Source organism: Streptomyces sp. NPDC039609 (assembly GCF_055596705.1).
Map to the genome: position 1 here is coordinate 113,710 of NZ_JBVIUJ010000016.1, position 45,305 is coordinate 159,014.

A 45,305-nucleotide genomic window follows, 5' to 3' on the forward strand; every position below is an offset into this window, starting at 1 on the left:
GTTAGGAGTTCTTGACCTCTTCACCGCCGGTGACGACCTGCTCGTCTTCGACCGGATGCTGAAAGAGGCAGATCCCGACGACACCCCCTACCCCCTACCCCCTGCACCCCGGGCCCGGAGGTCTCTACCGTGGGGGACCACCAGGAACAGCGAACGTCTGCATTGGTACCCGGCAGGCGACCGCGTCGTCGCCATCGGCCGCGCCGACAACTGGGAACACCCCGGCACCATGACGCAGTCCCTGGAAGACATCCTCACCCGCCGGCTGATCTGCCCGCTGTTCCCTGACACCTTCCCCCGCCCAGGATTCACCACCACATCCACCTGAACCTGTCTCGGGGACCTGAGGGTGTCGGGGGGGGGGGACACCCCCAGAGGTGGGCCCCCCCCCACACCCCAACACCCCCCCCCCCCCACCTACACTTTTCCCGCTCCTGCACCAAAAAACGCCGCACACCCACCCCCACCGCACTGCGACGACCAGGTCCTCGAGGGCGAGCAGGTTCGCGAGCGCCCGTCTTGTGGTCGATGCCGGCGCCGGTGGCGCGGCTGTCCTGCTCCTAGCCGGCGCGGCGTCGAGGACCAGGAGTTCTTTCGTGCCGTCATGCCTGTGGACGAAGCTGTGGGCGAGCGAGGCGAGCAGTCCGCTCGTGCTGGCGACGGTGTCATCCTGTGGTCGCCACCGGCTTCCGCCGTACCGACGAGCCAGGTCAACCCGGTGGCGGAGTACCGGACGAGACGTCACCCACGGTTCCGGCGGCCCCGCGCCGGGCGTACCGCCGGACGCAGACCGCGAGCCGAAGGCCGCCGAGGGCGCGGAAGCAGCGCCGGCCGGGCAGGTCGTGGACCTGATGGCCGCCCTCGAGGAGTCGGTGGCGAAGGCCAAAGAGGTCCCGCGGCGAGACCACGGGCGAGGCCACCGTGCACGAGATGGCACGGCGGCCCCGCTCTGTCGCAGATCCCACGCAGGCGAACGTCCAGGGCGACAGGTCCGAGCGCCCGGGACGATCATGACAGCATCCGACCTCACAGCCCACGCGCGCTCCATTGACGTCGTGGTCGTCGCGGTTTCCATCGCTGCGTTCGACTCCGGCGGTCGGCCGCCGCGAGAACCGAGCTTCCACGGATTGGGGAGGCGGTCAGCAAGCAACAGCCCATCACCTTGTCAAGACGCCAAGAGTTTTCTCCAGGTCTCTGTAGCCCCGGGGTGCGCCACCCCGGGGCCCGCGTGCTCAGGCGGTGACGCCCCAACCATTCAGCTGCTGGCTGTACGTGCCCTTGACGCGGTACGTCTTCAGAAGCGCCTGCTGCCCCTCGTAGAGGTCCCCACTGCTCCACGGCGAGCAGTAGGGCGAGTCGTGACCCCTCGTCGTGGCCGTTCGGACGTAGTCGCCCGGCCAGGTGCTGGACACATTCACGTACATGTCCGTCTCCAGGCCGTAGCCGTCCGCGGCCGTGTCGCACACCCGGAAGGAGTCACCCGGTATGCCGTCGTAAGGGTCGGCGTTCCACTGGATGTAGCCGCCGGTGACGTTAATCGTGTGCGGGGCCGCATAGGCAGGCGAAGCCGGTATGACGACGAGAAGGGACCCTGCGGTCGCGGCGAGAACGGCGAGACGGCTCAACTGGCGCTTCAACGTGCTTCTCCTGCAATGATCGTGCAACTGTCGGGGGCCTGGAGCCTACTGCCTCCGTGGTACGACCCAACAGCTGCCCCGTAGCAGCAGGTGGACGCGGAGCAGCGTCGAGGCTCATGACCCAAGCCCGCGTGCGGCCGCTGCTGACACTCGTCGTGGCTTTGTTAGTGAGTTACGGGTTCTGGCACTGATCTTGGGGAGTCGTCGCGGAGAGTCACCCTGGTGTTCGATGGCTAGGGGGTGGTTCGCGTGAGCCCGCGTACGCCTTGCCGCTTGACCGTAGAATTTTGACAGCACGACGCCGGACACCCCGCCGACCCGCGCCAGCGCGGTATGGATGCGTGCCGGGCCCACTGGGTGAGGGTCGTTCACACGCGAGAACGGGACGCTACGACCAGAAGGCGTCGAACGCCCTCTGGTCAGCCCACAACTCCCAGCCCTCGGTGATCCTTCCGTCGCTGATGTGGAACACGATGGCGTAGTCCATGTCGAGCTCCCTACCGTCACGGGACGCCGTGGCGTGCAGCAGGGCGACGGTGTGCGTGTCATTGGCGAGCACATCGTGGAGTTGCGGGCGGTAAGTGCCGCCGGACAGTCGGGAGTCGAGCTCGAATGTGGAGAAGGTGGCGTCACGGCCCTGGAAGTCGCCCGCGAGCGGGGATTGGCCGGGGATGTGCCACCGCACGTCGGGGTGGAACACCTCCGCCAGAGCGTCCATGTCGCCTGTCGAGAAGGCGTCCATGGCGCTTCTGAACACAGCGATGTTGGGATGTTCGGTCATCGAAGCCTCCTTGAGCCCAGAAGGATGCCCGGGAAACAGGCTGGAGGGCAGCGGCCACGCCCGGTCACCATTCCCTGCCACCTCGTTAGGTGCGGCCATTCGGAGCAGGTAGCGCCACGGATGGCCATGACTCGCAGCACGGTGACCGGTTGACCTGGGACCCTTCACGCGGAGCACCCCGATGCTGCCCCCGGCGAGTAGCCCAATCCGTCAAGGGTTCTGACGCAGATCCTGGGCAGTGGCCGAGGAGGCTACTGAAGCAGGATCATCTTGCGGAGTAGTTCGAATCCGGCTCGACCGTAGAGTTGCCTCTTGATCTTCTTGATGCGGTTCACGGCGCCCTCGATGCTGCCGGAACTCCAGTCCAGGGTGAGCCCGGTTGTCACGGCGTCGAGGTCTCGGAGCAGGTGGAGTGCGAAGCCGGTGAGGCCGGGCAGTTGGCTGGCATCGACGGCGTCGATCCAGGCAGGGAGTGTGGCGCCGAGGCGGCCGGTGAGGATCTCGCCGAAGTCGCGGATATGGCAGGCGGCTGTGTCCAGTTCGGGGCAGCGGGCCAGGACGTCCTTCAGTCCGGCGCGGTCTTCCTCGGTCAGGGCCGTGGGGTGGCGGGTGAGCCAGCCGGTCACCTGCCGCACCGTCGGTGGCCGGGGCGGTGCGCCGGACGGAGCCGCTCGGAGGGTGGCGATGTGGGTGGGACCATGGCGTACGTGACGGGAGCGTGCTCGGCAACGAGTTCGCCGTGCAGTCGGGTGACGCTGGTGCATCCCGCGGCGAAGCGTCGCTCCAGATAGGGCTTGTAGGGGTCCAGTCTGCTGGGCCGGGGCCGGTTCTCGCGGAAGGTGTCCTGCCACCGTGCGGCGTTCGCGTACCGGAGCACGGTGTTGAGACCCAGCCCAGGTGCCGGGCAATCGCCCGGCGTGAATGGCCTTGGGCGAGCAGCTCATGAACCAGTGCGTGTGCTGCCTTCTTTCGCTCGGCCCGCCGGCCGACGGGCGATGAGTCGTCCTGCGGCCGACCGGCAGCCAGTCTGGTGGCCTCCGCCAACATGCCGCTGGGCGACGGGTTGCGCAGGCACTCGCGATGGGCGGCGACGCAGGTCTCCACGGCGCGGCCGAGGCCCTGCCACAGATGGAACCGGTCAGCGACCTGCAGAGCGTCGGGGGCACCGCGGCGGGCACCCTCGGCGTAGGCGCCCGCCCGGTCACGGCAGATGATCTCCACGCCAGGGTGGCGGATCAGCCAGGCGGCCAGTGGCCCGGCTTCACGGGTCGGGAGCACATCGACCACGCGATGGTCTTCGACGCAGGTCAAGACGGTGGAGTAGGTCTGGCCGCGGCGGATCGCGAAGTCGTCCACGCCCAGCACACGCGGAGTACTGAACCGGGGGTCGGGCAGGGCCATGACCCTGCGCAATAGGGTCATCCTCCCCGCTCCGAACCCCAGCTGGGCGGCCAGCCGGGCGCCAGCCCGCCCGGCCAGGGCGAGCCCCACTCGCTCCAGGGCGTGGTTGAGCCGAGTGGTGAACCGTGCGTGCGGGGCTGCCAGCCGGGAGAACGGGGCGTCCTGGACACGTTCTTGGGTGATCCCATGTACCGAAATCGCCCCCGGCTCGATGTCCGCGAGCGGGTTCACCAGCTCGTTGACCAGCGTCTTACCAGTGCGGTCCACGGCCGCGATCTGCACCGCCCATGGCTCGTCCAGTCCCGTCGTCTCGACATCAACAGCGATCAAAGAAGCGTCGGAGAGGATCTGTCGGGCCCACCGGGCGACCTGCGCTCGCTCGCGCGGCCATGAGGAGGGCCAGCGCAAGGCCCGCACCGCATCATCCAGGCTTCGATGTCGTTCAAAGGTGGTGGACAGTCGCCACGAAGGGCCCTCATCATCCACGGACCCGTTGAGTGTCCCGAGCGGACTCCCACGGTCATGGGCGACCCAGACGAGGCGGCCCGAGTCCTCCATGGGCCGCACGAAGTCGACCCGTGCACCATCGACCACCCGGCTGAAGAGATCCTCGAACTCAGATGGATCGGGACTCCCGGGCGCCTTCGTGGTGTTGGTCAGCTCGGTCATCGAACGGCACCTCCGGGCAGAGACAGCTTCCCCGATCGAGTGAATCTGTTCCCGGGCCCCAAGAGGCGGAATTGCTGGTGAGACAGGGATCTGCCCGGATAACGGTGTCCAGGACGACCGCGACGCCCGGCTCCAGGAGCTGACGGGCCCGACGGGTGATCCGGCCCCAGGTCGGGCACAGCGTGATCTCGTCGGCGTAGGCCGACGACCAGGTCGGCGCCGAGCTCTGCGCGGACCGTCACCGTCGTCGGTCCCCCCTCGGTGCGGGCCCAGTCCAGCTCCCACCCGCCCGAGTCGGGGGAGTGCCACGCCCACACTGTCGTGCTGTGCCGGTCGGCGAGCTCCTGGCAGAAGCCCTTCACCGCGGCGGCGCGGGTGGGCGCGAGCTTGGCGTACTCGCGCAGCGGGGACGGCTTCCCCTTGGTGACGCTACGCGCAGCCTCCCAGTCCACACCGGGCATGCCCCGGAGGTCGCGGACGTCGCCGAGCCGGTACAGCACCACGGTGACGGTGCGATAGCGGCCGACCTCGCGCTCGTACGTCCCCGCTGGTGCAATCCATCTGGCTGCCTCGACGTACTTCCAGTCCGCGAGACGGATCTCCAGGACATCGGCGGCGGCCTGCGCGGTGATGTACTGCTCGCCGTCGGCTTCGGCGGCCAGCTTGTCCAGATCGGCGATCAGGTAGCGGTCCGCGCGCCCGATCGTGATGCGGCCCTCGCGGCCCATGCGGGCGATGTCGTTCCAGTGCCAGCCGATCCGCTCGGCAGCCTCGTCCCGGGGCAGGCTCGCCTCGAACCGCGCCACCCGCTCGGCAACGATCGTGCGCAGCAGCTCGATGTCGACCTCGCGCGCGGCCTCCGTGGAGTACATCGGCCAGCCCTTGTACTCGTCGACGGCGACCAGTGACTTCCGCTCGACGAGCTCTTCGACATCCAGCGCGCGGACCGGTTCGCCGGTGATCTCGGCGAGCATGGCGGCCAGCCGCTTGGCGCCCAGCGCTTCCGGCCACGTCTTTTCCTCGGGCGGCGCGGCCTGCTCGGGGACGGTCGCCTCTGCCGTCGTCGTGGTCTCCGTCATCGGTGTACCTCCGTGGTCTGCGAATCGGTGGGTGGGTGCTGCCCGTTGCAAGGCGGCTGTCTGCTCGATGTGGCGTGTCCGTGGCTGAGGCGGGTGGTCCCGGAGGCCTTCGCCGGTCAATGCAGTTGCTTTTGAGCTGCGGAGATCGTTGCCCCACGTGTGACGGGGTGGGGTGCGGGCCGGCGGGTGCGGATCGGGATTCTGACGAAGGTGTTCACGGCCGAGCTGGTCGACGCGGCGATAGCCAAGCACGACCGTGCCGAGCGGCGCCGCCGACTCCTGCCGGCGAGGCTGGTCGTGTACTTCGTCCTGGCCCTGTGTCTGTTCGCCCGGGAGTCGTACGAGGAGGTGCTGCGGGTGCTGACCAGCGGCATCCCGGGCAGCCGGGCCCTCGCGCGGGTGAACCGGTCATCGTTGTGCCGGGCGCGAGCCCGGCTCGGGGAGGACGTGCTGGAGACCGTGTTCCGGCAGGTGGCCGGCCCGCTCGCCACCGCGGCCACGTCTGGAGAGTGGTGGCGCGGGCTGCGACTGCTCGCCCTGGACGGCACCTAGTTCGACCTTCCGGATTCGACCAGCAACGGCGACACCTTCGACGGCCCCTCCATCACCGGCGGCGTCCCCTTCGGATTCCCCCAGGTCAGGGCAGTGGTGCTGGCCGAGATCGGAACGCACGGAGTTCTCGATGCCCGCCTGGGCGGGTACCGCGACGGTGAACGCAGCCTCGCCTACCCGCTGGCGGCTCCACCGGCCCCGGCGACCTGGTCATCGCCGACCGCGGCTTCTGGTCGGTCGAGTTCGCGCACGTCTTCACCGTGGCGGGCGCGGATCTGCTGGTCAGGCTCCAGTCCAACCATCTCGGCACCGCTCAGGAAGAACTACCGGACAGCTCGTATCTGTCGATGGCGCGACCAGGCAAGGAGGTCCGACTCCGAGCCGCGCGAGAGGGCCGGACGCTGCCCCGGCACGTGATCTACCGCGTCATCACCTTCGCCAAGGACGGCAAGGTCGCCTATCTGGGCACGACACTGCTGGACCCTGAGCAGTACCCGGCCGACGAGCTGGTCGCGCTCTACCGGGAACGCTGGGAGATCGAGCTCGCCTTCGACGAGATCAAGAACCACCTCGGCCCCGGCGGGCCGATCAGGTCGCGGACACCGGAGGGCGTACGGCAGGAACTGTGGGCCTACCTCGCCGTCCACCACGCGATCCGCCAGTTCGCCCACGCGGCCGCACTTGCCCGGCCGGCCGTGGACAGCGACCGTGTCTCCTACTTGAAGTGCGTCCGCATCATCCGCCGCAGCATCCCGTCCCAGCTCGGAGCGACCGTCACCAAGCTCACCCGCTCCTTCACCGAGGCCGGGCGGGAGGCACGTATACGTCTTCTGCCGGCCCGGCGCAACCGGGAGTGCCCCCGTGCGATCAAAAAGCCGAACCGCTGGCCCGTCCTGAGGACCCGGGCCAGACGAGACACGGTCCAGCCCGGCCGCTGGGCCCACAACCAGACCACGAAGCCGAGGAGCAACCGCCGAGCCGGAAGACCGGTACTCAGGGGAACCCGAGCCCCGTCACCGCCTACGGATTAGGTGACGAGGGACCGAGAATGACGATCGGTCCCTCGGCTCGGGCCCGGGCGAGGCAGTGGCGGCCTCTGGCAGCCCGATGCCCCCACGACGGCGCCAAGGGCCGCAGCGCGTCGGGGCTGCGGGCTCAGGTCAGCCAATCCAGTCTCGGAATCGGGCGTGTGATGGTCCGCACGCGCCGTCGGCCAAGGCATCCTCGTAAGCCTGCCTGGCTACGGCTTCCATTTCTTCCGCCGAGGTGCCAGCGGACACGATGGCCCCCGAGCCGACCGCTGAGTGGATCGTGCATCGCGGATAGACCGGCTGAACGGCGTACCACCCGAAGGCGACAACGGCAGCCAGCATGGCCAGGGTGATGAAGCGGCGTCTGGGTGTGTGGAAGAACGGGTTGATCACCAATGGATGGTACGGAGCGTGCCTGACCCGCTGGCCCGCGCCCCACTCCGTCACAGACGGGGCAACGATCCCCGCAGCTCTAAGGCAACTGCATTGGCCTTCGCCAGCCCCGGACCCCCGCTTCCCCGGTGCCGACCGGCGCGGTCAGGTCGTTCGTGGTGTCTGCCGTTCGCGCCGGTCGGCACCGGGGCCTGGAACTCGAATGCGAGTGGTCGGTGGAGACGGCTCGAAGCGGCAGGGAGGGGTCAGAAGGCCGCTCGTCGGAGTACATATGCGCGGGGCTCACCCTTACAAGATTCCTGTAAGGCGCCTTACGTGTTTGCCGATGGTGACCCCGGGCCTGGCAGGCCGTCATACCCCGCGAAGTTTCCCCCACTTCGCCCCGGACGGCATGAGGGGATAGGGGCACAGAGCCGGTCCCCGGGGACGACCGGTGGCGGCCTGCCTCTCCCGGAACACCCGGGCAGAAGATCACCCGGAAGGATTCCGCGCGCATGAACAACGACCCGTTCACCCCGCATCCCCAGAGAGGGGGACGCGCGCTCGTCCTGCTCCTGGTCCTCGCCGCCGGCGTCGCCGCGGCGCAGAGCCAGGAGTGGGCGAGCGCCCTGGGAACGGCGGCCGCCGTCTACACCGTCTTGTCCACCGGCGACCCGAACCGCAGGAGCTAACCATGCCCCGTATCAAGCCGTCCCGCCTCGAACTCGCCCTGATCGCCGAGGTCGACAAGCACGGGTACCACGTCACGGCCACGCAGCTGGAGCGGTGGCGGCAGAAGCTGTGGCTGCCGAGGACGAAGGACTGGCGCGGCGCTGACGGTGCCTTCCGCCCCGAGGTCGTGCACCTGACCATCGGTCTGGTCCGGGCGTCGGGGCAGGGCCGAAGCGTCAGCTGGGCGGGTTGGTTCTGCTGGGCAGTCATCGACACCCCGGAGACCGCCGAACGGCTGAGGAACGCTCTGCTCTCCTCGATCCGCAGGCCCCTGGAGAAGGCCGGGCTCGACGTTGAGCAGGTACCCAGTGGCGACTCCGACGCCGCGTTCGCAGCGCGGGAGGAGCTCGCGGCGCAGCTGCTCCGAAACCGTCGGTCCCCGCGCCGGGACCTGGACGGAACGCTGCGCGAGTACGCGGCTAAGGACGGTGTCGAGCTGCCTCCGAGCCGCTCGGTGCCGAACCTCTTCCACCGGGCGCTCACGGAACCGGGAGCCCGCATGATGGTCGGCGGGGCGACCGACGTAGGCTTCGAGGGCCTGATGGAGTCATGGGAGGCCACCTGGCCGGAGGGCAAGGAGACGATCGAGCGCATCCGGGCTGCCCATCGGGAGGCCGAACTCGCCGGCGTCGACCTGATGGCCCAGTCCCCGATGGCGGACGGCCTTCGTGGACTGATGCGGGTGGTCGAGCAGGCGGACGACCAGCTGCTGTGCGCGGCGGTCCGCGCCTGTACGAAGGCCTCCGGCATCCTGACGGCGCTGTGGGCGCGGGCCGTGGAGAACCCGGAGCTCGTGCATCACCTGATGGCCGACGTGATGTGGGACCAGTGGGTCCGGGTGGGTGGCCTCGCACCCGACGGGGCAGCCGGTGAGGCCGCGATCGCCATCAGCACCGTGCAGTACCTGGCCGTCCCCGGATGGGCCGACGACCTGCACCGCTTCCAGACCGTCATGGACAACCTGCTCAACCCCACCGGCGTACGGCCTCCCGCGTGAGTGCAGGACACAACATCGCGGCCGAGGGACGTTCCCCTCGGCCGCGATCTGGAGCGCTGGAAGCGGTCAGCCGAACTCGACGAAGCGGGCGAGAGCACGTTCCGTCGGGCTCAGCCCTCGGTGACAGTGGTGATGACCCGGTTGAAGTAGCGCCAGGCGGCCTGCTCCTGCTCGAAGGTGAGCTGGATCCGTCCGTCGGTCCCGGCCTCGGTGATGGCGGCCAGCAGCGTACGGGTGTCGTCGTCGTCCAGCTGGAGCACCGCGAGGGCGCGGGCGAGCCGGTTGACGACCTGCTCGGAGCTCTCCGGTACCCGGTCCGCGCTCTCCTCGCCGTACCACTCCCCGGCGTCGGAGAGCAGACTGCGCAGGTCGGTGTATCCCGGTTCCATCGTCATGGCCTTGCGGAAGTGTCAGAGCAGGTCGACCAAGACCTCGACGTCGGCCCGGTCGATGGGTGCGGCGTACAGCGGGCTGTGCTCGTACCCGCCGGCACCGAAGACCCTGTTGCCCCCGGTGACCTCCTTCCCGATGCGCAGCGCAAGACGCTCGTCGAGCAGGGCTTTGGGCAGGGCGTCGAAGATCCGGGCCCACGCGGCCCGGACGGCCACGCCGTTCAGGCCGGCGGGCAGCCGGTAGACGTCGTCCGCCCCGGCGCGGGCGTCGCTGGTGGTCTGGTCGAGCCACATGAGCAGCGGCTCCTCCAGGTCGAAGAAGTCACCGAGGAAGTGCTCCTCGACGGGCAGGAGCGTCATCGCGGTGTCGTTCATCGGTCCTCAGTGGTCTCGCTCTTGCTTGCCGCTCACTGGGCCGGGACCTCCTTCTCGGTGCCAGCAATCTCGTCCCAGGTGACCCCGCGGCCGGGCGTAGCGCGCAGGGCTGCGGCCCGGGCCCGGTCCTTCGCGATCCACTGGTGGATGTCCGCGGGGACGGGGCCGCCTTCGCCGATGAGCCGCTCGTACAGGGCAACCCGGCGGTCGCACAGGTCGGCCTGTGCCTGCGGGTCGGGCACCAGCTGGTCGTGGAGCAGGCGGGTGCTCACACGGTCGGCCAGCACCATCATGGAGATGGTGGGGTGCCGGGGCAGGCCACCTCAACGACCTCGACCGGCGCGGCACCGACACCGGCCTGGCCGACGCGCAGCGCCGCACAACGAAGGCCGCCTACCAGGCCTACGTCGAGGGCGCCGCCCCGGAACCCGACGGTGCGTCAGATGACCGGCTGGCTCACCCGCCACCCCACGACCCTTACCGAGGAAGACCGGGCCGGCCTGAAGGAGATCCTGGCGCGCTGCCCCGAACTGGACAAGGCCGCCGGACACGTCCGCGACTTCGGCGAGATCCTCACCGAACGCCGCTGCCCGCGGGCCGGTGGACAACGGTGCCGACCAGCCCCTTGCCTCCTCGACGGCCGCCTGCTCACAGCAGCTCCGGTCTCCTGCGTGTCCACGGCCCTTACCTCTTTCCCGGGCAGAACTTGCTGGCTGAAGCGTCTTGGATGGGGTTCCGGCGACGACGGGTTGATCAAGGGCTGGGGGAGCGGGCGTCTGGGGAGTTCAGACGGCCCTGTTCTCGAACCCGCTCTTCGCGGGGCTGGCCTTGGCGTCCTTGTGCTGTCCGCGGTCGCTGCGGCTGCGGGTGGTGTCCTTGTCCTTGCCGTTCGACGGCTTGCCGGCGTGCTGCGCCCGGTTGTCGTCCCGGTCCCGCTTGCCCTTGCCGGCGTGGTCCTTGGCGGTGTCCCTCGCCTGCTCGGCCCTCAGCTTGCGGGTGCGTTCCTTCACGCAGGTGTCGTAGCCTCCGCATTCGGTACGGGCCTGGCGGTAGTGGGGGTCGGCGTTGGACTTGCGTGCCTTCCGGGTGGATTCGGCGATGTCCTTGGTGTTTTTGTCCCGGAGGGTGCGGGTGCGTTCCTTCACGCAGGTGTCGTAGCCTCCGCATTCGGTACGGGCCTGGCGGTAGTGGGGGTCGGCGTTGGACCGGTCGGCCTTCTTCTTCACCGTCTCGAGGGTCTTCTCGACCTTGATCAGCTTGGGTCCGTTCTCCCTCAGCTCACCGGGGGTGAACTCCTTCCCGCTGAAGGGCCGCGCGAGCTGTTGGAACGGGCCCTGCGCCTTGTACTCCCGGTGCTCGGCGATCAGGCGAGCCCGCATCGCGGGATCGCTCAGCGCCTTGTCCAGCACCTTCTCGTTCTTACCGCTCAAGTGCTCGGCGGTCGCCTGTCCGACCAGATCGCCGACGGCCTCCGCTGCCACAGAGCCGCGGACACCGCGCACTCCCCCCGGAGTTCGCACGCTTGATACGACGGCCTGCTGCGGCTTCACCGCGGTGATCGTCGGCGTTTTCGTCCGAGTCTTCACGTTGGCGGTCGGCGGGGTCTTCGTCGTGTTGCTGATCAGCGTCTTCGGCGGGGTCTTCGAGTTGGTGCTTCCCGGCCCCTGCGACGGGGTCTTCGGCTTGGGCTCTACAGGGCGTGTCCCGCCCGTGTCGTCAGGGCCGTCCCCAAGCTCCGCGCGCTGAGCCTGGGCCTTCGCGAGCCGCTCGCGCGTGGCATCCATGCTCTCCTGGACTTTCCTGCGCTCGCGCGGCCCCTGGACCGTCCGCATCTTCCGCTCCGCCTTGCCGAGCTTCTTCTCCAGCTTCCGGATCCTGTCGTCCAGCTTCTTCATCTCGGCCTTGGTGTCGGGATGCGCTGTCGCCTTGGACTCACGGAGATTGGCGGCGGCCTCCTTGTTCCAATTCCGCGCCTTCTCCGTCGCCCTGTCCGCCTTCTCCTTCGCCTTAGGAGTACGGGCGTGTTCGGCCTGCTTCTTCGCCTCGTGGACCGCGTCCGCGGATTTCTTCACCTGTTCCCTGGCCCCTTTAGGCGTCTTCATCATGCGCTTCCTGACCTCGTTGTAGTCCTGGACGAGCCCAGTGACCAGGCTGCCGACACCGGGCTCTTTGCCCTTGTTCAAAATCTTGATGACGCGTTCGCCGGCGACCTGACCGACCGTCTTCCAGAAGAAGCGCTTGTCGTGAGTGTCGTGCGCGTCCTTGTTCAGAGCCTCGTGGATCTTCCAGTACGCCCAGTCCCAGGGGTTCGGCTTCTTGCCGTCAGAAGGGTCGCCCGCCGCAGGCGGTGGCGGGGCAGCGGCCACGGCGGCTGTGGTCGGACCGGCCAGCACGAAACTCAGCGCGGCCACGAGAGCCACGAAGACCAGGCGCCAGGCGGTGGGCCAACGGCGCTGCGCCCGGGGCAGCCACGGACGGGCAGACCGGTGCCGGTACTTGCGGGACGGAACGCTCATCGAGATCTCCTTGATCGACTTAGTGGTGACCGCCGGCCGGGGCAGGCAGAAGCCGCGACGCTGACATGGGAGTCAGGCGAAGGGTGTGGTGCGGGATGGAAGAAGCGTTGCGGGTCGCCGCGGTGTCGGGCAACGGATTCGGCGTCCGGGACGGTCCGATCCTGTCCGGCCTGGCCAGCGGCCGTGTCCGGACCGTTCATGACGGCAGGACGGCCTGGCGATGTCGTTGCCCACCAGCCTCGGACGCCCTTCAAGAACGGGCCGAAGCAGCCGGTGTGGGCGGGACACTCACCGTGCGTTGCCCCAGAGACCGGCTTGTGCCGGCGCTCAGCCAGGAGCCGTCTGCACCCTTCGGCGGCGTCCGGTGTCATGCGGAGCGGGTGAATCCGGTGCGCCGGGCGCCCGAAGATCGCCAGACTGAGCTCGTTCGCCTCATGAATGAGCAGGAGTAGTCATGGAACCAGCACCCCAGCCACAGTCGGTAACGACGTCCGCTGAGTTCATCGCGATGCTGCGACGACTGCGGCGCTGGGCCGGCCTGAGCTTGCGGGATCTGGAACGGCGTGCTGCTATCGGCGGCGAGACTCTGCCTCGTGCGACCGTCTCCGGGGTCCTCAACCGTACGGAGTTACCCCGCGAGGAGTTCGTCGCCACCTACGTCCGCGCCTGCGGCGGTGACGCGGACACCGTCGAGATCTGGCTCGCCGCACGCAGGCGCCTGGCCGTCGCCTCCGAACCCCTGCCCGCCCCGCCCACGACCACCGGACTGCCAACGGACGCGGAGACAGCACCGGAGACTTCCCACAGCAACGGCCCGCTGACCTCACCCGACGAAGAGCATGCAACCTCCCTCATCCCGAACAAGGCACAGCCTCCAATCACGGCACGCCCAGAGCGGCACAAGCGGCCCCTGCTGATCGCGGGCGCGGCCACAGCCATCGCCGCCCTCACGCTCGGCACGCTCGCGCTCTGGGTGAACGGGGATGACAACAGGGGAAGGCACTCACCGTCGGCAACCGGAGCCCGGACGACGATGTCGGCCTCGAAGTCCGGCTCCCCATCACCCTCCTCCCAGGCTCCGTCTCCCCGGCCCCCGCTTGAGCCGGGCACGTACCGCATGCACACGGCAGACGGCCGATGTGTCGTGGAGCGACGCAAAGAATCGGAGGAAGTGAAAGCGATCGGCCTTTTCCTGACGCCGTGTTCCACAAGCGACAGCGACAGGGTGACCCTCAAAAGACTGGACGATGGCACTTACAGGATCGTCTTCCCCGGCAGACAACACGAAGCTCGGCGCTGCCTGGGAGTTTACGGCGCATCGATACAAGACGGGATGGCCGTGGTAGTCGAGTACTGCGGCATGCAAGAGCTGGTTCAGGCGGAGCAGTTCCGTCTTGAGAAAGTCGACCTCCATGGAGGCGGGTTCCGCATCAGACCGGACCACCTCCGCTTCGTACCGAAAGACCAAAGGCAAGACCTCTGCCTCGGAGCACCGGAAGCCGACCACAAGGAATGGGCATTCGTCTCGCAACTGCAATGCGTCACTGACTCGCCCCGACAGGTCTTCCGCTTTCTCAAGTAGCTCGCCTCGCGGGCACCTCAGTCATGCGCCAGCCCCTTTGCCAGCCGCACGGCCGCCGCTGGTGTGCGGTCGCGGTGTAGTCGGCCGCGAGCGAGAACAGCCGCTGCCGGGTGCGCTGAGTGGCGGCCTTCGCTTGGAGCGCGATGACTTCCCGGGCGCGCACGCTCCAGGGTGTCGTGGCCGCCGCGCTGGCCGCAGTCGCGGCCGGGCTGGGACCGCCTTCGAACGCTTGCCAAGCAGCGCCGGATTCACGGCGTGGTGGTAACCCAAGCGCCCGTTCCGGCGACCTGAACCGCCGTGGCCCGCCCCACCCGTGAGCGGACGGGCCACGGCCCAAGGACCGCCATCGTGGGCGGTACACCCACCCAGTCCGAGAAGGAGCCCTGCCATGCCTCTGCTGAGCGAGATGGACCGCAACAGTGCCATCGCCCTTCTGAACCAGCTCGTCACCGTCGGCGTCGACTTCAAGCTCGATGACCAGGTGACCCGCAAGCGCCTCGCCCCCGCCGAGATCCGCGACCTCCTCGTCACCGACCTGCCCGAGGAGCCGACTGGCGTCCCCTCGGTCGTACAGGAGCTCGTGGAGACGGTCCTGCCGATGTGCAACAACGAGGCCTCCCCGAGGTTCCTCGGCTTCGGACACACCGGCGCCGACGTCGCCGCGCCGGCCGGCGGCCTGCTCGCCCTGTTCGCCCAGCAGAACCTCATCAACCAGTCCTTCGCCGCCCCCTCTGCGACGTTCACCGAGATCGCCGTCATCCGCTGGCTCCGCGACACCCCTGGTTGTCCACGGTTCCATCGACTTGCGGAGCGAGCCGTGGTGGTCGGCCAGCGCCCTGCGCCCGGCCGTACTCACCGACATGGCACGCCACAGCACCACCCCCGCTGTGGTCCCCGCACGGTGGCAGACCACGCAACGGGCACGCGACATGCTCCTGCTCATCCAGGACGCCGACGGCATCGACACCCGTACCCTCGCCCGGCGCACCCGGATGCCGATGAACTCCGTCGTCCGGCTGCTGGACTGGCTGCGCGACGAGCGATTCGTCGACACTGTCGCAGGTGCCCACCTCCCCGGACCGCTGATGGACCTGGCCACGCGGGCCGACCCGGACCACTCGCTCCTCAAGGACACACTCGCCTCCCTGCGCGACGAGCTCGGCGCGGCGGTCTACCTCAGCACCTACACCGACGGCGAGATCACAGTCCAGCAATCCGCCTTCAGCACGACCGCGCCTCCCGTCAAGGAGGTGGCACCGTTCAGCGACACCGGGCACGCAAGCGCCAACGGCAAGAGCCTCCTGGCCCAGCTCGACTTCGCCTCCCGCATGGACCACCTCACCCGCTACCCCTCGGTCCAGCTCACCGGCCGGACCATCACCAGCCGGCGCGCGCTCATCGAGGAACTCGACGGACCCGGCCCACACTCCGCTCAGTTCGACCTACTCGAATACTCGGACTCGGTGCTCTGCGTCGCCTTCTCCCTCGGCCTGCCCGGCCGGGCCTCCAGCGTCGCCCTCTCCCTGCCCGTCCACGAACACCCACGCCTCATCGACACCGCCACAATCCTCAGCCAGCGCGCCACCGGACTCCTCCTCGCCCACCTGCTCAGCGACGGCATGCAGCACCAGGGGAGCGCATGGTTGCAGACAGAACAGCCGCCCCGACGCGCCCTGCCTTAGGGGCGGTGTTCACCTGGTACCGGCCCAGACGCGCGCTGGGACCGGGCCACGTCAGCACAGGATGTGCCGCCGCGCATTCGCCAACTCCGGTGCCAGCGGACGGCGGCACATCTCGCATCGCAGCCCGCCCGCCGGCACCGGAGGCAGGGGCGCGGCCTTCGGCTGCCGCGCCGCCTGCTCTCGGGCCTCCCGGACCGCGCGGACGTGCCGGGCCTGGCTCTCCAGCCACAGACTCGCTTCCTCCCGCGCCTCCTGCTGCGACTCCCGCAACCGGCCTTGGAGATATTCCGGCAGCACCGCCCCGGCCGGGCCCAGCCCCAGCGCACCGAGCGGCATCGAGACCCGTTCAAGTTCATCGAGCGCGCACGGCGGGTGATGCAGCCCGAAAGCTGACAGGTCCGGCGCCTGCCACCACTGGTGACGACGCGCGTGCGCCCGGCCCAGCGACGTCGCCGCCTCCCGCTTCGAGACGGAGTAGAACCACACCGGCACGCCCTCGGCGAGCACGATGTGCGGGAAGTGCACCCGCGGCCGCCAGAACCACACGTCGACCACGCCCTGCCGGGCGTAGTCCCGGTGACGGGCCCGCCACCCGTCATCGGTCATCAGCATCCGCTGCGCCTCCAGCGCCACCTTCGTACCGTCCTCCAGCTGGCTTTGTCGGCGAGTTCCGAGAGCGCCTGTAGCTCAGCGGCGAGAGCACCCTGTTCCACGGGAGAGTGATGTCGCTGAGTTTTGAGAGCACCTGAGTGCTTGCTTCGGGACCACGGCTGCGCTCTGCGCGACGAGAGGCCCGGATGCTGCCGAAGTCCAAGGTCGATCTGTACGTGGCGGTCCGCCGGGATTCGCGTCAGAGCCTGCCGAACGTCCATGTCCCGTGTCATCGAACGGCTGAGCGGCGTGCCACCGAACCCTGAGCGCAGCGCTCTTTGGCGCCGCGCTACACGTGCCGGACAACCTGATAGATCGTCTGGGAGACGGGCGCCGGGTGCGGGGCTTTGTTCCAGCCGATCTCCTCGGCGCGCTTCTCGATTGCCTTGTGTGCGGCGTGAGCTGCGACTTCGTCCTCGAAGAAGGCGACAGACAGTCCGTTGCCAGTGGCAGGATCGACGAGGTGATACGCGCCATGGACACCGGGCACGGCGGCGGCAGCATCCAGCACCCAGTCCCGGTCGTCAGCCGGCATCGGTTCCCACACGGCCACCCTCGCGATCATCGCTGCCTCCGTCTCGCTGGTCTAAGCCTCCAGGATGAAGCAGCTTCGGTGACAACGCTCAGTCGCTGTCACGGGACACGCTGCACGTGATCACCGTAGGCCCACACCCGCTCCGGGTGCCCCTGCTTCTCACCGACATTCATGCGCTCTCCGGGTGATGAGTGCTGCCGGAACCCACCGACAAGTGCTCTTGCTTGTGACCTACGCAGCCATCCAGCAGCACCTCGACGTCAGTCCGCCGGTCGCGCTCCACCGTCCACTGCTCCATCGCACCCGGGAGACGCCGGGACGGGACCGCGCCCAGGCGGCCAAGGAGTGCTTGGTCGTGAAGTGCCAGACCGCCTCGGGGTTATGGCCGCCAGCCGGAGCCTTTCCGGGCGGGTGCGCGAAATGCTGGCGGACCTTGCCGCCCAGACGGCCGCGCGTCACCAGCGGTACCCGCGTGCCCGGCGGAGCCTCGAAGCCCTGGAGTCAGTAGAAACAAAGGCAAAGGAAACCCGCCACCCGATGGCTCGGCGTCACGGCCCGTGGGCCGAACCCGCGGAAACACGACACCTCCTACCGCCTCGCCCACCCCAAGGCGCAAACCGACGGCGCTGGTCGACCTGCGGGGAGAGACGGACCGTGTAGGGCTGTCGTCACCGGCGCCTTCTCGGATCTGCTCCATGTACACGAAGTCGGAGTCTTCGTGGCCGGAGGTGGCGAACGCGTCCACGGTCGGGGTGGAGGGTGGCCGCCTTCACCGTGCCACCGGTCTACGGTGTCGCAATGACAGTTCTGATCGTCGGCGGCAGCGGCTTCCTAGGGACCGAGCTGGTCCGGCAGGCAAGAACAGCAGGGCACACGACGGTCGCGACGTACGCGACCAAGCCTGGCGTCGCCTCTCCAACAGCGTGGTACCCACTCGATCTGCGGGACGCAGGAAGCGTGGACGCCATCATGGCCGAGGTGCGCCCGCAGCTCGTCCTCAACGCATCGAGCGGCCTGGCCGACTGGGCGACTACGGCGGAGGGCCCTGTCCGCCTCGCGATGGTGGCGGCAAGGTACGGAACCCGCCTGGTTCACGTGTCGAGTGACGCAGTGTTCTCCGGCGCGGGAGTCCACTGTGACGAGTCCAGCCTCCCCGACCCTGTCACCCCGTACGGCGCGGCCAAGGCAGCGGCAGAGACCGGGATCCTCGCGGTGCATCCGAAGGCTGCTGTCGCCCGTACCTCGCTGATCATCGGCCACGGGCGTTCGGTGCACGAGAAGGTCGTGCACGAACTCGCCGCCGGCACGCGCAACGGCGCGCTGTTCACCGACGACGTTCGTTGCCCGGTGCACGTCGCCGACCTGGCCGCCGCCCTCTTGGAGCTGGCTGCGGCCGACGCGGACGGCGTTCACCATCTCGCAGGCCGTGACGCCGTGAGCCGGCATGAGCTCGGCCTTCTCATTGCCGAGCGGGACGGACTCGATGCCTCCCGGCTGCCTACGGGCCTGCGGGCCGAGAGCACGCTTCCCGGCGCTCTCGACGTACGCCTCGACAGCCGGGCAACGCAGCGGATCCTGCGGACCACGCTGCGCGGTGCCCGACAGTTCTGCATCGAACCTGTGTGACCTTTGCCGCGCGCGGTGACCAATCCGGCGAAGTCCTCATGCACGGTGTCGACGGCTTCTACCGCTGCGGAACCCCCGCTTCGGCGGCCTCATCGGCGACGGCACCCAGACAGTCACAACCTCGCCCTCGGCCCCGGCGTCGCCATCGGCCGGCATGGTCGTCTCGGCAGCGGCATCACCCTCGCCGCCCCGCACCATCCCCGCCTGGAGATTCCTCAGCGCGCCCCACGTCGCCGAGACACAGATCCGCCCTCGCCGACGACTGGAGACGGTCACGTGACCGAGCGAGCCAGTCACCCTTGTGCGGTGCCTGGCAGGTCATCTGGGCGTGGGGCTCGTACCGTCGCTGTGACACCTCCGACAGGACGGACTGGTGTGGTTGCCCAGGTGGATCCGCGTTCCTTCGCACGTGCGCGGGGCCACTGTCCTGTCTGCGCCCTCCATCTAGGATCGGCCGGGTACGAAAGCCTGGAGTATTAGGGTGGCGGGCCATGACCGACCGCCTGCTTGCCGCGACCGACGGCGCCACCCTGCCCACCAACCCCGGCCCGAGCGGGTGGGCGTTTGTCCTCGCCAGCCCCGATGGCCAAGTTGCTCACACCATCTCGGCCCCCATGGGCTGGGGCACGAACAATCAGGCCGAACTGACGGCGATCCGCGAGGTCCTCAAGGCCACCGAGGGGCCGATCACCATCCGCTCCGACTCCGAGTACGCGATCAACTGTCTCACCAAGTGGCTGGACGGGTGGAGGCGCCGGGGCTGGAAGAACTCGAAGAAGAAGCCGGTGATGAACCGGGAGCTGATCGACGAGACGACCAGGCTGATGGAGGGCCGGGACGTGGAGCTCACCTGGGTGCGGGCACACCAGGTGGGAGGGGATCCCCTCAATGCCGCCGCGGACGAAGCGGCGAGCGCCGCCGCCCGCGACTGTGCAGCCGAGTCCGTGGACGAGACGGTGCCCTGCCCGGATTGCGGATCCTCCGTGACCGGGGACGCCGGCCTGTATGCCTGTAGGTGCGGCCGCACCTACGAAGCAGCGCCCATGGACGAGCCACCCATTCGACCCGCCGCTGCAGCAGCGGGGCTGCCGCGGGCTCGGGTGGGCACGGCCCGAAGCAACTCCGGCACGAACCTGCCCGCGCCGCCACGGTGAAGGCAAAGTTCCCGGGCCGGTGCCGCTGCGGCCGGTCGTATGAGCCCGGCGAGACGATCTCCAAGAATCCGGACGGATGGGGCCACCTGGACTGCGTGGCCTCTACGACGGGTCGGTAGACGTCAGCTTCGTCACCGGCTCGTTGCTTCTTCAGGACTGGAATCCCACGGGGCAGGGGTCTCCGACATGACAAATTCGGCTCCGGGTTCGAGCCTGTGTGCCACATTGTGGCGATATGGTGATCAGCTCCGGCGTGGAACTGCCGTAACCAGCTGTGTAGTTCAGCGATCTTTGCGTAACGTATGACGCCAGACCAATCACTCCTGACGCGTGACGCAACACCCATGGCGGTGCTCCGTGCAGGTGAGACCAGGTGACTGCATATGTACGGGGAGGCGCAGTGAGGACTAGCGGGCAAATGGAGCGCACCTCGCTTCACATCCGAAATCTCCAGCGGGTTTCGTCCGCCATCTTTGCTGTGTCCGCCGTCCTGGCCGTAGCCGGATGCAGTGGTACCGATGACACAAATAAGAACCCCGGTGCTTCAGCCACAACACCTTCGCCTTCGCCTACCACACTGTCTACGCCATCCCCCGATCCAACGGAGCAGGCCAAGGCCGACGTTGCGTCTCTGTACGAGAAGTACTGGAGCGAGATGGAGAAGGCCTACGCCAAGGGATCTGTAGAAGGCACGGACCTCTCGCGATACGCCGCCGGGCTCGCCCTCGTGGTAGCTAAGAAGGACGTCGAAAGCCAGTTCAAAGCGGGGCAGATCGTTATCGGTGATGTGAAAGTCGGCAACGCCACCGTTACGAGCATCGACCTCAACCGGAAGGTCCCCAGCGCCTCCTTGTCGAGCTGCCTCGATGTCTCAAAGTGGGATGTGGTCGACCGGCAGACAAGGAAGAAGGTGGTCCTTCCCAAGGAGCGCCTCACCAAGTACGTCGTCGTGGCCACCGTTGAACGCTGGCCCGAAGGCTGGCGGGTCATCAAGGACGAGCCTCAGGACAAGGCGTGCTGACCATGCGGACGGTGGCGCTTGCTACGACCGCTGCTCTCGCCAGCCTCCTGCCTCTGGCGGGAGGCGCCATAGCCGACGGCAAACCCCGTCCAGGCGCAGGAAAGTGTGGCCGCTACTTCTGCGTCGGGACCGGCGTGCCAGGAAAGGACAGCAACAACGGGCACGGCGGCTCGGCCGGAGGTGCGGAGACGACTCCCAAAGGGACCCCCTCCAAGCCACCGCCCTGTACGTACGCGCTCGCCAACCCGCAGCCGGCAGCAGGCAGCGCATTCTGGGAGGGCCACGATCCTTCCGAGGGGGGAGCGGTCTACGAACGTACCTGCGGATCCCTCACAAGCTTCGTCTACGGCGGCCCCGGAGGGCCGCCCGCGGCCGTCGACCCCGCCGTCCTCGCCCAGCAGGCACTCGACAAGATGCTGCTGCGAGGCCCGGAGATCGGCATCACGCCGAAGCCGGGCGGTAAAGGCGTAGTCGGTATGCCGGTCTACCTGTGGACCGAGCGCGGACCGGAGACCTACGGCCCGAACACAGCCTCTGCCTCCGCTGGCGGGGTGACCGTGACGGCGACGGCGAGGGTCTCCAAGATCGTGTGGTCCATGGGCGACGGGAATTCGGTCACCTGCACCACTGCCGGAACCCCCTACAAGGCGGAGTACGGAAAGAAGCCGTCGCCGGACTGCGGCCACCGCTACACCACGCCCTCCTCGACCACCGAGTCCGGGAAGTTCCACGTGACCGCGACCTCCACCTGGGCAATCGACTGGCAGGCCACCAGCGGCCCGACCGGCCAAGTCACCGAGACTCGCACCAGCGCCGTGGACATCACCGTCGCTGAGGTCCAGGTCCTCAACTAATTCCTCTGCACAAGTCGAGAGGCATTCCCCGCATGGAATCCCCCGCCGCCTCGCCAGCGGTTCCGCGCCCCGCCGCCCCGGCCCGCCCCGAACTCCCGATCACCACGAGTGCGCCGGTCAAGCGGGAACGCCGGTGGTCGGTCGCCGCCCTGTGCATCGTCCTGGCCGTTCTGGCCGGGCTCGGTGCAGCCGCCGCCGTCACGTCCGCGAGCGACCGCATCAAGGTGCTGGCCATTGCCCGCGACGTCCCGGCCGGCCAGGCCCTCACGTCTGCCGACCTGATCGTGGCCGAGGTGAGCGCGGACGCCGCTCTCACCCCGGTCCCGGCCGCGCAGAAGGCCTCGATGGTCGGCAAGCGGCCTGTCGTCGACCTGCGCAAGGGCGGCCTGCTCACCACCTCCCAGCTCGCAGCCGGTACGGGCCTGGGGGACGACAAGCAGCAAGTCGGTGTGCAGGTGAAGCGCGGCCAGGCTCCGGCCGGCACGCTCGCCCCCGGGGACAAGGTCCTCGCCGTGACCACACCCGGCCAGGGAGAGCAGCCCACCGGCAAGGACGCCGAAGCGCCGCCGTCGACAATCAAGGCCGTCGTCGTGACGGTGTCCCGCCCGGACGCCTCCGGCAACGTGGTGGTCAACCTCGCCGTTGCTCCCACCGACGGACCGCTGCTGGCCACCCGTGCCTCCCAGGGCCGCATCGCTTTTGTGCGTGAACCGCGGAGCAACTGATGCCAGTTACCGCCCTTGTCTCGGCGAAGTCCTGCGGCGTTACCACCTCCGCGCTCGCCCTCACCCTCGCCTCGAAGCGCCCCTCCCTGCTCGCCGAATGCGATCCAGCAGGTGGCACCATCCGGGCCGCATTCCTCCAGGGCGAAGTGGGAGCTGGCTTCGGCCTCTACCACCTGGCGGCAGCCGAGAGGACCGGGCCTGACGCGCTCGCGCAGGCCTTCGCCTCCCACCTGTGGCCGATGGACCAGGCCGGGCACCGCAAGCTTCTGCCCGGCCTGACCGACCCCGCCCAAGCCGCTGCCCTCGGCCGGACGTGGCCAGCCCTGTCGGAGGTCATGCACGTCCTGGCCGAAGAGGCGGGCTACGACGTCTTCATCGACGCCGGCCGCCTCGCCCTCGAGTCCGGCCGCCTCCACACCACACTCACCCCGGCACCGCTCCTACACCAGGCCGACCTGGTGCTCCTGGTCGTGCGGGGGATCGAGCAATCCCTCACGCTCGCCCGTCACGTCATCGACCCGCTGCGCACCGAACTCGCCGAGCGCGGCAGCGGACCCGACGCGCTGGGTCTGCTGCTCATCGAGGACGGCCCCTACCGCGCCCATCAGGTCACCGAGGCCCTGATGGCGCCAGTCCTGGCCGCACTGCCGCACGACATCGCCACGGCCGGGTACTTCACGAGCGGCGGCCGTCCGCCCCGTGGCTACGGGCGCAGTCCGCTGCTGCGTCATGCGCGCACCGCGACCGAGCAGTTCGAAGCCGCCGCCTCCCGCCGGGCGATCCAGCAGCAGTACCCGCCCCGCACAGCGAACCCACAGCTGGCCGGTGTCCTGCAGCGGCTGAGCGAGAGAGGTGGGGCGCGTGGCTGACACCCACCAGCGCCCTGGCATCAACGGCCATCCTTCGCCGATGGGCCGAGAGGACATCGCGGGCCTGCTCGCCGGCCGGATCGGCCAGAACCGCCCACACACGCCCACCGCCCCCGCGCAACCACCAGCGGCTGCCGTTCCCGCCCCCGCAGTCCCGACGGGCGCCGCCGGGCCTGCGGCCATGCCCCGGCTGGCCGGCCTTCCCGGTGAGATCCCCGTCGGCTGGGAGGTGATCGAAGACCTGCAGGCCCAGGTTTCGAAGCAGCTCAGCGCCGAGGACCCCAACAAGCTCCTCGAGGAGGTCGACCGGCGCGCGCTGGCGAAAAGGTTGGTGCGTAACGCGGTCGCGGACTGGGCGGCCAAGTACGCCCAAGGGAACACCCCGCTCACCGCAGAGCAGGAAGCCGCGATCGGCACCGCGGTCTTCGACTCCATGTACCGCGGCGGGCGGCTGCAGTCGCTGCTGGACCAGGAGGGCGTCGAGGACGTCATGGTCGACGGCCTGCGCGCCCACGTCGAGTATCACGACCGTCCCCGCCAGACGATCGAGAAGGTCGCCGCAGCCATGAAGAGCTGATCACCTGGGTCAACAGGATGGCCCGCCTGTCCGGGCACGGCGAACGCTCCCTGACCCAGGCCACCCCCATGGTCGGCTTCCGCATGCCCGACGGCTCCCGCGTGACCGCGAGCCTGCTCACCACCCGGCCCTCCGTCGTGATCCGTCGGCACCGGATCCGGCAGCACGGCATCGCCGAACTGGTTCAGTGGGGCTCCATCAACCCGATCCTCGAGCGGTTCCTAACCGCAGCCGTGCACGCCAAGATGAACATCCTGGTCGTCGGCGATATGGGCGCCGGCAAGACGTCTCTGCTTCGCGCACTCGGGAGGGAAATCCCACCCTCGGAGCGGCTGGTCACCCTGGAGTCGGACCGCGAGCTGTACCTGGACGAGCCCGGCCCCAAGCCCGGCCCGGTGACGTACGCGTTCGAGGCGCGGCAGTCCAACGGCGAAGTCCGCGGCGGCAATAACGCCGGCGAGGTCACCATCTCCGATATGTTCGCCACCGCCCTGCGCTACAACGCCACCCGCGTCATCGTCGGCGAGGTCCGCTCCACCGAGATCGTCCCCATGCTCCAGGCCATGTCCGCCGGCGGCTCCGGCTCCATGTGCACCCTGCACGTCCGCCGACCGCACGCCATCATCAGCCGCCTCGTCCAGCTGTGCACCGAAGCCGGCATGCAGACCGAAGCAGCCCACCACCTCATAGCCTCCTCCATCGACCTCGTCGTCTACCTGACCTACCTGGACGAGACAGCGATCGGCGGCCGCAAACACCGCTTCGTCAGCAACATCTACGAGGTTCACGATGTCGTCGGCGAAGGCGGCCGCCCCGTCACCACCGAACTCTTCGCCCCCCAGAGCGGCGAGCTGCGCGCCATCTACAAGAACATGCCCGGCTTCATCGACGACCTCGAACGCACCGGCCTGTTCAACCGTCAATGGCTCACCGACAACCCCTACGGCGCCTGGTCGGCCCGCTGCAGACAGTAGGCCGCCGATGACCACCTCCCAGCTCGCCCTCGTCGCCGCCTGCTGCGCCGTCCTCACCCTCCTCGCCCTCGCCGCCGCCGTGAGGGAACTCCGCGGCCGCATCCCCGACCCGACCAAGCCGGCCTCCCGCATGACCGGCCGAATCCAACGCGCGAAGGCGGAGCTCCCGGAAACGTGGCAGCGCCGCTGGCGCCACCTGGTCACCATGGCAGGCAGCGTGACGCTGGTGGTCTGGGCGTGGACGGGCTGGCCCGTCCACGGCATCCTCGCCGGCGCCGCGGTCCTGGGCCTGCCCTACGTCCTCACCCCCGGCACCGCCGCCACCCAGCGTATTGAGCGTCTCGAGGCGCTGGGGCAGTGGCTCAACCACCTCGCGGGTGTTCACCAAGCCGGTATCTCCCTGCCGCAGACGATCCGGGCCTCCGCCAAGGCGGCGCCGGCTCCGATCGCGCCGAGCGTGCGGGCGCTCGCCGACCGGCTGCGCTGGGGCATGGAAGCCGAGTCCGCTTTCGCGTTGTTCGCCGACGAGCTCGCCGACGGCGTCAGCGACCACGTCGTCCTGCTCTTCCAGTCCCACGCCGTCTACAAGGGGCCCGGTCTCTCGGACGCGCTCGAGGCCCTGGCGGTCACGATCCATCAGCAGGCCGCTGACGCCCGCGACATCGAGGCCGACCGCGCGAAAGTCCGCAAGTCCTCGCGCATGGTCTCCATGGTCATCTGCGTGGTCGTCGTCGGCTGCATGCTCAATGACGCCTGGTCCGGCTGGTACCAGTCCCCGCTCGGCCAGATCGTCCTCGCCGTTCTCGGCGGACTGTTCGCGTACACCCTGCGCTGGCTCAGAAAGATTGCACGGACCCAGCCCGACCCGCGCCTCATCGACCCGCTGCCTGCGAACGCACAGCTCATGACGGGAGGCACGCGATGATCCCCATGGAAGCCGTCCTGCCCGCGGCCGCCGCCGGTGCCCTGATCGGTCTGGCCGTCCGCGCTCTGCTCCCCGCCCGCCGGGACCTCGCCTCCGTCCTGGAGCGCCTCGACGTCGCCAAGACCAGCGGACCCCTCCTCCCGTCGGCCGCACCCAGTTCGACCGGCACCCTGCAGGAGCGGGTCGGGGCCCGACTGCTCGGCGAGTTCGGCGGCAGGATCACGCTGCCCGCCCGCGACCTGAACCTGCTGCGCATCAGCCCGGCCGAGCACCTCGGCAAGCGGTTCTTGTTCGCCCTCTACGGTCTGCTGCTGCCCCAGCTCCTTCAGGCTTTGCTCGCCCTGGCTGGCAGCCCGCTGTCGTTCGCGCTACCCACACTCGTCTCCCTCGCCCTGGGCGGCCTGTTCTGGTTCTGGCCGGGCAAGGAGGTCGCACGGGACGCGGCCGCTGCCCGGCTGGTGGTGCGGCACGCCGCCGCGTCCTACCTGGAACGGGTCGCGCTCGCCCGCATCGCCAACTCGGGCGCGGCGCAGGCCCTGACCCAGACTGCCGAGGTCGGCGACGGCTTCATCTTCGTCCGCATGCGGCAGGTCTTCCACCAGGCCGACCTGGCTGGCGTCACCGTCTGGGACGCGCTCAAGCAGCTCGGCGACGAGCTCGGCATCCCCGAGCTGACCCGCCCGGCCGACACGCTGGCCCTCGCCGGCGACGGCGCGGCCGTCTACACCACCCTCCAGGCCCAGGCCCGGCAACTGCGCATCGCGCTGCTGTCCGATGCCAAGGCTCAGGCCAATGCGGCGAGCGCCGCGATAATCCTGCCGGTCACCGCGGGCGTCATCCTCATGCTCGTCTTCGTGATGATCCCCATCACGATCACCATCCTCGGAAGCTGACCAGAAACAAGGGGGAACCACCCATGGACATCCAGACCCTGACCGTGTGGATCCGCGGCCGCTTTGAGGCGCTCAAGGCGGGCAAGGACGCCGGACAGACCTCCACCGAGCTGGCCCTGATCGCCGGTGCGCTGCTCGTCGGCGCCGGCCTGCTGGTCCTCGCCATCCGCACCAAGCTCATGGAGAAGATCGGCATCATCAACGGCGGCTGAACCAAGACCCACCACCCGCGACATCGAACAAGGATCGCTTAGGTGACCCCTAGCCCACGAATCAGCCCGGCCGCCGTGGTCGCCGCCGCGACGGCTGCCGTCCTGACAGCCGTCCTGACCGGCTGCGGCAGCCAGAGCAACCCCGCATCCGCAGTGCGCTCGACCGACGCGAGCGGGGGCAAGGCGAGCGCGCCCGCATCTCGCGGCCTGAACACGAAACAACTGAAGGAGGCCCTGCCTAACCAGTTCAGTGTCCCGGCCGACTTCGACCAGTCTCGGACACGCAAGGCATGGGACAACACCGACACCACGATTTGCCAGTCCGAGCGCTGGCCGGACGCGTGGTGTGGCGAAGCCATCGCCTTTGGCCTGGCCGGATTCACGAATCTCGACGACCAGGAGCTGTCCATCCGTCTCATCTCCTTTGGAGACGCTGACACAGCAGCTCGTCTATTCCAAGGCAACGGAACGCCGGACGAAGTGGGCGCCAACCCGCCCGGAGACCAGATCGACGGCTACGAGATCCCCGAGACGCTCCAGACGGACCAAGTACCGCCTTGGCTCGGGAAGGGCATCAGCGTCCGGCAGGGCGCCGTCATCGCCAAGATCGAGTACACCTGGGCGTCCGGCACCACCGTCCCCTCGGACCGACTTCTCTCCCTGACCGACATGATCGTGCAGCGCATCCAGCAAACCCAGGCCGGAAAACCGCCCATCGCCTCAGCCCGATGAACCACCGCGACTCATGAAAGGGGGAGGGCAACAGCGGTGAACAACCTCACCAGAAGGCAGCTGTACCTACGTCTGCGCCTGCCCCGACGCAACGACCGCGGTTTCGGCAGCGTGGAGTTCGCCGTCCTGGCCGTCGTCGTCCTCGCCCTGATCTTCACCGCCATCCAGGTCGGCCTGTACTACGACGCCCGCAAAGTCGCTCAGTCCGCCGCCCGCCAGGGAGTCGAGACCGGGCGGCAGTTCGGCGCCAGCGAAGGCGACGGCGTCGCCCAGGCACAGACCTTCCTCAACCGGTTCGGCGGCAGCGTCCAAGGGGCGAGCGTGTCGTCGGCCGGCAGCACCGCAGAAGAGATCCGCATCACCGTGCGCGGCCACGTCGCCACCCTGGTCCCCGGCCTGACACTGGACGTCGTCCAGCACGCCGACGCTCCGATCGAGCGCTGGACGAACCCATGACGGCCCCCACCTACGGTCGTCGCCTCGCGCGGGGGCTGCGCCGCGACCGGGGCTCCTACTCGATAGAGACGGCGATCCTCGCGCCGGTGATGATCGGGCTGCTCCTGCTGATGATCGCGTTCGGGCGCGTGACGGACGCCGACGGCGCCGTCGACGCAGCAGCCCGTGCTGCAGCCCGGGCGGCCTCCCTCGAACGGGACGCCGGCAGCGCGCAGGCCGAGGCGCAGGCCGCTGCAGCGCGCAGTCTCCAGGGGGAGGGCATCACTTGCCAGACCTCCAGCGTGGTTGTCGACACGGCCAGCTACAGCCTGGACCTGGGCGTGGAGGCGAACGTGACCGCGACGATCGCCTGCACGGCGAACCTCTCCGACATCGGGCTGCCGGGACTGCCCGGAGCCAAGACGCTCACCGCGTCGTGGACCAGCCCGATCGACACCTACCGGGGCCGCACATGAACACCCTCGTTCACCGCATCGTGGTGCGGCGGCGGACGGCATCGACTGGACGCCGCCGCGACCGCGGAAGCATGTCGACGTTCTTCGCCGTGTCGTCGCTGGCGATCCTGATGGTGATGGGTCTACTCATCGACGGCGGCGGCGCGCTCAACGCGGCCAACCGGGCCACCTCCATCGCCCAAGAGGCGGCCCGCACCGCCGGTCAGCAGATCGACCCCGCCCAGGCGATCGAGGGCACCGCCATCACGATCGACCCTGACGCCGCCGTGGGAGATGCCCAGGACTACCTCGCCGCCGCAGGCGTCCAGGGCAGCGTGGAGATCACCGACGGAGGACAGAGCCTGACCGTCACTGTGAACGACACCTACGACACCTATTTCGCCCAGTTCGTCGGCGCCGGAACGATCAGCGTGACCGGCACAGCGAAAGCACATCTGCAGACCCAAGCTGGAGGCTGAGCCGCAACATGGCCCACCGCACCCTCGCCCCGCTGCGCGCCATCGGCGCATTCCTTCGGGCCCTGCTCGGCCTGGCCGTCCTGGTGGGACTGGTCGGCGGAGTCCCGTACCTGCTCCTGAAGGTGGGCCACCAGCCGACCGAACTCGCGGACGGCTTCAGTCTGCTGGAGCAGGACGACGGCTCCTTGTTCCTGGTCGTCCTGACCTGCATCGGCTGGACCGCATGGGCGGCCTTCACGTTGTCAGTCCTGGTGGAACTGCTCGCCGTGCTGCGGCGCCGTTCCGCACCGCGGATCAAGGGCCTGGGCGGACTGCAGTCCTTGGCTTCCTTCCTCATCGGCTCGATCGTGCTACTCGCCCCGACCGCCGCGTCGGCCGCCACGATGGGGCCCGCCGTCGCAGCCACCGCCGTCCACACCGTCGGGGAGAGCGGAACCAGCGCAACGCCGAGCGCCAAGGCGTCCACACCCGCTGTCGAAGCCGACTGGTCTCAGCACACGGTCACCTCCGTCAGCGAGCTGCCGTGGGACCTGGCGGAGGAGTACCTCGGGGACGGAAAGCGCTGGAAGGACATTGCCGCGCTGAACCCAGAAATTCCAGAGCTGGCCGCAGGCGACCAGTACCTGCCCAAGGGCGCCGTCATCAATCTGCCCGCCGACGCCCGGCCAGTGACCGCGGCCGCCAGCCCCGCACCCGCAACGAGCAGCACTCGGCAGGCCAAGGCCCCCAAGCAGCAGAACGGCGGGCAGCAGCACATCGACGACCGGGACAAGGACGAGAGCGGCAGCGCCCCCACCGCTGACGCGGAAGAAGCCGAGCGGCCGGACAGTGTCACGGTCCGCGAGGGCGACAGCCTGTGGTCGATCGCCGATGAACACGGCGACCCGGAGGACTGGCCGGCCATCTATGAGGCCAACAAGGGCGAAACCACACCGGGCGGCGGCCGCTTCACCAACCCGAACCTGATCGTCCCGGGCCAGGAACTGGACCTGCCCCAGGCTGACACCGGCCAAGCACCGCCGGCGGACCAGCACACCACCGACCCGAAGACGCCCGAGAAGCCCAAGGACAAGCAGGACAGGAAGCCAGCCCCCACACCAGAGAAGGACGCGGACGAGGACAAGCCGACCCAGCCGGCCGACACCCCCGCGCCCTCCCGTACAGCAGAGCCCGCCCCGAGCACCGTTGCCCCCGCGCCAACCCAGGACTCGCGCACCCAGGCTCCCGCCGCACCCTCAAGCAGCGCCAACGACACCGCACTGGCACCGGCAGCCGTGTGGGGCGGTGCCGGTGCCCTGGCGGCCGCTCTCGTGGGAACCCTGGCGACCCGCCGGATCCTGCAGCAACGCCGCCGCCAGCCCGGCCGCCGTATCCCCATCCCCGCCGGCCGAGCCGCCGCGACCGAGCAGGGCATGCGCGCCGCCCAGCACCCCACGGGCTTCGACCTGCTCGGCACCGCCCTGCGCTCCCTCGCCCTCAACCTCGCCGCCGCAGGCCGCGAACTGCCCGTCATCGAAGCGGTCGTTCTTCACGAAGCGAAGGTGGAGCTCCACCTGGCCGATGAGACCGCGCCCATGAAGCCCTTCACCCAGACAGCCAGCCGCCAGGACCTGTGGGTCTGCGCAGCCTCCAGCCCTGACCTGGCCGACGATGAGCAGCTGAAGGACGCCGACGCCCCGTACCCGGCGCTGGTCTCGATCGGCTGGGACGCCGCCGGCCACCTGGTCCTGGTCGACCTGGAGCACATCGGCATCCTGAACCTGGCCGGAGATGATGACTTCGCCCGGCACGTGCTGCAGGCCATCGCGGTCGAGTTGGCCACCACCCCACTGCCCGGCCACCTCGAAGTCACGACCCTGGACGAAACCGTGCCGGGCCTGGACGCCGCCGCCCCCGAGCGCGTCGCACGGATCGACGGCCTCGCCGCTGCCACCGCTGAACTGGCCAGCCACACCGCCGACCAGCGCCGCGCCCTAGCCGCCGTCGGCGCGGACAGCCTGCGCGCCGCCCGGCTCATGGACGACGCGGCCGACGCCTGGACTCCGCACATCCTCCTCGCCGGAGACCTGCCGGACGGCACCGACCGAACCGCGCTCTTTGACACCCTCACCGAAGAACCCCGCGCGGCCAGCACGATCATCACCGCCAGTGCCCCAGCCGAGCTTCCGGCCACCACGTGGACTCTCGAATGCCGGGGCCCAGACCACACCATCGCCCTGCCCTGCTCCAACCTGCCCGTCAAGCTTCAGGGCCTGAGCGACGAGCACTTCGCCGACGCCATCGAACTGCTCACCCTTGCCGCCAGCGGCAGCGACGTCCCGGCTCCCGACTGGACTCACGCCGCGGACGAGGACGACGAGTACGAGTACGAGCAGGATGGGCCCTGGGACGTCGACGGCATCAGCGGCAGTATGAATGCCGATGCAGCAGAGCCTGATACAGAGGCTGAGTGGGGCGCCAGCGAGGGCGCGGCTGATGAAGATGGCCTGCCGGCGGAGTACGCCGAACTCGAGCACGATGCCGCCGTCGAGAACGACGATTCCCTGCCCGACGCAGACAGGCCCGAGGAAGGTGCTGCTCCGGCCCTGTCGGCCGACCTGGCCGAGCGCCGGGCTGAGGACGGGCCGCAGAGCGTTCCCGTTGGCCCTTCACTCGCCGAGGTCCTAGCCACCGAGGACGAGGGCGATGCAGCCACTACCGCACCATGGGCCAGCAGGACGAAGGACGACGACTCCCGACCGGCCTCGGGACCGGCGGACGTGGCGCTCGCCCTGACCGGTTCGTGTGCCACGCCTGCGGCGCTGGCGGTCCACGTCACCATCCCCGCTCCAGCACCCGCTGGCGACACCGACACCGCCCCCGTCGCCGAACTGCCAGCCTCGATGGCAGCAGGCTCAGCAGTCTCCGAGTGGTCTGAGCCTGTGGCTGAAGCAGCCGCCGACGCAGCGCCGGCTGTCCTACTGCTGGGGCCCATCAGCATCGAAGGAGCAAGCGGCCGGATCGACTCAAGCCGCCGCAGCGCCGGGATCGAGCTGACGGCATTCCTCGCCCTCAACCCGGGCGTCGACCACCACGGCGTCGACGACGCGCTCTGGCCCGGGCGCCTGGTCAACAAGCAGATGCGCAACGCCGTCATCAGCAGGACCCGCTCCTGGCTGGGCAAGGACGCCGACGGCAACGCCCATCAGCCACGCGTCCAAGACACCGGCGACAGCCGATACCGCCTCGGCGCTGGCGTCACCTGCGACTGGACCCGCTTCCAGCGCCTCGCCCGCACCGGACTTGCCCGACACGACGAAGACGGCGACCTCGCCCTGCGCCGCGCGCTCGCCCTCGTCCGCGGCCGGCCCTTCACCGGCATCGACCCCCAGCGCTACTCCTGGGCCGAGCCGATCATCCAGGAAATGGTCTCCGCCATCGTGGACGCCGCGTACGAGCTTGCCACTCGCCGACGCGAAGCCGACGACATCCCCGGCGCGCTGTGGGCGGCCAAGCGCGGCCTGCTTGCTGCGGAGGAGAGCGAGATGCTGCACCGCCAGATCTTCCTAGCCCACCACGCCGCCGACGACATCGACGCCCTACGCGAAGCTGCCGCCCGCCTCGCCCGCATCAACGAACAGCTCCTCGGCGGCGTCGACATGGAAGCCGAAACTGCCGAACTCTTGCGGAACCTGCTGCCACGCCCTGTTACTCGCGCCCGCTGAGCGGCGCTCTTGCTCGACTTCTTTCCCGAACCCGATCTCGACCTGAACGAGTGCAAGGAGCGACCCATCATGAGGAACACCCCGATTGCTGCGTTACTTGCCGCGCTTCTCACCCTTGCGGGATGTAGCAGCAGTGGCGGCGTCGCCGACTCAGCGGCAGCGCCCGGCCAGAACGTCCAGCCCACGGATGACGGGGACCCTCTGACCCGATCCGTCGGCGAGACCGTGACTCTCGCGGACGACGAGGGCAACCCCATGCAGGTCACACTCACGGGGATTGCCTACCGGGATGCTCTCGCGAAGGACAAAACGCTTGCGGTGAACGGCGAGTACGCCCTGGCCGTGGCTTTGACTATGAAGTCGAAGACCGGTGCCAGGCTCGGAGACCTCACCGACAACATGATCAAGTGGGAAGGCGTGACAGCCACAGCCGAAGCATGGGATTACGGAGACGCCCCGTGGCAGGGCTGCATCGATGCATACACCCCGTACGCCGAGGTTGAGCCCAACAAGCCATACAAGGCGATCACAGATCTCAATCTGCCCGAGAAGGGCGGAGTACTGATCATCAAGGACAAATACGGCGATGAGGCCCGCTGGGAGCTCCCCCACAGCGATGCAGGCACGGGAACAGAACCCGCAACGAAGTTCACCACCGCGAGCTGCTGAGGACTGCGCGACGTGGGGGACGGCGAGGCAGGACATGTGGTGGCCGGCAACCGTCGGCCGCCCTACGCCGTTGTGATGCCGCAGCGTCGAATGTCTGCGTAGACCCGCGTCCTGACGCCCGGCTCTCCGGCCGTGCGCCGCACCGGGGTGATGCCGGAGGTGGTCCACTGCTGTTGGAGGTTCTCCATCACCGTGCGGAGGGCGTCCTCGTCGCCGGCGGTGATGTCCAGGACTACGAGGCCGGGTTCGGCGATGTGCCAGCGCACGCCGAAGGTGGAGATCAGCCGGGTCCAGGCCGACAGCCCCGGACGCGACAACCGCTCCAACCGGTCGCTGAACGCCGAATGGGTCGAGATCCGCAACACCACCCGCCACGCGATCAACCTCAAGGGCTGGACCCTCAAGGACGACGACGGCAACCGCTACCGCTTCGAGAACTTCCGCCTCGCCGGCCGCGCCACCGTCCGCATCCACACCGGCGAGGGCCGCGACACCCGCACCGACCTGTTCCAGGACCGCCGCAACTACGTCTGGGACAACAACCGCGACAAGGCCACCCTCCGCGACGACCACGGCCGCACCATCGACACCAAGTCCTGGGGCAACCACCACCACCGCCGCTAACCCCACCGTCGGCTCCCCTGCTCTCCGCTCGTCCATAGCGAGTTGCAGGTCGACCAGACAACATGAACCACATGCGCCGGGCAGGCCCACCCTGCCCGGCGCATGCATGCGTGGGTGCCCGGGCTGTTCCTCCCCGGCGCCACACAGAGGCATCCCCGGGGCAGCTCAGCCCCGGGCTTCGGCGCGGATCGTGGCGCAGACCGTCCGTGTCGCCAAGACCGCACAGGCCGTCGCGTCCTCGGGGCGGCTGGCCGGCAGCATCGTCGTGTGCGCGTCCCGCCCGCTGATCTGCGTGTACTCGCGCATGCGGCCCGCTCGGTCGCCGATCCGGGCGATGTCCCCCTGCGTGGTGTTGCTGATCTTGGCCCAGGCCGCCCGGCACTTCGCGCTGTAGCGGAGCTCGATGCCGATCACGGGGTCGGTGTCGACGAACGCGGTGACCGCGTCCGTACGGCACACGGTGTGATTGGGCTCCAGGCCGAAGCACTTCTCGCCCTCGCAGACGGCGAGCTCGGCCGTGGGCTGCTGGGGGGCGGCCGGAGGGGCCCCGGCGCCGGCGGCCGGGGCGGTGGTGTGCGGGCCCGTGGCCGTGTCCGGGGCCTGCTCCCGCTCCCAGGGGCTGATCAGCCGCAGTGTGCCGGCCACGACGAGGGCAAGGACGGCCGCCACGGCGCCGTACAGGAGACCGCGGGATGAACGGCCGGGCGGGGCCTTGGTTGTGGGGGCCTGCCCGGGTGCCGGGCCCTGCGCGGGCCCGGGCTCCTGCGGGGGCGTCGCCCGGAGCCGCTGCTGTGCCGTGCGCTCCCGCGTGCCCCGCTCCCACAGGTCGAGGGCCACCGCCAGCTCCTCCTTCGGGCGTCCGAAGATCGCGTGCAGCTCCCGGACCACGTCCTCACGGGCGATCTGTGGCTTCGACGGGTCCAGGTAGCGCGACAGGGTCGCCTGGGTGAGCTCGATGCCGCGCAGCCTGAGCTGGGCGACGAGCGCCTCCTGCTTCCGTACCGTCGCCTCGCTCTGCCACCACTGCCGCAACAGCGCGGATAACTCGGCGCCTTCGTTCACCTGATCGGGTTGCCCCATGGGCTGCTCCCTCTGTTGTCTTATGTATGCACGCGCGCGAAACAGCAGGTCAGGGCCGTGTATTGACCGTGCATCAGCGATGTATGGGACGACCCCCAGCGCAGGGTAGAGGCTCGCCGCCCCAGGGGTGCAAGCTTCGAGCAGCGGTCGCCGACAGAGCGACCGCACATCCCTCCCTCCGCCGCCCCCACGGGCTGCCTCGCCGTGCCACGGCGTGCCTTTCCGTGCCCCGGCGCGGGGGAGACGACACCCGAGGAGAATCCCGTGACCCTGCCCAACACCTTCTCCCGCACCCTCTCCCGCGCCGTCGTGACCGTTGCGCTCACCGGTGCGATGCTCGCCCCCGCGGCGGCCGTCACCTCCTTCGCGGACACTGCGCCCGCCTCCCGCGGGGCGACGGTCGGCGTCACCGCCGCCCGGACCGCCACCGTCGCCGCCACGTGGCCGGCGCTCCGGCAGGGGGCGCGGGGCGTGGACGTCGCCACCGCCCAGGACCTGCTGGCCGTGGCTGGCCACCCGGTGACCGCGGACGGCGTGTTCGGGCCGGCAACGACCCGTGCAGTGAAGGACTTCCAGAAGTCCCGCCGGCTGGCCGCGGACGGCGTCGTCGGCTCGCGCACCTGGACCGCCCTCGCCGTCACCCTGCGGCCCGGCAGCAAGGGCCGGGCGGTCCGGGCGCTCCAGCGGCAGCTTGGCCAGGACGGCCACCGGCTCGTCGTGGACGGCGTGTTCGGCGCGGGCACGGGCTCGGCGGTCCGGGCGGTCCAGCGGGCCCACGGCCTGTCCGCCGACGGCGTGGCAGGACCGCGCACCTGGGTGGCGCTCCTCGCCGGCCCCCGCACCCCGGTGCCCGGCCGTCCCTCCGGCGACGTCTCCGCGCTGCGGAAGCGGATCGTGACCACGGCCCGGGGCCAGATCGGCGTCTCCGAGCCGTCCGGCTGCCGCGCGTACCTCAAGGACTGCGCGCGTACGGCCTGGTGCGCCGCGTTCGTCTCGTGGACCTGGCGCAAGGCCGGGGTCCCGTCGGCGGCCGTGCCGAAGACCCTCGTGGCGCGGGAGGTCGGCCTGTGGGGCCAGCGCAACGGCCTCTTCCACCGCACCCACCCGAAGCCGGGCGACATTGTCGTGTGGGGCGAGCCCGCCGCGAGGACCGGCGGCCACGTGGGGATCGTCGTCGCCGTCCACGCCGACGGGCGCATCGACACGGTCGACGGCAACTACCGGAACAAGGTCACCTTCCGCAAGAACATCGACCCCCGCACGGCGAAGACCCGCTCGCACCGCATCTCCGGCTACGTCAGCCCGCGCGGCGCCTGATCCGGCCGCTGCTTTCGCCGAGCTCGCCGATTTCACCGAGAAGGAGTTCTCATGCGCACGTCCCGACTCACCGCGACCGGTCTCGCCCTCGCGGGCGTCCTGACCGCCGCCGTGCACGTCGTCCCGGCCGCCGCCCCGGCGGCGGCCGCCGAGCCGACCTCGTACCAGGTCACCGGCGTGGATACCAGCCACTACAACCACGCCACCCCTGACGCGGGGGAGACCGCCCGTATCGACTGGCGGAAGGTCGCCGCCTCGGAGTCGTTCGCCTTCCTCAAGGCCACCCAGCACACCACCGGCAACGACGCCTGGTTCGCCGCCGACTGGAAGGCCGTCTCGGCCACGTCCCTGGCGCGCGCCCCGTACCACTTCTTCGACCCACGCGGCCCGCGCGACGGACTGGCCCAGGCCGAGCACTTCGTCCGCACCGTCCGGGCGGCCGGCTACACCGGTACGCGGCCGGGGGAGCTGCCGCCGGTCCTGGACGTGGAGAAGGTGCGGCGCGGCGGCAAGGAGGTGTGCCCGCCAGCGCTGCGCGCCGACCAGATCGGCGCGTTCCTGCGGCGCGTCCGGGCCGAGTTCCGGGTGACGCCGATCGTGTACACCCGGGCCTCTTTCGTGAAGGAGTGCATGCGCGGCGACGGTCGCGTCTTCGCGGGCCATCCTCTCTGGCTGGCCCGTTACCGCAGCGGGGGCAAGGAGCCTCAGCCGGTGCCGGGGGCGGCGCCCAGGTGGACGTTCTGGCAGCACACGGAGACCGGGCGGGTGCCCGGCATCCCGACGGCCGTCGACCGCGACGTGTACGCCGGCACCCTGGCCCAGCTCAGGGCCATGGCCCACCTGCCGGACGGCGCCCCGGCCCCGGCTCCGTCCGCCGACTGGCCGACCGTTCGCGCCGGCCAGCACGGCCCGGACGTCCGCACCGCCCAGTTGCTGCTCGGGATCCGCGACGACGGCCGTTTCGGCCCCGAGACGGCCCGTGCGGTAGAGGACTTCCAGCGCAGGCACCGGCTGCAGGCCGACGGCGTCCTGGGCCCCCACACATGGGCAGCCCTCGTCCGGACGGTCCGCACCGGCGACAGCGGCGCGGCCGCACGCGCCATCCAGCACCAACTGGCCGCCTGCGGGCACCGGGTGACGGCGGACGGCCGCTTCGGCCCGGAGACCGCCCGTGCGGTACGGGACTTCCAGCGCGGGCACCGGCTGACCCCGGACGGGGTGACGGGCCCCTCGACCTGGCGGGCGCTGCTGGCGACGTCCCGCGGATGACCCGCCCCGCTACGCACCACCCCGATCCCGCCCTACCGACAACAATCCAAGGAGCACCCACCATGACCGGAACTCCCCCCTTCTCCGCCCGCTGGACCCGCCTCGCGGTCGGCGTCGCGACGGCCGCGACCGTCATGCTCGGCGCCGCCGCCGAGACCACGGCCGCGACCGCGACGACCAAGGCCGCGACGCCGGCCGCGACGACGGCCGCGACCGCGGCACCCGCAGCCGCCGCCTCCGTCTACTACACACCGGCCCAGGCCAAGACCAAGCTGCGCGAGGCCGGCATCACCTGGCGGTCCAGCGGCAAGTGCGAGGACAAGAACAGGAACGGCTGCACCAGCTTCCAGGGCATCCGCAGGACGACCATCGACGGAGTCATCGCCCTGAAGCGCGCCAGCCGCTGCACGATCGTCATCACCGGCGCCGCGGAGATCCCGCCGCACAAGACCACGGGCACGTACACCCACGGCAAGGGCTACAAGGTCGACGTCGCCCTCAACCCCTGCATCAACCGCTACATCCCGCAGCACGCCCGCAAGATCAGCTCCGCCACGTGGGCGGCCGGCAGCGTCGAGTACCTCCGGGAAAGCAACCACTGGGACATCAAGTACAAGGGCAGCGGCTCCGGCTCGACCACGCCGACCAACCGTGCCTGGCCCACGCTCCGCGCCGGCTCGCGAGGGCACGCCGTGACCACCGCCCAGCAGCTGCTGCGGATCGGCGCCGACGGACGGTACGGCCCGGCCACGGTCCAGGCGGTGAAGGCCTTCCAGCGCAAGCACCGCCTCGCCGCCGACGGAGTCCTCGGCCCCGCCACCTGGCAGCGCCTCGCCCCCACGCTCCGCCCCGGCGCGCACGGCGACTCCGTCAAGGCACTCCAGGCCCAGCTGCGCCGCCACGGAGCCCGCATCGCCACGGACGGCCGCTACGGCAACGCGACGACCACCGCCGTACGCACCTTCCAGCGCAGCCGGCACCTGACCCCCGACGGCATTACCGGCCCCGCCACCTGGCAGCGCCTCCTCACCACCAGCTGACCCCCACCACCCAGGGCCCCGCCCGCCCAGGCGGCCGGGGCCCCCGCTCCGGCCCCGGGCGCCGTCCCGGGGCCGCCGCACGTTCGAGTGAACCCACCCCGCCCGACCGTCGGGAACTACTCCTAACGGGTGACGCATTGTCAGACCGCACTCTTAGCGTCCGGTTCATGACGACCTCACCGCGCCCCGGCGGCGCTCCTGCGAGGCGGTGACACGGCATGAGCCTCACCTCTGGACTGCGCAGTCCCCGAACCCCGCTGCGCCGGTTCCTGGACCGCGAACTGTCCGCCGGCCCCAAGCCCCTGCGCGAGAGCTTCCGCGCCCAGCACCGGACCGACTACGTCCTGATGCCACCGCCCGGTGTCGGCACCGAAGCCGGGAACGTCGGGACCGCGATCGACCAGCGGCTGCGCCTGGCCTTCACCGCGGCCGCGCCCGTCGACCACGTCTCCCTCATGGGCATCGAACTCAGCGGCTGCTCGTCCGGCCGCGCCGGTCAGCGGATGCACGCGGTTGGCAACGAGCTCGCCGCGCGCCTGACTGAGACCGTCCGCGCTCTGGAGCTCGACAACCGCGGGCTGTCGATGGACCGCGCTCACGACGAGGAGGAGGACCTAGCCCGGATGCTGATCGCCGCCGCCTGGTACCAGGTCCTTGCCCGCAACCCCTTCGGCTTCACGTACACACCACTGTTCATCGACGCTCTGGACGATCCCAAGGCCTTCACCCTCGACCGGCTCCTGGACCTCCCACACGCGGACATGGTGACCGATGTCGTCGCCCAGCTCTACAAAGCCGCCGAGAGCCCGCTGGAGGATCTGCGTGCCCGCACGAAGACGGAGGACTGCGTCGGCGGGCCGACGTTCGCAGGCGTCGACATCAGCGCGGACGCCGACCTCGTAGCCGACGGTCTGCTGGTGGACTTCAAGAGCACCCGTTACCCGCGCACCTTCCGCAAGGACGTCGCGTGGCAGCTGCTGGGCTACGTGCTGCTCGACACTCCCGACCGGTACCGGATCGACACCCTCGGCTTCTACCTCACCCGATCCGGTGTCCTCGCGAGCTGGCCCGTGGAGGAATACCTCGACCTCCTCGGAACGTGCCGCCGTGACCTTCCCGCCCTTCGGGCCGTGCTGGCCGAGCTCCTGGTCGGCTGCCCCGCCGACGTCGACCCGATCGGGCAGGAGGAGGAAGACCGCGTCCGCCGGCTCCTGGAGCGTCTGACGCCCGTCGTCCCGCCCGGGCACTGCCTGGTCTGTGCACAGGCCAGGCCCGAGAGGGCCAGCCGATCGCGGGACTTCTGTTCGCGCTGGTGCAGCGTCCGCGCGCAGACCCTGCGGAAGAAGGGGCAGCTGTTCACACGCCCCATGGCGGCCGTCCCCACAGAACAGAGCCACCAACGCCTCCCCGAGCGTGCCGAGGCAACGACGGACCGGGCTTTGATGAAGCTCCTATGGAGCGTCAAGCCGGTCTGTGGAGTCCATAGGATGCATTTGTGGCTCGGTTTGATGAGGTGAAGGCGACGTTCTGGGGCGAGGGCCTGTATGGGGTTCAGCCACCGCTGACCGACGCGGTCGTTCAGGATGCCGAGCGCCGGCTCGGTGTCCGTCTGCCGGTCTCGTTGCTGGAGATCCTGCGGGTCCAGAACGGCGGCCTGGTGGCGGAGCTGTGGAACGCGTTCCCGACGGATGTGCCGACGTCGTGGAGCGAGAACCATGTTCCGCTCGACGACATGATGGGCATCGGCCGTCACGACGGCCGACTTTCATTGCTGGACTCGCCCTACTTGATCGAGGAGTGGGATCTTCCGTCTCCTCTGGTTCTGCTCTCCGGTGATGGTCACTGCTGGATCGCTCTGGACTACCGGGCATGCGGAGAGCGCGGGGAGCCGTCCGTGACGTGGTTCGACGTGGACACCGACACGGAGCTCCCGCTGGCGACGGACTTCCAGACGTTCGTCGAGCGGCTGACTGCGGCCGCGTCCTTCGACCCTGATGACGCGGACGGCAGCCGGTCGGCGTCATGATCTGGCTCCGCCCGAGCCCGCCGTGTTCAGGATGCCTGTGCTCCTGAGGTGCCTGTAGACCTCGCGGGCGACGAACCTCTTGAGGCACCGCATGATGTCCTCGGTGGACATGCCCTCGGTGGTGCGTCTGGCGACGTAGTCCCGGGTCCGTTGGTCGTGGCGCATGCGGACCAGGACGATGGTGTGGAGGGCACTGTTGGCGTTGCGGTCCCCGCCGCCTCCTGGCCCAGCTGCACCAGCACCTGGACCGTCTCGTCGACGACAGTCCGCTCGCGGCGCTGAAGGCCGTGAACGGGCTGGAGACGATCGTCGACTCGATCCGCCCGGTGGCGGCGGCGCGCGTGGTCAGACACGTTGAACCAGAGTGGCAGCTCATTGCCGAAGCCCTCGGTATGACCGAGGACGACGCTCACTCTCGTCTCATCCGCTACCGATACACACACTGACCGAGCCTGCCCTCCACGACCCGACGACGAGGACGCCAGCCCCAAGGTCCGTCCGGAGTCGGCCGTTGAGCCGTCTGGCTGCAGCGTTCGGACGGCAATCGTGCATCGACGCCCAAGCGCGGGTGCTGTGCATCAGTGAGCCTCGTTCGGTGGAAGGGGACGGGCGGGTGGCCTGGTGCGCAGCTCAGCGTCTGGTGACGCGCGGCCGGCGGCACGCTGCGTCTGACGCGAACGCATGGGTGTAGTCATGCGGAGACTCACTGCGCGGGGCGCTCGTTGTCTCTGTGTCTATAGTTCCGAGATTGGGCCTGCCTGGTGTCGGGCCCCCGAGCGGAGGAGAGGGCGTCGTGCCCGAGTTACTTCAGCAGGAACTGCTGGACGTGGAGGTGGCGTTCCGGGGCTTCGGATTTCAGGAGTCTGACGACACAGTGGTGCCTGTGCCGTTCGGGGACGGCTATGAGTGGGGTGTGTTCCTCAAGGAACACGAGCGCCGATTCGACCTGTTCAGTGCTGGACACACTCACACCGCCACCGTCGACGTCAGGGTGTGGGCCTGTGCGCCACCTGCCGCAGAGGGTGACTGGGACGAAGTCGGTGAGGTCGACTTCGAGACGACTACCGGGGATGTTGCGGTGTGGACGATGACTCTCGGCCGGTCGGACCACCTGGTCCGTCTGGGGAAGCCGGGGTGGTGGAGGGTCCGGGCGGGCTGCACCGGGCGCGACGAGGTCGCTCGGGTGACGCAGACGGAAGGGGTCGCCTATGGGGTGGAGAAGTACGTGATCGACTTCTGGCCGAAGGCCTGATGGCCGCGGCCGGCGCTCTGGAGCGCCGGCCGCGTACCCGTCTCAGTTGATCTTGACGATGAAGCCGTCCTCCAGTCCGTCGATGATCCGCCGGCGTTGTAGAAGCCGCTCAGCAGGTTGCCGGCGGCCCCGTTCTGGGCGCCGGGGACGGGCAGAACGGAGAAGTTGTTCTTCTCGACGTGCACGTCGAACTCGGAGGCCGCGGATCCCTCATAGGTGGTGGCGAAGGGGAACTCGTCGCACTCCTTGCCACCGGCGGTGTAGTTCGCACCCCACGCGCGGGTGCACTCGCGGACCGCGACCGCGCGGTTGCGGTCCCGGCGCCGCTGGTCGAGGAACAGACGGTGCAGGGGTTCCTTCACGTTGTCGCCGGGCACGTTCTTGAGCGCGTTCAGCGGCTTGGTGGCATTCGGATTGGTGAACGCCTGCTTGATGTGCTCGGCCACGCCCTGCTCGGGTGCGCCCGGCTCAGAGCTGTACTCGAGGGTCGCGATCTTGCTGAACGCCGCGCCGCCCTTGTTCGCCGGGTTGCCGCCGCCCGTGGAGTTGCGAAGGTAGGAGGCCGCGTCCCAACGCGGCGCGAACATGAACGGCTTACCCGTCACCGGGCTCGGCCCCACCCATCCCGGAGGCATGGTGTTGACGATCTCCGGCTGGTACACGGCGGCGATGACGTCCGCCGCGCCGGCGCCGCTGCCCTGGCCGGGGGCGTAGCGCAGCGAGTGGGTGTAGTGGGCTGCATCTGCGGCAGAGTTTTGGTGACGGGCAGTGTGTTGCCGAGGACCGGCTTCGCGGCCGCGGGCCAGTTCTGAGGGATGACGCCCTTCAGGCCGATACGCATCCCTGCGGCGCCTGTGCTGCCGATGGAGACGAAGTCGGTGAGGTCGTAGTCGAAGAACATCGTGCGGTCGGACTCCTTCGGCACCGTGCCGCGTATGTACACGGTGTAGGAGCTCGTGCCGAGGGTTCCTTCCCTCTTGGCCCAGATCGTCGTGACCTGCAGAGCGGTGCACACGGCGAACCGGGACTTGATGTAGAGCTTCGCGGTGCCGCCCATGTTCGCCTTGCACTCGGCCAGCGATATGGTCCGGGCCGGCTCCGGATATGACACTGCCGCAGACGCGGCCAGCGACCGGGGGGCCAGGGCCGGGATTGTGCGGGCAGTCGCCGCGGGAATCGAGGTCTTCGTCCCGTACGCAGCCGCGGGGCCGACCACTTCGAGCGGCGTCGTCGGTTCCACAGCGGCCTCAGCCGCCGCAAGCCTCTGTTCGGCACCCGCGCGGAGGTCCGCGAGGGACGGAAGCGGCGACCCGGGCCGGCACCACGTATGTACGAGCTTGCCCGGGACTCGAGTCGTCCGCTGCCACGGCAGTGGCAGCGGGAGTGAGCGGCAGCAAGGCGATTGCTGTCAGTGCGGCTAACAGGGGCGTCCGTATGCCGCGAAGTCGTATGACGCTGTTGATAATTCCCCCAAGGAACGTGTGGTCAAGCTGTGGTCACGCGGCCAACCTCGCAGTCAGCCGCGACACCAAGATCTACCGACTGGTTGATTGAAATCGTCAGGCGGGCCACCGTTGTTGTCCGGATCCATCACAAAACTGGCTGATCCATCCGATTGATAGCAGCCGTGCTGGTCGAACCCAACACGATCACCTGCGTAGGGCATCACCGTGACCACTGCTGTGCTGCACTGCCCGCGGAACGCGGGGGCCCGTGTGCGTGACGCGGCCGGGCCCGACCTGGGCCACATCGGCGGCGTGCACACGACGTTACCGCTGCCGCTCGACTTCGAGGCGTTCGTCCTCAGCCACCAGGAGTTCTTCCACCTCTACGCCGAACTCCACTGTGGCAACCGCGCGGCCGCCGAGGTCGTCGTCCACGAGGTCTTCCTGGAGATCCTGACCGGATGGGACGGGCTGCTCCAGGAGGACGAGCTCGAGCGCCGGACCCTTGCGGTGCTGCACCGGCACGTGACGAAGCGCCTCGCCCGGGAACGCCGCGACCCCGCGTACATCATCAACGGCCCGATCAGCCAGAACCTGCGAGCGCTGCGCGGCGAATTGGAGCTCGCGCCGAGCCCGATCGGCCTGTACCAGGCGATCTCGGAACTGCCGGCGCGCCCATACACAGTGATCGTGATGCGGTTTCTGATGGGGTATTCCACCAAGCAGGTCGCCCGATACATGCACATCGACGAACGCACCGTGAACTACCACTGCCGCCGGGCCAAGGAGCGCCTGGGCATGAAGCTGGGCCTGCCCACCCGCGCCGCAGCCCGGCAGAAGGAAGGCCAGCAGTGACCCGCACCATTGACGACCTCCTGGAGAACGCTGCGGTCCCCGTCATCGGGAACCCCCGCTTCGACGTCGGCGCCGCGCTGCGCCGGTGCCGCAGCACAACACCGCCCTCGACACATCTCGCCGGAGCCGCCCGGGCCGGCCGCCAGCTGTCCACCGTGTGCCGGTGGGCGATCAACGCCCCCAGCGCCCCCGCCGACATCGGCCGCCTCGCCGATGCCCCCACCCGCGGCACCGAGGGCGAGTTCGATGAGGACGGTACCGCCGTCTTCGCCTGCCTGCTCTTCCTCACCGGGCACGCCGAGAGCGCCCAGTTCTGGTGGCAGCTGTCGGCCGGCGCCGGGAACAGGATCGCCGCCTACTGCCTCCACCTGCACCACCTCGCTCTCGGCGAGCACCGCGAAGCCGCCCACTGGCGGCACGAGGTCACCGTCGCCGGCACCGACGGCAGCGGGATCGACGAGGTCCTCCTGGACTGCCTGGGCGCCGTGGCCTCCTACGTCCGGAAGAACGGCTCCGTCAGCAGCATGCCCCCCACCGGGCGCCTGGAGATGGAGGTCGACCGGCTCGCCGACGACAGTGGCATCGCCGGCCCGCCCGACCGGCGTCTCGCCGACCGCCTGCGCGAGTTCACCGACCGCTGACCCACCGAACCACCCGCACGTCAACCACATCGAAGGGAGCCTTCTGGGCACCACGGTGCCCAGAAGGCTCCCTTCGCCGTACCTGAGGAAGGAATCGACCCATGACCACCACCCGAACCCCGCGCACGCGCCCCAGCCCAGCGACCCGCAACAGGTTCGGTCTGTTCCGCTGGGGCCTGCGGCAGCGCCGCGCCGCCGCTGGCCACTTCGTACGCGGCCTCAGCTACGGCGCCGGAATCACCGCCGCCAGCGCCGTGGGCTACTGGATCAAGCAGCTCCTGTGACCACCCGCGCAAACCTTAGGCCGTCGTCTCTGGGGATGCGTTCCCTCCTACGGGCTCGAGCCCACCCGCACGGAATGCACCAGGGGGCTGGATGTACCGTACGGCGTCCCTGTCGTATGTCCTGCGCCTCGAGAGGTCACCGATCGTGAAGCAAGCCGTCCCCGTCGAGAGTCCGGACGTCCCG

At 69.4% G+C, this 45,305-nt stretch carries 49 protein-coding genes and 2 pseudogenes; 34 read left to right on the forward strand and 17 right to left on the reverse strand.

The features are described from left to right. Nucleotides 1-1,232 precede the first annotated feature (1,232 nt). The 6 genes and pseudogenes from ACZ561_RS35265 to ACZ561_RS35290 all read right to left on the reverse strand — a co-directional run bounded on the left by ACZ561_RS35265 (nucleotide 1,233) and on the right by ACZ561_RS35290 (nucleotide 5,567). Nucleotides 1,233-1,637 (reverse strand): hypothetical protein, encoded by a 405-nt coding sequence (locus tag ACZ561_RS35265; RefSeq protein ID WP_471003231.1) that lies wholly within the window; start codon nucleotides 1,635-1,637, stop codon nucleotides 1,233-1,235. 388 nt (nucleotides 1,638-2,025) lie between these two features. Beyond that, nucleotides 2,026-2,418 (reverse strand): nuclear transport factor 2 family protein, encoded by a 393-nt coding sequence (locus tag ACZ561_RS35270; protein WP_471003234.1) that lies wholly within the window; start codon nucleotides 2,416-2,418, stop codon nucleotides 2,026-2,028. Between the two features lie 251 nt (nucleotides 2,419-2,669). Continuing rightward, entirely contained in the window at nucleotides 2,670-3,044 is a 375-nt protein-coding gene (locus ACZ561_RS35275) for a transposase (RefSeq protein ID WP_471003237.1), read from the reverse strand. Continuing rightward, nucleotides 3,041-3,295, reverse strand: coding sequence for a hypothetical protein (locus ACZ561_RS35280; protein WP_471003240.1), 255 nt, complete (start codon nucleotides 3,293-3,295; stop codon nucleotides 3,041-3,043). Before ACZ561_RS35280 ends, ACZ561_RS35275 begins: the two co-directional genes overlap by 4 nt. A gap of 251 nt (nucleotides 3,296-3,546) precedes the next feature. After that, nucleotides 3,547-4,488, reverse strand: a pseudogene (locus tag ACZ561_RS35285) (transposase); the annotation flags it as partial. After that, a complete protein-coding gene (locus ACZ561_RS35290) occupies nucleotides 4,485-5,567 on the reverse strand; it encodes a hypothetical protein (RefSeq protein WP_471003243.1) in 1,083 nt (360 codons plus the stop codon). The gene ACZ561_RS35290 and the pseudogene ACZ561_RS35285, both read right to left, overlap by 4 nt. A gap of 186 nt (nucleotides 5,568-5,753) precedes the next feature. On the opposite strand from ACZ561_RS35290, the gene ACZ561_RS35295 reads away from it, so the two are divergent. Continuing rightward, nucleotides 5,754-6,119: a transposase domain-containing protein gene (locus ACZ561_RS35295; RefSeq protein WP_471003246.1), complete on the forward strand. Its 366-nt coding sequence runs from the start codon at nucleotides 5,754-5,756 to the stop codon at nucleotides 6,117-6,119. 212 nt (nucleotides 6,120-6,331) lie between these two features. Continuing rightward, complete coding sequence (locus ACZ561_RS35300) at nucleotides 6,332-7,150, forward strand: transposase (protein ID WP_471003385.1); 819 nt, start codon at nucleotides 6,332-6,334, stop codon at nucleotides 7,148-7,150. A gap of 129 nt (nucleotides 7,151-7,279) precedes the next feature. On the opposite strand, the gene ACZ561_RS35305 is transcribed toward ACZ561_RS35300, so the two are convergent. Further along, a complete protein-coding gene (locus tag ACZ561_RS35305) occupies nucleotides 7,280-7,543 on the reverse strand; it encodes a hypothetical protein (protein WP_471003249.1) in 264 nt (87 codons plus the stop codon). Between the two features lie 494 nt (nucleotides 7,544-8,037). Between ACZ561_RS35305 and ACZ561_RS35310 the strand changes: the two genes are divergently transcribed. Further along, complete coding sequence (locus tag ACZ561_RS35310) at nucleotides 8,038-8,214, forward strand: hypothetical protein (RefSeq protein ID WP_471003252.1); 177 nt, start codon at nucleotides 8,038-8,040, stop codon at nucleotides 8,212-8,214. Nucleotides 8,215-8,216: 2 nt separating this feature from the next. Then, a complete protein-coding gene (locus ACZ561_RS35315; protein ID WP_471003255.1) occupies nucleotides 8,217-9,251 on the forward strand; it encodes a hypothetical protein in 1,035 nt (344 codons plus the stop codon). Nucleotides 9,252-9,361: 110 nt separating this feature from the next. Here the strand turns inward: ACZ561_RS35315 and ACZ561_RS35320 are convergent, their stop codons facing one another. The 4 genes from ACZ561_RS35320 to ACZ561_RS35335 all read right to left on the reverse strand — a co-directional run bounded on the left by ACZ561_RS35320 (nucleotide 9,362) and on the right by ACZ561_RS35335 (nucleotide 12,534). After that, nucleotides 9,362-9,646, reverse strand: coding sequence for a hypothetical protein (locus ACZ561_RS35320; protein ID WP_471003258.1), 285 nt, complete (start codon nucleotides 9,644-9,646; stop codon nucleotides 9,362-9,364). 15 nt (nucleotides 9,647-9,661) lie between these two features. Further along, nucleotides 9,662-10,018 carry a hypothetical protein gene (locus tag ACZ561_RS35325; protein WP_471003261.1) on the reverse strand — a complete coding sequence of 119 codons (357 nt, stop codon included), beginning with the start codon at nucleotides 10,016-10,018 and terminating at the stop codon, nucleotides 9,662-9,664. Between the two features lie 32 nt (nucleotides 10,019-10,050). Further along, nucleotides 10,051-10,290, reverse strand: a complete 240-nt coding sequence (locus ACZ561_RS35330) for a hypothetical protein (RefSeq protein WP_471003264.1) — start codon at nucleotides 10,288-10,290, stop codon at nucleotides 10,051-10,053. Nucleotides 10,291-10,803: 513 nt separating this feature from the next. Then, complete coding sequence (locus ACZ561_RS35335) at nucleotides 10,804-12,534, reverse strand: hypothetical protein (RefSeq protein ID WP_471003267.1); 1,731 nt, start codon at nucleotides 12,532-12,534, stop codon at nucleotides 10,804-10,806. A gap of 454 nt (nucleotides 12,535-12,988) precedes the next feature. Between ACZ561_RS35335 and ACZ561_RS35340 the strand changes: the two genes are divergently transcribed. After that, a complete protein-coding gene (locus ACZ561_RS35340) occupies nucleotides 12,989-14,116 on the forward strand; it encodes a helix-turn-helix domain-containing protein (protein WP_471003270.1) in 1,128 nt (375 codons plus the stop codon). An 860-nt stretch (nucleotides 14,117-14,976) separates the two neighbouring features. Further along, nucleotides 14,977-15,798, forward strand: a complete 822-nt coding sequence (locus ACZ561_RS35345) for an IclR family transcriptional regulator domain-containing protein (protein ID WP_471003274.1) — start codon at nucleotides 14,977-14,979, stop codon at nucleotides 15,796-15,798. Nucleotides 15,799-15,849: 51 nt separating this feature from the next. On the opposite strand, the gene ACZ561_RS35350 is transcribed toward ACZ561_RS35345, so the two are convergent. Both ACZ561_RS35350 and ACZ561_RS35355 read right to left on the reverse strand, forming a co-directional pair. Continuing rightward, complete coding sequence (locus ACZ561_RS35350) at nucleotides 15,850-16,431, reverse strand: hypothetical protein (protein WP_471003277.1); 582 nt, start codon at nucleotides 16,429-16,431, stop codon at nucleotides 15,850-15,852. 307 nt (nucleotides 16,432-16,738) lie between these two features. After that, nucleotides 16,739-17,014: a hypothetical protein gene (locus ACZ561_RS35355; RefSeq protein WP_471003281.1), complete on the reverse strand. Its 276-nt coding sequence runs from the start codon at nucleotides 17,012-17,014 to the stop codon at nucleotides 16,739-16,741. A 768-nt stretch (nucleotides 17,015-17,782) separates the two neighbouring features. Here ACZ561_RS35355 and ACZ561_RS35360 point away from each other — a divergent pair. The 17 genes from ACZ561_RS35360 to ACZ561_RS35440 all read left to right on the forward strand — a co-directional run bounded on the left by ACZ561_RS35360 (nucleotide 17,783) and on the right by ACZ561_RS35440 (nucleotide 33,288). Then, nucleotides 17,783-18,610, forward strand: coding sequence for an SDR family oxidoreductase (locus tag ACZ561_RS35360; RefSeq protein WP_471003284.1), 828 nt, complete (start codon nucleotides 17,783-17,785; stop codon nucleotides 18,608-18,610). A gap of 491 nt (nucleotides 18,611-19,101) precedes the next feature. Continuing rightward, nucleotides 19,102-19,764, forward strand: a complete 663-nt coding sequence (locus ACZ561_RS35365) for a ribonuclease H family protein (RefSeq protein ID WP_471003287.1) — start codon at nucleotides 19,102-19,104, stop codon at nucleotides 19,762-19,764. 418 nt (nucleotides 19,765-20,182) lie between these two features. Beyond that, on the forward strand, nucleotides 20,183-20,785 hold the full coding sequence (locus tag ACZ561_RS35370) for a hypothetical protein (RefSeq protein ID WP_471003291.1): 603 nt from the start codon (nucleotides 20,183-20,185) through the stop codon (nucleotides 20,783-20,785). Between the two features lie 134 nt (nucleotides 20,786-20,919). Beyond that, nucleotides 20,920-21,639, forward strand: a complete 720-nt coding sequence (locus ACZ561_RS35375; RefSeq protein WP_471003294.1) for an ATP/GTP-binding protein — start codon at nucleotides 20,920-20,922, stop codon at nucleotides 21,637-21,639. A 32-nt stretch (nucleotides 21,640-21,671) separates the two neighbouring features. Beyond that, on the forward strand, nucleotides 21,672-22,364 hold the full coding sequence (locus tag ACZ561_RS35380; RefSeq protein ID WP_471003297.1) for an SAF domain-containing protein: 693 nt from the start codon (nucleotides 21,672-21,674) through the stop codon (nucleotides 22,362-22,364). After that, entirely contained in the window at nucleotides 22,364-23,233 is an 870-nt protein-coding gene (locus tag ACZ561_RS35385) for a hypothetical protein (protein WP_471003300.1), read from the forward strand. The genes ACZ561_RS35380 and ACZ561_RS35385 overlap by 1 nt, the downstream gene beginning before the upstream one ends. Continuing rightward, nucleotides 23,226-23,810, forward strand: a complete 585-nt coding sequence (locus ACZ561_RS35390) for a hypothetical protein (RefSeq protein WP_471003303.1) — start codon at nucleotides 23,226-23,228, stop codon at nucleotides 23,808-23,810. Before ACZ561_RS35385 ends, ACZ561_RS35390 begins: the two co-directional genes overlap by 8 nt. 17 nt (nucleotides 23,811-23,827) lie before the next feature. Next, on the forward strand, nucleotides 23,828-24,784 hold the full coding sequence (locus ACZ561_RS35395; RefSeq protein ID WP_471003306.1) for a CpaF family protein: 957 nt from the start codon (nucleotides 23,828-23,830) through the stop codon (nucleotides 24,782-24,784). Nucleotides 24,785-24,791: 7 nt separating this feature from the next. Next, nucleotides 24,792-25,709 carry a type II secretion system F family protein gene (locus tag ACZ561_RS35400; RefSeq protein WP_471003309.1) on the forward strand — a complete coding sequence of 306 codons (918 nt, stop codon included), beginning with the start codon at nucleotides 24,792-24,794 and terminating at the stop codon, nucleotides 25,707-25,709. Then, nucleotides 25,706-26,602: a type II secretion system F family protein gene (locus tag ACZ561_RS35405; protein WP_471003312.1), complete on the forward strand. Its 897-nt coding sequence runs from the start codon at nucleotides 25,706-25,708 to the stop codon at nucleotides 26,600-26,602. The genes ACZ561_RS35400 and ACZ561_RS35405 overlap by 4 nt, the downstream gene beginning before the upstream one ends. A 23-nt stretch (nucleotides 26,603-26,625) precedes the next feature. Further along, nucleotides 26,626-26,814: a hypothetical protein gene (locus tag ACZ561_RS35410; protein WP_351816449.1), complete on the forward strand. Its 189-nt coding sequence runs from the start codon at nucleotides 26,626-26,628 to the stop codon at nucleotides 26,812-26,814. A 75-nt stretch (nucleotides 26,815-26,889) separates the two neighbouring features. Further along, nucleotides 26,890-27,546, forward strand: a complete 657-nt coding sequence (locus ACZ561_RS35415; RefSeq protein ID WP_471003315.1) for a hypothetical protein — start codon at nucleotides 26,890-26,892, stop codon at nucleotides 27,544-27,546. Between the two features lie 36 nt (nucleotides 27,547-27,582). Further along, a complete protein-coding gene (locus ACZ561_RS35420) occupies nucleotides 27,583-28,002 on the forward strand; it encodes a TadE/TadG family type IV pilus assembly protein (RefSeq protein WP_471003318.1) in 420 nt (139 codons plus the stop codon). After that, nucleotides 27,999-28,457, forward strand: coding sequence for a TadE/TadG family type IV pilus assembly protein (locus ACZ561_RS35425; protein ID WP_471003321.1), 459 nt, complete (start codon nucleotides 27,999-28,001; stop codon nucleotides 28,455-28,457). Before ACZ561_RS35420 ends, ACZ561_RS35425 begins: the two co-directional genes overlap by 4 nt. After that, on the forward strand, nucleotides 28,418-28,915 hold the full coding sequence (locus tag ACZ561_RS35430; RefSeq protein ID WP_471003324.1) for a TadE/TadG family type IV pilus assembly protein: 498 nt from the start codon (nucleotides 28,418-28,420) through the stop codon (nucleotides 28,913-28,915). The genes ACZ561_RS35425 and ACZ561_RS35430 overlap by 40 nt, the downstream gene beginning before the upstream one ends. A gap of 8 nt (nucleotides 28,916-28,923) precedes the next feature. After that, nucleotides 28,924-32,619, forward strand: a complete 3,696-nt coding sequence (locus ACZ561_RS35435; protein WP_471003327.1) for a LysM peptidoglycan-binding domain-containing protein — start codon at nucleotides 28,924-28,926, stop codon at nucleotides 32,617-32,619. A 69-nt stretch (nucleotides 32,620-32,688) separates the two neighbouring features. Beyond that, complete coding sequence (locus ACZ561_RS35440; RefSeq protein WP_471003330.1) at nucleotides 32,689-33,288, forward strand: hypothetical protein; 600 nt, start codon at nucleotides 32,689-32,691, stop codon at nucleotides 33,286-33,288. Between the two features lie 62 nt (nucleotides 33,289-33,350). Here ACZ561_RS35440 and ACZ561_RS35445 read toward each other — a convergent pair whose 3' ends face one another. Beyond that, nucleotides 33,351-33,554: a DUF6207 family protein gene (locus tag ACZ561_RS35445; protein WP_471003333.1), complete on the reverse strand. Its 204-nt coding sequence runs from the start codon at nucleotides 33,552-33,554 to the stop codon at nucleotides 33,351-33,353. Here ACZ561_RS35445 and ACZ561_RS35450 point away from each other — a divergent pair. Continuing rightward, on the forward strand, nucleotides 33,511-33,912 hold the full coding sequence (locus ACZ561_RS35450; protein WP_471003335.1) for a lamin tail domain-containing protein: 402 nt from the start codon (nucleotides 33,511-33,513) through the stop codon (nucleotides 33,910-33,912). The genes ACZ561_RS35445 and ACZ561_RS35450 overlap by 44 nt on opposite strands. 165 nt (nucleotides 33,913-34,077) lie before the next feature. Here ACZ561_RS35450 and ACZ561_RS35455 read toward each other — a convergent pair whose 3' ends face one another. After that, the gene (locus tag ACZ561_RS35455) at nucleotides 34,078-34,992 is read right to left on the reverse strand and encodes a DUF2690 domain-containing protein (protein WP_471003338.1); all 915 of its coding nucleotides are present in this window, start codon (nucleotides 34,990-34,992) and stop codon (nucleotides 34,078-34,080) included. A gap of 264 nt (nucleotides 34,993-35,256) precedes the next feature. Between ACZ561_RS35455 and ACZ561_RS35460 the strand changes: the two genes are divergently transcribed. The 5 genes from ACZ561_RS35460 (at nucleotide 35,257) to ACZ561_RS35480 (ending at nucleotide 40,644) form a co-directional block, all read left to right on the forward strand. Continuing rightward, nucleotides 35,257-36,309, forward strand: coding sequence for a peptidoglycan-binding protein (locus tag ACZ561_RS35460; RefSeq protein WP_471003341.1), 1,053 nt, complete (start codon nucleotides 35,257-35,259; stop codon nucleotides 36,307-36,309). 51 nt (nucleotides 36,310-36,360) lie between these two features. After that, complete coding sequence (locus ACZ561_RS35465) at nucleotides 36,361-37,578, forward strand: peptidoglycan-binding protein (RefSeq protein WP_471003344.1); 1,218 nt, start codon at nucleotides 36,361-36,363, stop codon at nucleotides 37,576-37,578. A gap of 62 nt (nucleotides 37,579-37,640) precedes the next feature. After that, nucleotides 37,641-38,618 carry a peptidoglycan-binding domain-containing protein gene (locus ACZ561_RS35470; RefSeq protein WP_471003347.1) on the forward strand — a complete coding sequence of 326 codons (978 nt, stop codon included), beginning with the start codon at nucleotides 37,641-37,643 and terminating at the stop codon, nucleotides 38,616-38,618. Between the two features lie 218 nt (nucleotides 38,619-38,836). After that, a complete protein-coding gene (locus ACZ561_RS35475) occupies nucleotides 38,837-40,135 on the forward strand; it encodes a hypothetical protein (RefSeq protein ID WP_471003350.1) in 1,299 nt (432 codons plus the stop codon). Further along, the gene (locus ACZ561_RS35480; RefSeq protein ID WP_471003352.1) at nucleotides 40,114-40,644 is read left to right on the forward strand and encodes an SMI1/KNR4 family protein; all 531 of its coding nucleotides are present in this window, start codon (nucleotides 40,114-40,116) and stop codon (nucleotides 40,642-40,644) included. The genes ACZ561_RS35475 and ACZ561_RS35480 overlap by 22 nt, the downstream gene beginning before the upstream one ends. Here the strand turns inward: ACZ561_RS35480 and ACZ561_RS35485 are convergent. Continuing rightward, nucleotides 40,639-40,860 (reverse strand): annotated as a pseudogene (locus ACZ561_RS35485) (IS110 family transposase); the annotation flags it as partial. The gene ACZ561_RS35480 and the pseudogene ACZ561_RS35485 overlap by 6 nt on opposite strands. Before the next feature lie 577 nt (nucleotides 40,861-41,437). On the opposite strand from ACZ561_RS35485, the gene ACZ561_RS35490 reads away from it, so the two are divergent. Further along, nucleotides 41,438-41,896 (forward strand): hypothetical protein, encoded by a 459-nt coding sequence (locus ACZ561_RS35490; RefSeq protein WP_471003355.1) that lies wholly within the window; start codon nucleotides 41,438-41,440, stop codon nucleotides 41,894-41,896. Here ACZ561_RS35490 and ACZ561_RS35495 read toward each other — a convergent pair. Further along, a complete protein-coding gene (locus ACZ561_RS35495) occupies nucleotides 41,851-42,483 on the reverse strand; it encodes a NucA/NucB deoxyribonuclease domain-containing protein (protein WP_471003357.1) in 633 nt (210 codons plus the stop codon). The two genes, ACZ561_RS35490 and ACZ561_RS35495, sit on opposite strands and share 46 nt — an antisense overlap. Here ACZ561_RS35495 and ACZ561_RS35500 point away from each other — a divergent pair. From ACZ561_RS35500 to ACZ561_RS35515, 4 genes are all read left to right on the forward strand, one after another. Continuing rightward, nucleotides 42,482-42,610, forward strand: a complete 129-nt coding sequence (locus ACZ561_RS35500) for a hypothetical protein (RefSeq protein ID WP_471003359.1) — start codon at nucleotides 42,482-42,484, stop codon at nucleotides 42,608-42,610. The genes ACZ561_RS35495 and ACZ561_RS35500 overlap by 2 nt on opposite strands. 956 nt (nucleotides 42,611-43,566) lie before the next feature. Beyond that, nucleotides 43,567-44,196, forward strand: coding sequence for a sigma-70 family RNA polymerase sigma factor (locus tag ACZ561_RS35505; RefSeq protein WP_471003362.1), 630 nt, complete (start codon nucleotides 43,567-43,569; stop codon nucleotides 44,194-44,196). After that, nucleotides 44,193-44,837 carry a hypothetical protein gene (locus tag ACZ561_RS35510; RefSeq protein ID WP_471003365.1) on the forward strand — a complete coding sequence of 215 codons (645 nt, stop codon included), beginning with the start codon at nucleotides 44,193-44,195 and terminating at the stop codon, nucleotides 44,835-44,837. The genes ACZ561_RS35505 and ACZ561_RS35510 overlap by 4 nt, the downstream gene beginning before the upstream one ends. 101 nt (nucleotides 44,838-44,938) lie before the next feature. Then, entirely contained in the window at nucleotides 44,939-45,121 is a 183-nt protein-coding gene (locus ACZ561_RS35515; RefSeq protein WP_471003367.1) for a hypothetical protein, read from the forward strand. The last annotated feature ends 184 nt before the right edge of the window (nucleotides 45,122-45,305 follow it).

Bases quoted from the DNA above. Each gene is read 5' to 3' on its own strand.
- ACZ561_RS35515 (WP_471003367.1), top strand. From the start codon at position 44,939: ATGACCACCACCCGAACCCCGCGCACGCGCCCCAGCCCAGCGACCCGC.
- ACZ561_RS35270 (WP_471003234.1), bottom strand. From the start codon at position 2,418: ATGACCGAACATCCCAACATCGCTGTGTTCAGAAGCGCCATGGACGCC.
- ACZ561_RS35465 (WP_471003344.1), top strand. From the start codon at position 36,361: ATGCGCACGTCCCGACTCACCGCGACCGGTCTCGCCCTCGCGGGCGTC.
- ACZ561_RS35325 (WP_471003261.1), bottom strand. From the start codon at position 10,018: ATGAACGACACCGCGATGACGCTCCTGCCCGTCGAGGAGCACTTCCTC.
- ACZ561_RS35410 (WP_351816449.1), top strand. From the start codon at position 26,626: ATGGACATCCAGACCCTGACCGTGTGGATCCGCGGCCGCTTTGAGGCG.
- ACZ561_RS35315 (WP_471003255.1), top strand. From the start codon at position 8,217: ATGCCCCGTATCAAGCCGTCCCGCCTCGAACTCGCCCTGATCGCCGAG.
- ACZ561_RS35455 (WP_471003338.1), bottom strand. From the start codon at position 34,992: ATGGGGCAACCCGATCAGGTGAACGAAGGCGCCGAGTTATCCGCGCTG.
- ACZ561_RS35450 (WP_471003335.1), top strand. From the start codon at position 33,511: ATGTCCAGGACTACGAGGCCGGGTTCGGCGATGTGCCAGCGCACGCCG.
- ACZ561_RS35500 (WP_471003359.1), top strand. From the start codon at position 42,482: ATGAACGGCTTACCCGTCACCGGGCTCGGCCCCACCCATCCCGGAGGC.
- ACZ561_RS35405 (WP_471003312.1), top strand. From the start codon at position 25,706: ATGATCCCCATGGAAGCCGTCCTGCCCGCGGCCGCCGCCGGTGCCCTG.
- ACZ561_RS35475 (WP_471003350.1), top strand. From the start codon at position 38,837: ATGAGCCTCACCTCTGGACTGCGCAGTCCCCGAACCCCGCTGCGCCGG.
- ACZ561_RS35400 (WP_471003309.1), top strand. From the start codon at position 24,792: ATGACCACCTCCCAGCTCGCCCTCGTCGCCGCCTGCTGCGCCGTCCTC.
- ACZ561_RS35370 (WP_471003291.1), top strand. From the start codon at position 20,183: ATGGAGCGCACCTCGCTTCACATCCGAAATCTCCAGCGGGTTTCGTCC.
- ACZ561_RS35345 (WP_471003274.1), top strand. From the start codon at position 14,977: ATGGCACGCCACAGCACCACCCCCGCTGTGGTCCCCGCACGGTGGCAG.
- ACZ561_RS35440 (WP_471003330.1), top strand. From the start codon at position 32,689: ATGAGGAACACCCCGATTGCTGCGTTACTTGCCGCGCTTCTCACCCTT.
- ACZ561_RS35385 (WP_471003300.1), top strand. From the start codon at position 22,364: ATGCCAGTTACCGCCCTTGTCTCGGCGAAGTCCTGCGGCGTTACCACC.
- ACZ561_RS35395 (WP_471003306.1), top strand. From the start codon at position 23,828: ATGGCCCGCCTGTCCGGGCACGGCGAACGCTCCCTGACCCAGGCCACC.
- ACZ561_RS35310 (WP_471003252.1), top strand. From the start codon at position 8,038: ATGAACAACGACCCGTTCACCCCGCATCCCCAGAGAGGGGGACGCGCG.
- ACZ561_RS35355 (WP_471003281.1), bottom strand. From the start codon at position 17,014: ATGATCGCGAGGGTGGCCGTGTGGGAACCGATGCCGGCTGACGACCGG.
- ACZ561_RS35320 (WP_471003258.1), bottom strand. From the start codon at position 9,646: ATGACGATGGAACCGGGATACACCGACCTGCGCAGTCTGCTCTCCGAC.
- ACZ561_RS35425 (WP_471003321.1), top strand. From the start codon at position 27,999: ATGACGGCCCCCACCTACGGTCGTCGCCTCGCGCGGGGGCTGCGCCGC.
- ACZ561_RS35360 (WP_471003284.1), top strand. From the start codon at position 17,783: ATGACAGTTCTGATCGTCGGCGGCAGCGGCTTCCTAGGGACCGAGCTG.
- ACZ561_RS35380 (WP_471003297.1), top strand. From the start codon at position 21,672: ATGGAATCCCCCGCCGCCTCGCCAGCGGTTCCGCGCCCCGCCGCCCCG.
- ACZ561_RS35435 (WP_471003327.1), top strand. From the start codon at position 28,924: ATGGCCCACCGCACCCTCGCCCCGCTGCGCGCCATCGGCGCATTCCTT.
- ACZ561_RS35365 (WP_471003287.1), top strand. From the start codon at position 19,102: ATGACCGACCGCCTGCTTGCCGCGACCGACGGCGCCACCCTGCCCACC.
- ACZ561_RS35290 (WP_471003243.1), bottom strand. From the start codon at position 5,567: ATGACGGAGACCACGACGACGGCAGAGGCGACCGTCCCCGAGCAGGCC.
- ACZ561_RS35470 (WP_471003347.1), top strand. From the start codon at position 37,641: ATGACCGGAACTCCCCCCTTCTCCGCCCGCTGGACCCGCCTCGCGGTC.
- ACZ561_RS35340 (WP_471003270.1), top strand. From the start codon at position 12,989: ATGGAACCAGCACCCCAGCCACAGTCGGTAACGACGTCCGCTGAGTTC.
- ACZ561_RS35335 (WP_471003267.1), bottom strand. From the start codon at position 12,534: ATGAGCGTTCCGTCCCGCAAGTACCGGCACCGGTCTGCCCGTCCGTGG.
- ACZ561_RS35495 (WP_471003357.1), bottom strand. From the start codon at position 42,483: ATGTTCGCGCCGCGTTGGGACGCGGCCTCCTACCTTCGCAACTCCACG.